Here is a 57,671-nt window from a genome sequence, read left to right on the forward strand (position 1 = left end):
GCAAAACTTTTGCACCAGCCTTCGATCAGGCTCCCCACTCCTTCCGGATACATGCGGAACGAAATGATCCCCCTGCCGCCCAGGCAGCGAACGGGAAGATTCTGCTCAAGAAAGGCCTCTCCCAGTGCCAGATCATCCATGATGGCGCCCTCAATCTTTTCATGCCCGCCGGATAAAAAATAATCGTCTCGATTACATAGAATACATGGTCCGAACGAGCCGGCGGCTTTAAACCGAGATCCCCAGAGGGTGAATAGATTCATCCCCACCACGACGATGATGTTAAAAACGATGGAGAGATGTTCATACACACGCTCCACGGTGTGATAGGGCTGCAAGGCGAGGATTCCCCTCGCTCCTTTCCTCTCGTAGACATGCAAAAGATTCCGTAATCCATCCACATTCATGAACCGGGTATCGGCATCCAGGAACAGCAGCCAATCCCCTTTAGCCTCCTTGGCACCCCGCCAGCAGGCAGACGATTTCCCTGCCCCGTTATTCTGCAGGACCGTGACACCGTATCTTTCTGCGACATCAACGGTACGATCCGATGAATCGTCATCCACCAACAGAACTTCAAATCCCTTGTATCGCTGCTCCTGCAACGACTTCAATAACGGGGAGATCCTGCCTTCTTCATTCCGGGCAGGGATAATGATGGACACAAACGGCAACCCCGCCGTATGTTTGGAGGTGAATCGTGGAACCGGCAACGACCAAAACACGATCATGCCAATGATCACCCCCAGGACACCCAGGATGAGATTGATCACTTCTGAAGTTGTCATGCCACCCTCCTCCTTCCTGTAAAACTCACCACCGTGCTTTATGTAGCTGCATTTCCTTACAATAGCCTGCTTGATTTCTTCCCAACACCAGACGTAATCGCCGATATCCGCCCCCGATTGTACCGCTGAACCACAATAATCGGAAGGTTAAAAACAAGGGCATACAGAACCATCCCCCACCCTGCCCATACGGGATTCCATATGAAGAACAGCGGAGCAGGAAGAATGGAGAGCCAATGAGTCAATTCCGCACGTTTCGTTTCCGCCGCAAATACCATCAAGTCCCTCGACTTCGTCCCATGCAAACCCTTTTTACTGTATCCCTTTTTGAGAAAAATCGTGCCGTCCAGAATCAAACCCTTCCACGCTTTCACCCGGAATAACCGCTGCCACAATGCCCCGCACTGTTCAAAAGGGAACGTCCTGAACCAGAAATGGTCTTGCAAGAACCACGCCAACGGCAGTTTCAAGCAAAGGGCCGAAATGAAGAGATGAAAGAACGTCCAGGCAACCACATCAAGGATGATAATCCAATAGTCAGGAAGCGAGACAATCATGACATCACCCCTTTGTTATCCAGAATCCCTCTCCATAATCTTCTCACCGACAAGCTGGCCGCTTAACGTCACCATCGGCATTCCGCCACCCGGGTTCACCGTCCCACCTACAAAATAAAGATTGTCGTACCGTTCACTCTGCTTCGGATGCTTCAACCCTTTATTCTTCTTACTATCGGACACCGTCCCATAAATCGCCCCGCGGTCGGAACCATATGTACGCCTGATATCTTCCGGTGTCCACATATCCCTCGTGACAATGTTCTCACGCAAGCCATCAAGACCCATTTTCTCCAACTTGATCAGGACCCGCTCAGCAAATTGTTCATAGTCCCCTTGCGTATACGGATTCTCATCCCGGATAAATGGAATATGCGGAAGCACCTTGATATTCTCATGTCCTGCAGGGGCCTGTGTCGGATCAGTCTTATTCACATTGACCAGATAAATGACCGGATCGGCCGGCAGTTCATGACGATGGAAGATCGATTCCATTTGCGCCTTCATATTTTCAGCGAAAAAGAAATTGTGATGACGAAGCTGCGGATAACTCTTCTTTACACCGAGATGCATGACAAGACCGGAACTCGCCGGTTCGAATTTCGTTTTTAATTTTTCAATATAATCGCTGTCTTCCTCCAGCAATCGCTCGTACACCGGTATGACTTCCATATTGGACACATAGTGATCGGCCGTCACCCGTGTCCCGTCATCCAATACGGCTCCGGTAATGTCGCCATCCTTCTTTTCAAGTTTGACGATCTGCCGTCCAAGGTGGAAAGTCACCCCCACTTCTTCCGCAAGCTTCACAAGCGCATCCGCGAGCTTATGCAAACCGCCGGGAACATACCATGCTCCCTGGTCATGCTGCATGTAGATCATCATATTCATCACGGCCGGCGCATCGTAAGGGGACGAACCCACATACTTGATAAAATAAGAGAGCATATCGCGAAACTGCTCATGACTGATCCGCTTATCGAGGGATTTATGCACCGTGGACATCAGGTCAATGTTCTTCATGACACTGAACAGTCCCGCCTTCTTGACGATTCCTTTTGCCGTATCCGCCCCTTTAAATAACGTTTTATCCGTCATATCGTAATGAGTCTTCGAATGCTCCAGCAGGCGTTGATATTCACGAATGTCCTTTTCACTGAGAGAGGCATTCTTCTCCAGCATGTCGTTCAAATCTTCATACAAGTCTATGACATTTCCATCGGGGAAGAAGGAACGCCATTGATGATCCAGCCTCTCAATCTGGACATAATCCTTCATCGATTTACCGCTGGCCGCAAACAATTTCTCAAAGATCTGCGGCATCGTCAAAATGGACGGACCAAGATCAAACCCAAAGCCGTCTTGCTCGAGCCGGTTCAACTTTCCTCCAATGTGAGTGTTTTTTTCATATAAGGAGACATCGTATCCCGCCTGTGCGAGCGTAATGGCCGCCGACACCCCGCCGAGTCCCCCTCCAATGATCAGTACCGTTTTATTTTTCAATGGTTCCGTTCCTCCTGTTCGGAAATCTTGTTTGGGGTATGTATGTTTATCTAAGACACGTTCAATGTATGCCTGGCCTTGAGCCAGTGCTTTTTCCAATATATCAAGTCTGTATCTTTTGTACTTTTCTTATACCCTAACTTCATGTAATAAAAAACGTGGAATGTGGTTGGAGGATGGTTCAATATAGAGGGGCTTCCGTTTCAGGCAGCATGTAGAGAGTTTGATAAGAATAGGTAAGGATCGTTAGGTTTTCTACTATCTCTAGTATTCCACGGAAAAGAGGCATAACCCTTCTTTATCTTTGCACCGGGGGAAGCACCGGGACGGTTCTCGCACTTCATAGATGAAATCAATAACACAAAAGGACCTCTCATATTACGGAGGTCCTTTCTTATACTTATTAGGAAACTAGTTTTGTGGAATGATATCTATGGACTGTATGTATCCTATTTTTCCTCTTTTTAGCCTATTCAACAGACCGCTATTAGATTGCAAAAATAAAGGCAGTAATCAGTAAGGAAAAAAATAAACTTATAAAAAATGAAAGGGCCCAATGTTTTTTTTCTGTCAGTCTGAGGAAAATATTTAAGCATGAGCTAATGAAAAAACATACAAGGAATAGAAATAATATGATGAAAAGTATAGGCATTATCTCACTCTTTTCGATTTTTTTACTGTGATAACATTTTCGTTAAAACGATTCTTGCATCCTATCATCTATATTAATTAAACCTAATTGTACCCTGATTCTTTTGAGACCAGCTTGATCCCTCTTTCAAACCACTCATTGTCACTGATAATTAATCCTCTATTCTTCATCCACCTGCTTTATCGATTAAACCATTCAAATCCAAATAATACCTTATCATACAAAAGGAGAAAATTTCCCGAATATTAATTTTTATTAAGGATGTACGCTGTTTGAATCTACCCTTCAACTGGTTGTACAAGTGACGAGTTCCGAATAGTGATGGTACAAAATACAGTATTACGATAACGCTTTATCCTTTCAGGGGGGCAGGCACCATTTTATGGACAAAAGAAAAACGCGTAGGGACGCGATTTTTCTAATTTACAATTTAGTTTTTCAATTGGGCTTTTCCTAAGCAGAACCATTTCTTCATACTTTCTAAGTACGAATTTCACATTAATCAACATCTGTCATAGCTTCAGAGTACAGCTCATTGCCCTCATGATCGTAAACCTTCATTGACTTGATTTTATTTAATTCATAATCAACTTTAGACATGTAGCTGTCCGTATATTCTTTGTCAGTCTTACTATTGACGTTGTATCTCTCTTGACTATCATCATCAAAGATCACTTCGAAGTATCCAACCGATTCAGGAGACTTATTAAACTTAATTCCGATGTAATGATTATACTCACCATCAAGAAATGCAAAGGATACCTTATCATGGCTATCTACTTTTACTATTTTCCTATCTTCTTCAGAGTACTCAATGATGCCAAACTTATCTTCATCATCGTTTAGAAATAGAGAATAGATATATGATTCTTCATCATGAACTTCTAAGTTTCTTATATCGTTTTGACTAACATAGTTGTTGTACTTTTCTAATAGTGGGGTAGTATTTTCGTCGTTTCCAATGTCAAATTTATATGCAATGCTTCCAATAGTTGCCGCTATTAATACAGCTAATCCCATTACTATGTATAAGGTTCTTGATCTTTTCTTCAAGATTATCCCTCCCACTAGTAACCATAACACCCTAGTTATTGGTAAGCCCGGGGAGAAAACATCACGTTCTACTATCAAGCTTCTCTATTTTTTCATCCCTTCAACCAACGCCCCCCCACTAACCCTCTCCCTCCAAATCAATCCCCCATCCTCCAACACACCCACCATATCCATCATCACCGCAAACCCCATATCCACCCCACTCAACACCCCAGCCCCCTTACATCCCTCCCACAACTCCCGATAACTCACCAACCCATACCCATCCTCACGCCTCTCCCGCTCCTCACCCAACAACCCCATCAACACCCCATACACCTTCAAACTCTCAATCCGAAAATCCAACTCACTCCCCTTCGCATACTCCGTCACCAACATCCCAATCCCTCCCCATTCATCATCAATGAGCCAAGGGACCTGTCCCCCCGGCCGCCACTCAAACCAAACCAACAGAACCTTCCCCCCGCTTCATCCATCCCCCACGAAACCGCCCAAACTCCTTCACAAAATCCAACTTCACCGTCCCCACCGGCCCATTCCGGTTCTTCGCAATTTTCACTTCCACTTCCGACCCGTTCTTCGAGTCCGGATAGTAGTAATCATCCCGGTACAGGAACAACACCACATCTGCATCCTGCTCGATATTCCCCGAGTCACGCAGATCTGACAACCTCGGCCGCTTGTCATCCCTGGACTCCACTCCCCTCGATAACTGCGACAACAGTATAATCGGAATCCCAAACTCCTTCGCCATCCCCTTCAGCTGCTTCGTAATATGCCCAATCGCGAGATCATGCCGGTCAAACCGCTCCTTCAACGTGATCAGCTGCAGGTAATCAATCACCACAAGAAACGGCTCCGTCGGGTATTCCCGCTTCAGGTTCATGATCCGCTGTCTGATCTCAGTCAGGGTGATCATCCCATTTTGCGAGAGTTCGAGTTTCGCTTTGTACACCGCATTCATCGCCCCGTGCATCCTCGGCATCTCGTCCTTCGTCAAATACTTATACGGATTCTGCCATTTCATCATGTTAATATCCGTGATACTTGATAGTAATCGCTGCATGATCTGCCTCGAACTCATCTCTAGAGAAAACACCATGCTCACCCCTTTCTCCCTCGTGCATTCCCAAGCAAGCTGGATGGCAAAAGCCGTCTTCCCCATGGAGGGTCTCGCCGCCAGGATGATGAGCTCCCCTTCCTTCCACCCTCCTGTCAAGGCATTCAGGCTCTCGAATCCCGTCGAGACACCGGGAAGTCCGTCCCTCTCCATGTAAAGAGATTCATAGAGATCCATAATGATGTCGTCCTTCGTTTCTTCGTCGGTGATGGTGTTCGTATGCATGTCGATAAGTGCCTTGTAGAGGCCCTGTGCGGATTCCGGGGTGTAGGCGTTCAGGAAGTGATGGGCCGAATTCTTGATGAGGCTCAGTTCGTAATACTTCAGCACAATCTGTTCATACTGCTCGATGTTCACCGTCGTCGGGCAGTAGTTCGCAAGCGCCAGGAGAAACTGGACCCCACCCACATTCTCAATATCATCCCCCAGCTCCTCCATCAGCATCACCAGATTAATCTCGAGCCGCTTCTTCTGCAGCCCCTTCATCGCTTTAAAAATGAGGCGGTTCCTCACCAGGCTAAAATGCTTCTCCTCCAAGGTCAGTGTATCGAACACATCCGCATCCAGAAGGACCGCTCCAATAATCATGCTCTCCGCTTCATGCAACTCCCGAAGCAGCTGCTCCTCAGCCCCATGGTGGTGCAGGTCGGGTCCATTCGTTTCCTCGTTCATCCTCAATTCGTATCGCTCCTTCTTTTTCCCACGCTTCCATGGTTTCTAGTATCGTCGTTTCCTTCACCGGCTGTTCATACAACTCAGCGATGGTCGGCATGTACGGACTCACTCTGATATGAGCTTGGATCCGTCTCTTCACCCCGTCATACTCACAGTCCTTCAGGTGCCGAAACCAGATGATCGCCGTCTCACGACTGAGCAGCCGGTGAGGATACGCTCCCTTGATCATCTTCACCAGCTCCCTGAACTCCCCCGACGTCATGCCTCCGTCACAATCTCCTCAAGCCCGTCCAAGAAGTCATCCATGTCCTCCATCGATTCCCGAGGAGTGATATACGCCTCAAGGGCCTTCTCCAAATACTTCGGACTATTGATCGTCAGCTTCGGATTGATGCTCTCCTGCTTGTCAAACTGCTCATCCATAAACCGAATCAGCTCATCCGTCGATAACTCGCTCAAGCTGATCCGCTCCATCGCCACGTGATCCATCGGCGTCAACAGAAACCCTTGTCCCCTCCTGCCAACGAAATGCCCGATCAGCGCCTGCAGTCTATTTACATCCTTAGCGTCTCTAGTGGCAGTGGTGTTGATGTTGTTGTTCTCTAAGATCTCTTCTTTCTCTAAGTTCTTAAGTCTGTTTGCAGGTTCTCTTCGCACCTGTTTCACATCCTTTTCGCCGCACGAAGACCCTCCGGAACCAGCCCCATCATCAGGCTGGTCACCACCGGATTCCTCACGTCCCTCTTCCTTCTTAGACATCCCCATCCAACTCAAATACTCCCCACAGGCGAAATCCTTCGTCGGCCTCAGCGTAAACACATACCCATGCTCATACTTCTCCGCCTTCAACCACCCACACTTCTCCAACCGCTTAATCGAACGCTGAATCCGCGAATGCGAATACTCATCAATCTTCTTCCCATTATAGAACCACAGATCCTCCCGCAGCTTCCGGAGCGAACGCACATACTGCCTCTCCCCAAGCACCACACCCCCAACCTGAACCCCGCCTTGATACGTCGCATTCAACAGAATCAACACATACAACCGAAGATCCTCCGGGTGATGAAACGTCTCCTTATCCAACATACCTGTCTCCAACTTTCTCCATCCATTCATTACAATCACTCCTATTTCGTTTTGGTTTCACCCTTTATATAGGGAGATGGGAGTGAAAGGGACACCCTATGGATAATTTTTTATAAAAAAACATTCGGGTGGGGTCCGAATGGTTGAAGGAGAACATATGAACTTAATGAATACACCATTTAATGGCATGAAGACACTTGAACTTTCATCTATATAAATTAGACTTAAAGTAATGAACAATAGAGAGGAGGACCTTATGTGAAAAAGAAAACATTCACATTCAAGCTGTTTGATGAAGGATACTATGAGCTCCTCAAATACGTGCCCTACTTTAGAAAAGTTTATTTCTTTGGAAACATAGGATTGTTCGCGGTTTCCATAGTATTATTTTTGTACTGGAATCATGAATTTCAAGAATCAGCAAATACATCTTCCCCGGTGATGTTCGCATTTATATCGCAAGTGATGGTCCCAGCTCTATTGGCATTAGGTTTATCCCTTGTCGTACTCCTCGTGCTGTATCTCTTATTCCGCTTCAGAATCCATGTTTTCCTAAAACAATCAGCCAGACGTTTAAAAGAGAAATACCAGCCAGCAAACGATGAAGAATATTTGATTGTGTTTGATCAGGATCAAAATGCCTTCTTACTTGGAAATCGACAATATCGGATTGGTCAGAATTTAAAAGTGGTATCTACTTCTAGACATCTTCTTTTTTATGATGGGGATGGGAAGTCTCAGAGTAAGTTTTATATTCCTAAGGAAGGGGATCAAGGACATCAGGAAAATGTAGCTTTTATTGCTAATTACTTAGAGAAATCATCAGAGGTACAGTATAAATAGAAGGAAAAAGACTGGTGAATGTTTACGTGGGGTTAGATCGGAATGAAAAGGTAGAGCCCCTTTTGAATCTGGAAATTTAGTTTGCGGAAGTATTTTACTTGAATAGAAATCAAGGCTTTATATACAAATTATAAAATCTTGTATATAAAGCCTTATTTTGATTGTTGTATATCATTTATCTATTGAATAGTATTCTTGTACTGTGCAGCGATGTTTCTTTTGTTTTAATTTATTTTGTTCTACATTAGCCCTGTCGCAAGTAGAACAAAGGGGGAGAGAATTTTACTCTTTAGCTAAAAAATTGCCATAACGAATAAATGCCTTTTTAGAACTGCATCACTACCAACTGGAGATTCAAGTAATCAAAACGAACCCGTTAGAGCTCCCTTACTATTTGAGTTTAGAACTTAGAAATTCTTTGGCAGTAAATAACATTCCCTTAGTAAAACTTTCACTTTTTGCATTCATAACATCTTGTTTTTTCATTATATCTTCTAGTTCCTTACACCATCTATTAATACGTTCTTGATTATAATCTTCTTTGCCTTCCTCATTTTCAATTTGCAATATTAATGTTTCAGCACGTTTATTAAGTATTTTTCTTTTATCATCTCTTATGAGTTTTTGGGTTTCTTGATCTAGTTCAATCTTTTTCTTGATAGCCTCTAATGCAATCGGTATAAATGCTTTACCTGCTTCAACTGCCATGGTAACTGCAATCTCTTTACCTACTGAATTTAAGTTTTCCTTTCTTCCTAGTACCTCAATGTCTTTAGAATCCACTTTTATTACATCTACTTTAGATGGCTTGACCTTATTAGTCATTTTATCCCCCCCCGTAAAATTTTATAAATTCACCAAGTTTTAATGTAAATAACTGAATATCTTATCAATTGTTTAATCTGCAAAATCCTTTTTACCATATCAATAATAAAGTTTTGTTTAAAGCTCCCCTCAAATTTTTACTTATCTTCACAATATGATCATTTCCTGGCTGTTAAAACCATTTTCATTTAGGTATTTTCAGTAAAATATTTCTTCTTGCCATCATTAAAAGGTAGTACATTTTCTTTAAATCTCTTGACTCAATTTCTTCCCGTGGCTTCTGGCCATTTTAGTTTTCGATAAAGGGCAACCCGAGACATTTTGTTGTTTTTTCAGAACATAAACCTCAAATCTCTTTTGGTTATATTTTACCATTTAAGAAAGGGAAATGATTACATTTTATTTATTTTGTCTATGTAACATCCTGAAGCGTATTAATATACTCACTCTCGTGATGATTTAGCATGTACTCATTTAGTACAACCGTCCTCGAAGTTTGGGATCAGACCCTTGGTACATTCGTCTATAAGTCGCTCAAGATGATCCGCTCCGTCCCATAGGTAATCCATCCGTGTCAACGAAAATATAGGGTAAAACCCAAATGTTCGTTGACTAAATCATAAATCCAATTGAAAAGAAAAAAAGTATTACTTCACTTTTCTTTATTGTATGAATTTAATAGCTGCTTTTTTTAGCAGCTTCTAATTAATGAGGAAAAAACCATTAAATTTAGCCTTATTTTAATTAGCTGCAAATATTTATTGACTTCTTACTGAATTAAAATTAAACTGATATTATCAAGCAGCTTAAATATAAAATAATGGAGGTTCTAATTTATGGCAATTAAAATCAATAAAGCACTACAAAGAAATGCATTCAATGATCCAACAAAGGAAACCATCCAGAAATCAATTAGTCAACTATGTCAAGATGTAGAATCAGAACAGATTATAATGCCTATTTTTCAGCGTGATTTGGCATGGACCACAAAGAAAAAGGTGGATTTGTACAATTTCCAATTAAATGGATTCGCACCAGTATCACCTATTTCTATGAATAGAACTGGTCCTAAGAGTTTAGATATGCCACATGTAACTTTGATAAATAGAAGTGAAATAGAAGAGCTACAGGAGGGTAAACTTAGTGTAATTGATGGTCAACAAAGAATTTCAACTAACTTTCAAGCATATACAAACGATGAATCTATTAGAGAAATTGTATTAGATGTAACTAGAGGGAAGTTTCTGGATTTAAAAGGAAGTGATATTAAGAAGAATCAGATTCCAGTTGGTGTTTTATACAACAAAGAACCAAGAATCTATACTGAATATATTAGATCTAATCCACTACTAGCAGAATATGATGTATCTTCTTTGCTCGGCCAAATAAGAACTAAATTTCTTAATTATTTTTACACCATTAATTATGCACAAGACTTGTCTGGCGAAGAACAAATTGAATGGTTTGATGTACTAAACTTAGCAGGTAGTAGAGTACCTGAAATTCAAATGAAACTTACTCGATTACAAATAAAAGGATTGGATTTCTATAAAGAATACTCGAATATTTTCCGAGATAAACTGGAGCTTGTAGGCCTTGACCATTTATTTGTTCAAAAAAATACAGAAGTATCTATTCCTCTAGCTACTTTAAATTCAGCTTTTGAATTAGTTAGCGGTAAGGACGGACACTCATTAAATTACAGCCCTATGGCATCTGATAAAAAAGAGTCATTTATAAGTGACATGGAACCAAGTCAATTAAGAACTTGTTTTGAAATGACACTACAAGGTTTAGATAAAGCCTTAGATTTCATTAACGAAATCAACTTAGCAGAGCCTACTAGGATTGATTATATTACCTATCTAACTGGATACTTTACTTATAATAAAGACATGAATTTATCGGAACGAAACAAACAAAATGTTATTGATTGGTATAATGGATCTAATTTCGTAAATAAAACAAACCAGGAAAGACGATTAATGTTTGATAAATTACTAAAATGTTAGTTTTATAATCTACGTAAACAATCTCAAAAAAGCCATCGCTCTTGTGCGATGGCTTTTTACATAATATAATATTCGGAAAAACATTGGTGTGTTTCCGAACGAAACAAGACGACATAATATACTTACGGGGAAATACGAAGTGCTTTTAAATTAAAACAGATCTTACTTTTGTTGAACTAAGAGGAAGATAATGCAATACTACCAGAAAAAGAAATTAAGAAGATGTTAGAGAGTTGATGGAATATATATGAAAATAAGATAAATGATACAAAGGTGTAGATCTTTCTAGTTTATAAAAGTACTCACCCAAACCTATCACAATAAAGCAGAAAAACACAATCCCAATGTCGTCCCAATATAATTCCCAATAATATACCCCAAGGTCCCCACCACAAGTATGGGACCGACCAAGCAAGTCCTTCCACCCTTTCGCAATGGCCATCGCAGCAGCGGTTGTCGGCCTCCCACATTGGCGTTGTTCACTAGAAGGATCTCTTCAAGGTCATACTTTAATAGCTTTCCTGCCGTCAGTGACACAGCCAGGTTAACTACTACAATAATAAACACAAATACGAATTTGTCTCAGGTATCATTAAGTAGGACTAAATAATAATCAAAAAATGAATCATTTTGAGAATTGAATAAATACTGTTCCTTTTTACGATTAAGGTTATGAACTAGAAAAGTGAAGAATTAATTAAAATGTAAGATTCCCTTATTTTGATGCCCAAGCTATTTTCCTTTTTATATAACAAAAAAGAACGACATTTTTGTAGCCGTTCTTTTTCAATATTTCTCTAGCTTATTAACTCTATTTTTTTTGCACATTGGTTTCCATTCACATATTCTGTTAAACCATCAGCTAATTTCATTCCAACATTCCACATTAAAACAGGTGGAATCGCGTTACCGAGTGCTTTATACTGTGTTCCTTCTGCTCTTACCAGTTTGTAATTGTCAGGAAAAGCCTGTATTCGTGCAACTTCTCTTGGTGTAAATCTGCGATATCTATCATTTATCTTTAGAACAGGGTCTGTACTATTAAGACTTACTTTTGCAAGGTGGGCACCAACTGTATTGCATGGTTTATTTATATCTTGGGCTCGTCCTTTGTTCATATCTTTCTTCGCTCTTAACATTCCTTCAACAGCTCTTTGACTAAAATAGTATTTTTCATCTATTTCATTTTCAGAGAAAATAACATCTTTCAATGGAATGAAATTTTTGTCAAATAGAGTACCTTCTTCAAAATAAGTGGGCTCAGGAAATTTATAATCAATATTAATGTCATTACGTATTCCTATAATAAATACACGAAATCTATTTTGAGGAACTCCAAATTCAGCTGCGTTTAAAAGTCGATAGCTGACTGCATATCCTGCATTTTCGAATTCCTTAATAATTAACGGAAATGCTTCTCCTTTATTTGCAGAAAGAAGACCTTTAACGTTTTCAGCAATAAAAGCCTTTGGTTGCTTTTTTTTCAATACACGAACCATCTCAAAAAACAGTTTTCCACTCACATCATTCTTAATGCCAAGTCTCTTTGGATTTTGTGCCACTATTGAAAAAGAAACGCATGGAAACCCACCAACTAATATATCATGTTCCGGAATTTCATCCTCATGAACAGTTCTTATATCCCTGACATCGGGAATAACATCAAAGTTTTCACTAAAGATTTCTGCAATTTTTTCATCAATTTCATTTGCATAAACTGTTTCAAAAGGCAGCTTTTCATATTGTTCTCCTAGAAACTCAAAACCGCCTTTGAGTCCTAAATCTCCTCCGCCACAACCAGAAAACAATGAGGCAACTTTAAACATTTTTAACCACCTTCTTTATATTAAAAGTGTCTCCTCTTCACCACATTTTTTAGGGTCGAAAATAATATCCATCCCATTTCGCGGAATTGCAGACAAATTGCCATTTTTATAATTTCCTACAGGGTCCTGAATAACAAATAGTTTTAAAGAACCTTTAGTAACCATTAAACGATATACATAATACCTTTCTTTATTAGATTCCGCTGCACTCCATTCATTCGGTGTTAAATGGAAACGCATGAAAGCTAGAGGGGTGGAACTTGATGTTGTCTTCACTTCTATATTACGGTGAGTCTCATCAATGTCCCTAGAGTTTATATCATACCCTATAGCATACATCGTAGGAATTAATTTTATCAGATGCTCAAGGTCGGGTCTACCTTCTTGAACGATTCGTTTCTTTTCGTGAGTCAAGATTAAACTTTCACCAATTGAACCTATACTACCAGTAGAAGACAATCCACCTTCTGCTATAATTCTGTCTAAGTCAATAAGACTTTTTAACTCTTGATATTGTTTTGATGTGTCAGCAACTAGAGCAAGAATATCAGTGTCAAAGAACCCTTCTTCACGCTCAGTATTAAAATATGCAACCCACTCGGAATCTAACTCTTTGACCTCATCAAGTGTTAGCGAAGAAATATCAGAAATTCCCTTATAATAATCAAATAAATCATTGGTTGGATTTAAAAACCTATGGATAGAAATACTTTCTACTTGATTAATATAGTATTTATTGTTCGGACGCTTAACGAGTAGGTTTGCTTGAACCATATAATCAAGTATATCCCCAGCGTATCTTACTACATCACCCGTCCAATCGTAATCTAAATCCTTTTGTCTATTTGCTCTTATCAATTTCCAAGTATCTTTTGATGATCTGCCATCCCTAGTTACACGAAGGTCATTAAAAATACAGTGTGTCGCCTCCGTTTTACTAATTCCTGCTCGAACGCCTTCCTTTTCTTCAGCTTCACTTAACATCTCAAGGATATATGAACATGGTCGGAAGTTAATCCTATTTTTTAAATACTCTAAATTAATATGAGGCTTTAAAAAACCGCCTGGATATTGGAAGTGATAGCAGAAAAGTTTAAAAAATTTCACTAAATCTTGATTAGTCGCCAATTCTAAGGCTCGAATACTTGGTTTTAGATAACTTCCTTCTTGTATTATAAAAGAAAATAGAGCATCGATTTCAGTACGCCAGTTATTTATCGTTTTTTGTTTTTTTGAAAGATTACCAGGATATTTTTTTATTGCAAAATCTAAATCTAAAATAAAATCCTTAATTGGCTTCTTTCCAATAGCTGCTATTTCAGAAGCAATGTAGATTAAAACATTTTCTATGTCATTCTTGAAGCGGGGTCTTGGATGATGTAATCTAAAATAATGTTTGCTCGGTACATTGTAAATTGTCATATGCTTTCACCCCAAAATGTAAAAACTAAGATAGATATTTTAATAATTCTTCTGCAATTGATTTTGCTAACAATGGTGGAACGGCATTTCCTACTTGCCTATATTGCTGAGTTCTATTCCCATAAAAAATAAAACTATCTGGAAAGGATTGAAACCTTGCATTCTCCCTAACAGTTGGTACGCGATTAGCTTTATAATGGAAATGATGGCGATGCCCCGTATCAATAGTTAAACTTGGTTTTTTGCTGTGATATCTTGTCCACGCCACATTAAAGTTCCTAGTGCCTTTGTATTGTTCAGGTAAGTCTTTATAATTGCCCCCTTCTGGAACGAAGCTTATTATTTTTTTCGTTTGTTCATTATGGTTAGTAGCCTGGTGATTATAAATAACCTCTGAATTCTTTCGACAGAATCTTTGGTATTCATTTTGTGGGTCACATGTATATTGCTCAATTTCATTACCAAGAACTTCTTCCAATAATGGTAAATCACATGTTGCTTCTTCAGTAGTTAATCTATCATTTTCAAAGAAAATTTTTGGTTCTGGGAAAGAATACCTTTCTCCATTCCTTAATCCTACAAAAAACACCCTTTTTCGTGTTTGAGGAACACCATAATCAGCAGAATTTAACATTTGATAATTAACATTATAACCCATTTGTTGAAATTCTTCTAAGATACTTTCTTTTATTGCTCCTTTAAATAGACTTACTAAACCTGGAACATTTTCTATAACAAAAGCTTTAGGTTGTAGTTCTCTCACAATCCTGATAAATGATAAGTAAAGTTTATTCCTTGGGTCATGTAATTTCCTGGGTCCAGCTAAAGACATACCTTGGCAAGGGGGGCCTCCAATAATTACATCGATATTTTTACCACCTACTAATCTTTTAATCTCTTCTCCCGAAATTTCTGTAATATCAGTAGTGATCCCGATGCTCCCTTTATGATTCTTTTCAAAAGTATTTATTGCTGCCTTATCGTTATCAATTCCTAAAAGTGTGTTATAGCCAGCTAATTCGAAACCTAATGATAATCCTCCGCAGCCACTAAAAAGGTCAATGATGTTCATGTTTTTATCTCCTTAAACCTAAATTTCAATTTCTAACTCAATTCAAGTAATCAAATTCACCTGTGTAAATTCATGCGTGATAATTAATTGTAACAAAAAAGAACACAAGGCTAAATGAAAATCAATATTAAGTAATAGTGCAAAATTCAAACATACGTTCCTATTCTATCATTTTAAATATTACCTTATATATAATAATGACAAAAGATGTAAATTAATGATACATAACAAAACGGATTAGAAAAAATGGCTAATATAATAAATTCCCTTGAATTATACACTACTATAGTCATTTCATAATTATAAATATATTGGTATTATAAATATTTTGGTGAAATTCAATTTGCAATTTCATTAGAAAAAAGTAGACCATCAAAAAATTGATGATCTACTTCAACAGACGTCCTCGTGATATACCTTACATTACAATTGTTTTTAATTTATTGTTATAATAGAATATTTTATCTCTTGAAAGATAACTCAATACAGAATATTCTTTTTGAGTGCCTTTCAGCACTGAACAAGCAACTTTAGGTTTTAAGGGTTAGGTTTTAAGGGAAAGATATATTCTATTTCACCTTCATTTTGATCAAGGGGCCCAAATTGCATCAAATCCATTTTTAACAGAGTAATCATAAAGCATAATCAATTTCTTCGGATTATAATTCTGCATCTGCTTATTCAACTGGTCATTATTTACGGGGTACATTAACTCTTCATTACGTTCTATTATCCCCTCAAGAAAACCTCTTTCCGGCAGCTTATCACTTTTTGAGCTATTACACTTATTGCACGCCAATACAAGGTTCCATATATGATCAGATTGTACAAATGACCACGGAATAAAATGATCAACGTGTGTTTCTCTCTTTTGTCCACTCAGTGCCTTATTACAATAAAAACACTGTGCTGAAAAATGTGATAAAAGTATATCCTCAAAAGGTCTAAGTGAAGATCTCTTAGCAATACTCTCTACCTTTTCTAAAAGATAGTTAATGCTTGGGACTTCATTAAGTTGCTCAATCATTGCTGCCATATGATAGTTTGTAAGATTCGTAATGAGTCTTTGATAGTTCAACATGAAAGCATGGACAGCTGGATTGAACCTTAACAGTTCCGTTTTGTGATCAAAGGCATAAAATTGTCCCCTTGTATCACCATATAATGCCCCAAATACATTTATCTTCATAGTTGCTTTAATTTTACTGACTAACTTTAATTGTAGGGAATCAGGTATTTTATCAAAAACCATTTCTGATGGAATTGAATGCTTGCTCTGTTCTTCTTTGATAATCGATACCACTCTTGCCGTTTTACCGCTATTTTGATTTGTTAAGTTGTGATGGATGATTAAATTCCAGTACACTTTTGTAAACGTGTATGCGAGTTGGTCATAAGTAACTTTGAAATCCTCATCTATTTGATATAAATTTTCGATCAGTGCTTTGATTAGAGCATATTTATAGGTAGATGACTTTACTGATTTGCTTGAAAGGATGATTGTGAAAGTCCGCCAGATCTCTTCATCCGTTAAGTATATCTCTCTTAGCTCTCCTACCTTTAGCTTATGACTCATTGGGTCCCATCCTTTTTCATTTAATCCTCTACTTCATTCAAGAAAATCCTTTTATCGAATCCGCCTCTTTTTTCAGCTTTCTCATGCCGTATTGCTTCTATTTCTTCTAGTGATGTTTTATGAGACTTAGCAAACGCATGAACAATCTCCATTAGATCGGCCAATTCTTCTATTGCATCTTCCCTGGTTTCTGCATCGTGGTATTCCTCTAATTCTTCAAAGCTCTTCTTCTTCAATTCAATTAGATACTCCTCTTCGGAAAGAACGCTTGTTGTAAAAGCTTTTCCTGTTGCTTCAATGATTTCTGGTATTCTATCCCGCACTAATTTGTTATATGTAGGCATTAAACATTCCTCCAATAGATGTAGTTATCAAACTTAATTAATAATCCGCTTTCCCCTCAGCAACCATACTTCCACCTATAAAAAACTCATTCCCATCATATTCCCGACTACTCTCTTCAAACCGCTCTCTCAAATACTCCCCTAGCTCAGGATCCGTACAATACACATAGCAGCCCTTCTGCCCACGAGTCATCAACGTCCGGTACGTGTTCCGTATGATCTCATCCGCTACCTTCTCAGCTCTCTCTGGATCTTCCTTCATCATTTTCTTTATACCCTTCAATGAAGAGTCAGTCTTAGCTCTTTCGGTATGATCTGTGATTATCCGTCCATGTTCATATCTCATGTCATCCCCTATGATCACCCCTACGTATTCAAACTCCAGACCCTGGCACGTATGGATGCAGCCGGCTTCTTTGACAGAATCGACATCAATTGCCCAGGTGGCAGAATTATCGAGGTTCCAGCTCATTTTAAAGTCGAATTCATCAAGAACAATGTCATGATAGTCCGTGTTGCTCTTCCCCTCTTTGTCCCAGTTCCAGCAGTAGCCTGCAACCATTCGAGATTTGTTGTTGGCATTTTTTCTTTCAATTTCGTTTCTCAGTTCATTCGGATCGTTGAAAACCTTGAAATCATACTGACTGCCGATATAATTGGCATTTGCTGTTGTTCTGATCTGAAGAACGTCATCTAGCCATGCTAAGTAACCATCGGAGCCACTGCAGCGAAATTGAGATTCAAGGTTCATGATCGTGAGCGGTGCATTGTTTTCTTTGGCGAATCGTTCAATTTCTTTAAGACTTCCATGATCCTTTAACGTGACCCGCTGCCTTTCATCAATAAAAAAGATGGAAAGCTTTGATGCTTCGATGATTTCCTTTGTCTGATTTTCACCGAGGTGCTGAAACATCCCGGACTTCAGATTCAGTCGGTGGGCTTCATCCACGATTAGCGCATCAAACTCATCCCTGGGAGCATCGAAGTAGCTTCCGGATCCTTTAAACAGGTTATCAATATGTCCCTTCTTGAAATCTTTTTTCAGTTTGGTAGAATAAATGTTTCGAGGTGCCGCGTTCTTCGTAACATACTGACAGACCATGTTGAGATTGGTTAAGTGGACCAATAGATTAATAGCAAGAACCGATTTCCCAGTTCCCGGACCACCCTGGACGACCAGTACCTGCTTTGTATTAGTGCGAAGGGCTTCTTTTGCCAAATGAATGGCTTCCTCATATACCACTTTCTGATCATCAATCATCACAAATTCATCATTGCCCTTCAGCATTTGATTCAACGAATCCTGAAGTGACTTTGATGGCCTGATGCGACCATTCTCTATTTTATAAAGGTTCTCCTTGTTATCCCCAACCCGAATATAACGCTTGATGAAGTCCCGGAGCTTCTTGGCCTGACCCTTCACAAAGACTGGAGCCTGCTCTATATAATAATCATAGACCGGATCTGTCAGGGGATCTTCTTCCCCCTGATTCAAGTAATTATGTAAATACGCACAAGGATACAGTTCCATCTCCGCGTTTTGAGCATTCTCATTGTAATCCTTTATGAGGGACGCATACGACCAAGCCTGATAGGATGGATGAGTCGTCTCGACCAGACCGCGATTCATAGCCGTCTTTACAATCGCTTCCTTCCCTTTAATCACCTCAACAGACTCCCACTGCTTCAGCTCCACTATCACAATGGAATTCTTCTCCCCATCCTTCCCAGAGATCAGGAAATCCACCCGTCGAGACGTATGCGGAATCTTAAACTCAATCGCCACCCCAGCGTCACTAGGAATCTCTTGTTCACTAAGAACCCGAAACATGTACTGCATCGAATTATCCCAAGAGCGAACTTCCCGCTCATTGATCTTTCCAATCTTCGACGTGTAATTGCTGCATATATTATTGACTAATTCATCATGAAAAACATCTTCAAGAAAATCTTGTTTAGTAGCTTCATATACGATCATTATCGTCAGCCTTTCGTCTAACAGTATATTCCTATTATTTAGTTAAATTTGGGATTTAGCAAGCATCTCCCTAATTTTAACCTTTAAGTAAAGATGCATATAGAGAAATAGTTTAATTAAGTTCCATTTATTTCAATAAGTTGACGATCTGTCCGTTCCAAGCCATTTTTCACCATTTGATAATGGTTGTAAAAGGGGTCAAAGTATTGGACAAACCATTGACGGAACGGGAATTATACGGAAAGTACATATCCATTTTATTACGATTAAGACGAAACGAAATGGGCTATACTCAGGCAGAACTAGAAGAAAAAGCAGGCCTGGCTCGAACCACCATAAGCAATATTGAACGGGGTAAACGAACCCCTGAATCCTATACCCTATCGAAAATTGCCGTAGCATTGGGGATCAGCCTGGACCGCTTAAACGAAGAAGTGTGGGAGAACATAGAGAAACATAAAGACCATAACTCTTCTGCATTAAAACAACTAAACTCAGATCTATACTATAGAGGTGATTGAGATTAAAAAGCAGGAATTTGTGTTGATGAAGGATAAGCAGGTTTACCGTTTTAAGATTGTTGGGTTTGATGAGAAGAATGCTTATGGGGAGATTTATTTTACGGAGAATGATCAATCTACTTCTATATTTAGGGGTTCGGATGTGAAGGAAGTAATTAGGTTGGTGAAGGAAGAAAGCAGTGGCTTACGGGGGAGGTAAGCCACTGCTTTAATTACTAAAAAACCTGATTTTTATTTACAGTTTGATATTAATAGAAAGGGAGCCTCCCCGAAATTGATCACTTGATTACCTCTTAATACAATTATGAAATCTCTTCTTCAAACCCCATAAACCAATACCCAAAATCATCTTCCTTACAGAATGCTCGTCGCTCTTCAATTGTCTTATCAGTCTTAAACCAGTATGCATATACTTGCTGCCCCTCTGAATTTTGGTTATAAATACGGTATATCATTAAGGTCTGAGATTGTTGGGTACTATTTTTCTCCAAAATAAGATTGTTAAGAAATGCAATTCTCTCCTTAGATTCTATATACTGAATACCAATGACGTGCGTAGGTTGATATCCTTCTTCCGTTTCAGAAAATAACTTCTCAATGGTTTCCACATCTTTGTGAAACTGGCTCTCACGCTCTAAATGTAGGTCTAAGGAGACATATGTATCATCACTGATCCGCTTATCCCACTTCCACCAGGATAAATCCATAGGTCGTGATCGTCCCTTCTCCTTATCTACTTTTCGGTCTTCAATAAATACATCAAAGCCGAGCATCTCTCCTAAACTCGCAAAATAGTCTATTTCTCTCTTTGTAAACATGGATATATTATGATCCGAAGAGAGATTTAGTCTTCTATAGTTCCTTACATAGCCCTCGAAGAATTGCATAAGATTAAAATGGTCCATGGAGTTCTCCTTAACTAAAAAGTTTTCTTATTTCACTTCTTCCTTCAAAAAATACCGAACAACATTCGTCGTACTAAAACCACTTGCCGTCCTATGCAACACTTGATATCTATACGCCCCTAATGACAACATGGCATTACATACAGGAACGATTCTATTCCTCAACCCCATCTCTTTATGAATGTCCCCTGACCTTATATCTATATAGAAGCTACCTCTATTAGCTTCTTCATTTAAGATGGTCATAATATGCTTTCTAATAGAATCCGTTAAACCCGAACCTTCAGCGACACTTTTAGTAGATGACTGAATCCTTGCCATGGGTGCATTCCTTTTCTTTAATTTGTAATCAGTCGCAAACTGAACCACTTGTCTAATTTCCTCTTCAAACTGATCTGAGCTTTCAAGCATATACCCAATCTGCCAGAAATACATATCGACTAATTTCATTGGCGTATAGTGTATATCTCCTGAATCAAGAAGTCTCCTACATGCTCTAAACTCACCGACGTGTTCATTATAGAAATTTGCTAATTCCCCCAATGATCGAGCGTTTAGCTGTTGGTTGAAACCAAATAGAGCTATCCCCATTTTAAAGTACCTATCATAGGTGGGGACGTTCCCAAATACTCCAAGCATAATCTTTGTCACAAGGGTATCGGATACATTGATCTCTACTTCCTTCCCTTGCAAAACGGTAATATTATCTAGATAAACATTTCTTATATTCCCAATGAGCTTGTCCATATCTTTAAAGGTACCCACATCTAAGAACTCGCCTTCATTCATTTGAAAGGGATCTTTGTATACAGGATTCCTTACGACCTCACGAATAAAATACTGATGAACCTTATAATCCTTGAACAATAGGAAAGAACTTCCCCTTAACATCCCCCAGCTGGCCAGATAAAACGCTAACTGTAGACATGCCTGATCAGAAATATCTTCATCCTCAAGATGCTGATGATGCTTAGAGAAAAACCGGTAGCAGTGTTCCCAGGATTTAAAGCGATGATGTGGGTCTTGGGTGGTTTCATGGTGGTAGTTTGAAATGATTTCTTTAATCATTGGTGATCTCCTTTGGCACTTTTGTTTATAGATGTAATGAATAATGTAATATTATGGTAACATATAAGGAGGATATTCCTACTAAAAAGTTCATGAAAAGAGGTTGAAAGAATGCTAACGTTTAATGAGGCGAGAACGATATTCCTTTCCTATTCAGAGCTTCAAGAGACAATGTCTGGTGAGAGGTACAGTTATTCCGTTAGGTATAGTGCTCATAGGGGAAAACAAATTGCTAAAGAGATTTCTTGCAATCAAGATGGCTCATTTAATGGCTATATCTTCTCCAGATATATGGGTCAGCAAATGAAAGAGAAGTATAAAGAGCACATTGATCCAAGAGAAATGATTAAAATTAAGTCTTTCACAAGGGAGCAATTAAATGCAGTGATAATGGACGCCATATCCGCAATGGGACAAAAAGAGAAATCATTCATCGTTGAGCGCCCTGTTGAAAAAGTTGTAGCAGAAGAAAGGGTAGAAGAGGATAATCCATCACCAGAATTAGTACGAAGCTGCCTTTATAACTGGCTCGGGTATGGTAACCCTAATGGAGCGATCTGGTTCATTGGAACAGAAGAAGGCGGAGCTGAAATCTGGAGACAAAAAACGACAACCTTACATGAAAGCTTGCAGCTACGTAAGAACTTCCATCTTCATATGGACTTTTATGATGTCTGGGAAAATCAATATCAAATCGACATAAATTCCTTTAAAGGAGCCACGGTTTGGAATTACTGTGCAGCCCTTCTATTGAGTATGAATAATGAAGTAGTTAACTCCTCCTCCATACGAGACTTTATTTTCAATGAGAAACGATTAGGCAGCAAACGTTCAAATCACTATTTGTGTGAACTATACCCTCTTCCTAAACGTCAAAAGAATGTAATCGCTCCTTATGAACATATCTGGAATTCCGTAGCAGAATATTATAAAGAAACGAGCCAAAAGAGGATTCAATTATTAATAGATACGTTATTAGAGAATAAAGATGTAAAACTACTAGTGGCTTATGAAAGGGATGTCCTTCACCTTTTAAAAGAGCATCTAGATTCTATCATTCTTGTGGACAACTGGTCCTATAAGAAACAACAATACGCTCTTTATGAAATTAGACTCGACACAAAGAGAAAAATCGCTTTGCTTTCGACTCCGTTTTTTGGTCAGGGACAAATTAGTTATGATGGTCTAAAGGATACACTCAACCATATCTCTGAGTACATGTAATAATGGGAGGGTAAAGAGATCATCTTTACCCTTAATAGCTATATTATGAACTTCCTATCATTCCCCATCACCTTCAAATGATCCTTCCACACATACAACTTCCAATACTCACCCTCCGTAGCATTCCTCGTCATCGCACCCGGAGTCATTAACTTACGCAACTCTTTAAAGTCCACATAATGAATTTGGTTCCCCTCAAGTCGCACAGCTAGAATAGCAATATGCGAATCATCTAATAAATCCACTTGTTTCGTCGTTAAATCAAACCACCCGTTACCATTTACATGTAGTTTAGAAGATGGCGTACAAAGGACAATCCGTTTTCCTCTACTAGTTCCTTCATACATAATTTGTTTTCTCTTTATATTGGATAATGCACATTGATATTTCTCATTTACCGTTGATACGACTAATTGCTTATTCGGAACAGACATTGTTATCCTCCATATTCTTCTATTTTTTCCATCGTACCACAAAAGTGTGTAATCTGTTCTTAGCAATTTTTTTGATTAAGAATGATCTTTAACCAAGATTGTTTAAGATTAATTACACATGAGATAAAAATCTCCATTGTAACTAAGTGCCTATAAGTGTGTAATAATATGGTAAAATAATCTTAATAGTCTAATGAACAGTTGAGGTGTCCCAATGCTAAAACAACTACTCTCAAAACTCCTACCAGCCAAAGATGAAGCCAAACCTGAAATCATCGTACAAACTCAAAAGGTTTTCCTATACGAAACGGACCCGTCTAAACTAGAAAGCATCATTCAGTCCACGGCTCCTAAAGGCCCTCAGCCAGGATACGTGAATATCATCCAGGAACATATGAATGGCTGGTTCAAAATCGTAAGCTCCACGACCATTGATAAAAGCCTGAATGTGTTCAACGTGAAACAGCCCTTTGATTATCACCTGGTGTATTTGATTAAATCCGGTGATGTTCAATCGACCGAGAAAGCATTCCATGACCACTTCGCTTCGAAAAAGTTACAGGGTGAGTGGTATGATTTCTCTAGTGAAGACGTTGCTTGGATTAAAAGTGGTTCGTATACTCCTGAGATTACAGGCACAATCGGCACTCACTCCCAACTGAGCAATGAGCAGCCTTTAACGCCTAAACAATTGGATTACGCGAAATCGATGATTAAAAGATTAGGATCTTCCTATTCCCTTGCTGTTGAAGAATCTGCTCTAACCCAAATGGACTTGAAGCGACTGTCGGTCTATTTCCGCTTTAAGAATCAAGGGGCTTTGAAGAATCTCGTTGAATCTGGTGTCATTAAGAAGAAAGAGTTCGTCAAACGCTGATAAGAAAAAGGTATGAACAGCGTGCTGCTCATACCTTTTCTTTATGTCATCCACTTTTCTCGCTTGTTTTCTTCTGTTCTTTTCTTTCGATAAGGCATTGATCAAAGTACTGTGTGAATTCCGATTCTCCTGAATACGACAGACATAAATACTCTTTCGCCCGTGTCATCCCGATATATAGAAGGGACACTTCTCTTTCCACGTCTTCCTCCAGTGCAAACGGCATATTATCCACATTCACAATGAAGACCGCCTGAAAGTCGAGCCCTTTACTGCTGTCGATCGTACTGATTTTGACTCGGTTATCATCCTTCTCGAAGCTCCGCTTGGATTCACTATTTTCCGTTAACCAGAAGTAGTCAATCTGCTCTTTTTGAAGTTCGCGCTTTAGAGTGTCGATGTAGCTTGTGCTGAATGATTTCTTGATGCGGTATAGAATGAGCATTTCCGAGAACGGCACATGCTTCTCTTCGTTCAGCTTTTTAATTTGTCTGGCTACGAACCTTGCCTCCTGTTGGAAATCACCTTTCTTGATGATAGCAGGCTCGATTCCTTTTCTTCGTGTACTTTGCGGAGCGATGATTTCGCCTTCGAATTCCCTCGTAACCACTTTATTCTTTAACGAGGAATGCGTCTTATAGAAGTCCCATGCGAACTTAACCACTTGGGCAGTGTTCCGATAATTGATGCTTAACACTTTCGATCTTCCTTGGAAGCTGAGGCCCATGTCCTGCAGGTAACTTCTTTTTCGTTTATAGATAGACTGAGCTCGGTCCTCTACTAATAGAAGAGACTTGGTTTCTGGGTTAAGAAGACCCGATACCAGTTCAAACCAGGAAGATTCAAAGTCCTGTCCCTCATCAATCAGGATCGCATCATATGTAGGGAGAATCGCTTCCCCGTTTTTAATCTTTTCGAGCACGGTTGGCAGCTCTTTTTCCTTAATCTTGAGATCATTCTTTAGCCAAGAATGAAAGTTACGAACCGAGATATGATGCTTCTTCTCTTGGACATTTCCAGAGCCGGAGAAATCAAAGTCAAAGAGATTATCAGGCTCATTCATCATATGGAAGACAATCTGCTCAATGTTCCGGGCAAGGGAAATATTGTAGCAGAGAATAAGGATCTTCCAGTCCGGCTGCTCTTTAGCGAGTAGTTTCGCCCTGCTCGCAAGAATTAGCGTCTTCCCGCTCCCCGCGACTCCACGGATCAGCCGGTTCTTATCCCCAATCTGCTTCGCCAAGTTCTCCTGATGAAGATCCATCGCTTTAATATCATGTAGCGATAGCAACAGTTGATCCTGATACGGAACAGGCTGCTTGAACTCCGCACTGATTCGCACCTCTGGAAACAAGTGATACCGAATCGCATCCATTTCTTCTTTTGAGAGAGGATTTTGTAACCGGTACGGAATCGTAAACATATTCACGATCTTCTCGATTAAATTCTCTTCTGAGAAACCATCCTTCTCCGGATCAATCTCATCCCTCGTCAAACAGAAGGACGGTTCCACCACCGCATACAACCCATTCTCAATAAAATCCTTCTGATGCAAACGGGTAAAAACCGCACCGAATCCATAAGGGAACTTCAGCTGAAATTGATATCGTCCCTCCAACTGAACAAGATTCTTATCCTTCTTCAACACATCCGCAATATGAAACACATAATCCCGTGCCTGCTTCAAAGGATTCTTCGTCTTCCTCTGCTCCCCAGAAGACGTATGTAAAATCCACTCATCATGATTCAACTGCAACAACGTATTCTTCGTATAATCCTTAACCTCTAACACAACCAAACCCAAATCCGGCCCAATAATAACAAAGTCAGGCCGCTTCCCATGAATCTCAGGTTCATAATACACAATATAATCATCTGGCAAATACGTCTTCAACGTACGAAACAACAACCTCTCCCCAGCCGTAGCCGACGATCGGATCGCTTCTGGTATGGTGTAAGCCATGTGAACACTCCAACTGTTTGTGATGGTTATATTATACTACAAAAGTTGTGGTGTTTTTACATTTAATGGTTTAGTTTTGTTTTTAGTTCACATTCAAACTAAGGGCTTATTTAAGTTTGCAAAGAGCCTTCATTCAGAAATATTCATCTGCATTTTCTCTACAATAACGAAGTGTAATAAATAGTCACCACATTTTGAAAACTTTATCCATTGTATTACTGCATTACCAATTCTCAAAGGGACTAGATGTGTCAGTTCATAAAAGCAAAGCATTTTCAATAAGGAATGCATTTCACTTAAATAAATACAACTCAAAAACATTTCAAAATAAGTTATTGACATTTCTAAAAATATCCATTAATCTAACAATGTAAGTAATTACTTGCATGAAATGGAAGTTGATAATCATGGACGAATCAAAAAATACATCTGAACGTATACTTAAAGCATTTACAGAATTATTTCGAAATTATGGTTATAAAGGGGCAACCACGCGAGCCGTAGCACAAAAAGCAGGAGTTAATGAAGTAACCATTTTTCGTCACTTTGGAAATAAAAAAGGTATTATGGATGCACTTCTTCAATCCGTTTCTTTTAGTCCTAATTTAGAGAAAATCATTAGCGAAGAAATAAATTGGGATCTTGAACATGACTTGTGGATTATAGCTGAAAAATATCATATGTATTTAGAGAAAGCAAAAGACTTAATTTTTATAGGTATTAGAGAGGCTGGCATATTTCCAGAGTTAAATGAATTAATAATGCAGATTCCTAAGCAATTAAAGATGCTATTGGTTTCTTACTTTACTGAAATGAAAACAAGAGGAAAATTAATTAATACTGATGTCGACTTTCAAGCAATGAATTTTATATGGTTGAACTTTGGTTATTTCCTTTCTAAATCACAATTTGGTGATAATATTATTTCAAGTTCTGAAAAAAAGTTCATTAAACACAGTGTTGAGCTTTTTGCTAGGGGTTTAACCCCCTAGTTTTTTATCGAAAATTATGCAAGTATGTACTTACTTTAAAAGGAGAGATAACAATGAAAACATTTAAACAATTTTTTAAAAATACCGAAACTTTAGTAGGAATAGCGACAGCTATTTCATTCTTGTTAATTTTCTTTTGTATTTGGATGACTGCATATAGTGGTGTTTCAGACCGTGTAGAAAAGTTAAGAATTGGAGTAGTAAATGAAGATGGATTAATTGGCTCAAAGATTGAGAAAGAATTAAAGAAAAGCGTTCCTTTTGAAATAAAACCTTACCAGTCTATAACTAAGGCAAAGAAAGCTATGAATAAAAGAAATTTGGATATGGTAATATTTATCCCTGCCAACTTCTCTAATCAGTTACAGGGAGAAGGAAAAACAAAAATAACGTATTTCATTAATCAAGCAAATGCCTCTATGGCAAAACAAATTATGGACAGTGCAGCACAAAATATAACCCAATCAGTTAACTCAAATGTTTATGCTTTTAAACAGCAACTTATCCTATCGACCATGCCTGGACAAATAAGTAAAGTTATACCAGACCAAAAAACAGCTCAAAACATATCAGGAGATATTTCAAAAGTCATACTTAATTTAAGTAATCAATTAGTTGATCCCTCCGTAGTAAAAACAAACAATACTAGTGGTTTTTCGGCTACTATGGTCCCTATGATGATAGTGTTAGCTTCTTTCGTGGGGTCCATGATTATGAGTCTAAACCTCAATACTGTATCAATAAGACTAAAAAATCATTTTAATAAATGGTCAATCTTTCTAACAAGACAAATTATTAACTTTGGTTCATCGATCCTTTTAGCTATTATTACATTACTTTTCTTAGCTATTTTCAATATAGAAATGACTACAACACTATTTGAGACTGGCATATTTCAATTTTTGGTTTATTTTTCCTTTTTAAGCTTAACGCAAATGTTTATTATCTTATTTGGTCCTGGCGGTATGATTTTCAATATTATTTTCCTTTCATTACAGCTAGTAACCTCAGGAGTAATAGTTCCAAAAGAAATGTTATCAGGTTTTTATCATGCCGTAAGTTTCTATTTACCAGCAACGTATGTTGCTGATGGCTACTATACTGTAATTTTTGGGGGAGATACCCTTGCAAACAATATGTTAACATTATTCATTATTACAACAATTGTGTTATTTATCGCATTTGTAAGGGTTAGTTTTCAAGATAACCCAGGACTATTGAAAGGTAAGTCTCCTACTCAAGAGAACGTTTTGTCTTAGTCTTAGTAAGAATTAACTATATGATCATTGTTTTTTTGTGAATTAATTAAAATGGACTATAGATTATTAGCACTTAAAAGTAGATTCCTAGAATTAATTATTTTTAAAGTTTAAAAAAAGTGTCCTAATTGGACACTTTTTGGGACCTTATTCAAATTGGTTTTTCTTAATTAAAATGCTTATACTTTGATTGTGATAATCTTTTCCGTTTATAACAATTGACTCAACAGAACTAGCTTGATCTTTATTTACGTAACTCGTTATATACTTAGATTCAGCAAAATTAGGATCTTCAAAAGTAGATAAAAGTTCCTGATGTTTCAGCATAAGGCAGGCAGTGGCGATATCCAGGGGAATTGAAGCGGATAATAAGTTACCTAAGAATTTCTTAGATGTTCCCACTGGTATTTTTCTAATAGATGCAAAAGTATTTCCTAGGACTTCTTCTAAATCATCTATTTCTTTTCGATCCTCAGTAATATTTCCACTAGCATTTAAGAAGATATAATCTATGTCCGTGCTTATATCATCGATTAAATTTTGAAAGGTACTTTTCGTACTAGACCCGACCTTAACGCTCTCAATTTCTGCTATTATTTCTGCTCCACGTGATTTAGCATATTCGTATTCCTCTAATATTAAAACTATAGCACCCTCTCCTATAATCTGACCATTAGCTTGTGAAGTAAATGGATTGTATTCACCATTTTCCGAAAGTCTACCACTTGAGAGTAATGCATTATACACTAGAGGTGTAAGAGGGGCCTCAGATGCTCCCACTAAGGCTCCTTTTAACTTCCCACTTTTAATAATATGTAATGCATGATTTATAGCATACCCGCCACTTAACGAATCTGCCGAGATAGTTTTACTATAACCGAGAATATTATGTTTTATAGATATTTCTCCCTGAGGGGCTGTCGGGAACCAGGAAGTGGCAACATATGAATTTAATTTTGTGAGGTCTTTTTTATACAAATCATAAAGTTGAGGTTCTACATATGACCAGCCTCCTGTACAATTTCCAAGAATTATTCCTATGTCTTTCGCACAATCATCATTAATGATTAAATTGGCATCTTGCATTGCTTTTTCAGCAGCAATTAAAGCCATGCTTGAAAACTTATCTATCTTTTTCAGGTTTCTTTTAGGGATTAAATTTTGAATTAACTCATCAGAAACCTTTGATACAACTTGCTCTTCATCTGAATCTAGGTATAATTTTTCCCTAGAAAAGTGGGAGATCCCTTCATTCATATCCTTCCATAAATCTCTATATTCTAAACCGCTTGCTGTCACAGTTCCTATACCAGTGATAACAACTCTATTACTCATGTATGCTCTCCCCCTTTACTCTGAATATTTTCCAATAATTAAACTTGAGTGAATACCAGAAAAACCACTACTAATCTTCAAAACATACTCCACAGGATATTGAAGTTTTGTATTCCCTACTACCCATAAATCTATCGCTGGGTCTTTTTCTACTAGGTTAATAGTTGGTGGGATAATCCCTTCTTGAATACTTTTTATACTACTAACAATCTCTATACTGTTAGATGCAGCCAAAGGATGGCCAATTTGGGATTTGACAGAAGTAACAGGTATTTGTTCAGTTCTATCTTCAAAAATTGAAAATAGGGCTTGGTTTTCGGCACGATCATTTTGAGGCGTAGATGAGCCATGCATGTTAACAAAGTTAATTGCTTCCTTGGGTATTCCTGAATCCTCTAATGCAAGTTCTATTGAATTCGCAATTGAAATTCCATCTTGAGGAATATCAGTCATATGTTGTGCGTTATTACAGCTACCAAATCCAAATACTTCTGCTAAAATTGTAGCACCCCTTTTCTTAGCGTGAGTTAAAGACTCCACAACTAGGATTCCACATCCCTCTGCTAGCACAAAACCATCACGGTCTTTATCAAATGGCCTAGAAGCTCTTTCTGGGCAATCATTCTTTTTTCGAGAAGTCGCTTTAATTTTATTAAACGCTGCAACAGGCAGAGGAGTGATTGGTGCTTCCGTAGCACCAGTCAGAGCTACATCAATTTCTCCTGATCGAATTGCTTCTAGTGCATAGCCAAGTGCATCAATGCCCCCTGTACACCCTGTAGTAATAACTGCGTTTCCCCCGGAAAAATTATATTTTTCAGCCAATGTTCTGCTAATTGTATTAAATTGGAACCAATCATAGACTGGATCATTTGAATTAGAAGTTAAAGGCAGGCTTGTCTCACCTGATTTAGTACCTTTTCTAAAAGTCTGTTCCATATTACCTATGCCACCAATAGCATTGGCTATATAAACTCCCCTTTTATCTGGATTATTTTCCTTAGAATAATCCAATCCAGACATGGCTATCGCTTCTTTAGTGGCCGCTAAAGCAAAGAGGACACTTCTGTCATATTTTTCAATCTCTTCTTGTTTCAATCCAACACTTTCTGGTTTAAAGCAATCAGCAATGCCTGCAATTGCACTTAGATTACAAGGTATTTCAAAGTCCGTTATTTCTCTAACCCCAGACATCCCTCGTATATGGTTATACCAGAACCTCTCCAAATTTTCCCCGATAGGTGTTACAACTGACATTCCAGTTACTACTACCCGTTCTCTTTTCATTTCCATGTAGCACTCCTTCACTTACTTATTCCATATTAGCGACAACGCGAGCCCAACCTGCTCCGCAATTTTTCACCTTGATTGGGAAACAAGATACTTTAAACCCGAATGGAACTGGTACTTTATCTAAATTACATAACCGTTCTATCTGACAATATTCTTTTTGTCTACCATAAACATGAGCTGGCCATAATACTTCGGTAGAGTTAGTCCGTTCAAATTCATCTAACATTTTATGAAATGGAGGATCAAAACCAAAGCTATCAATTCCTATTATTTTAACCCCTTGTTTAACTATCCAGTTTGTTGCTTCTTTTGTTACTCCTCTAAAGTCAGTGAAATATTCTTTTGTTCCCCAAAGCTTATCAGCTCCAGTATTAATGAAGACAATATCCCCTGGTTTAATTGTATATCCCACTTTATATAAATAATCTACAATTTCTTGTTTAGTAACTGGTCCATCACTTTTACTTTTGGCGTCGATTATTAGACCGTCCCCGTAACACCATTCAAGCGGGACTTCTTCAATAGTCTTAGCTCTTGCTCCTTCGCACAGTGGACCATAATGTGATGGGGCATCAAGATGAGTTCCCGAGTGGCTTGTAATTTTTATGCGCTCATGGGATAGTGCCATACCATCAGGGAAATCTTCTTTTTTTAAGTTTTTATCAGCTCCAAGAATTTCTGCACCTTGTTCATGAGAAATATATTCTATCTCAACTGGTTCTGGTTCACTTGTAGATGTTTCAATTGTCAAGCTAAGGTCGATTATCTTCAATTTCAAGCACCTCTAAACTGCTCCCTTTCTATTAAAGAAAAGGAGCACTAAATTATATTTAATTCATTGCTTTGGCAAATGAGTTTAAAATTTTGTTTATTCGCTCCTCAAGTTTTTCTCTATAGTCAGTAACACGCTTTTTATACTCAACTAATTCTTCATCTGGTCCTCTTTTAAGCGTAAAACCCCGTTTTGCTTCTACGGTTGTTTTATCAGTACCATCATGTCCTGACAGTAACCAAGCACCCACATGATAGTTCAATAAACGAGGAGGCTCTGGGCTAAAGAAATGAATCCCCTCGTCCTCTGCGTACCGAATAGTTCTAACATTTTCTTTGGCGCCATCTCTCCATACAGTCATAGCAAATTCTTGATGGACTTGATCATCATAAATGACGGTCACATTATCAATTTTATTCCAATATGAATTCCACTTTTTTATATCCCAAAAAATTTCAAATAAACTGTGCTTATTTTCATTTAGCTCAATAGATAGGGTAATTTCCTGATAAAGTTCCAGATAATTTTTAAAGCAGGTAAGGTTTTGGTTTAGAAATCTCTTAAGATTTTTTGTAAATCTAATTTCAGCTAAATGAAGTTCTTCATCTGTCATATTTTCATTAACCAACTCAACCGTTCTTGTAGCTGTTACCTCTGTAGTACTCCCTTTGTTTATAAACTTCCATTCTCCTACCATACTTTTAACTCCCGGAGGGGGGATTGGTTGAGTTAATTCTATACTTTCATATTTTTTGCAAATCCTTTTGGAATGAACAGTTTCAGGACCAGTTGGCCTTGAAACTGTCATTAAAAACTCTTGATAGACCCCATCATCTTCAATTTCATTAATTTCCAACACGTCTGGAAGAACTTTTTTCCATTTATGAATATCAGCATAAGCACCATATACTTCTTCAATTGGCGCATTAATAATAATCGTTTGCTGAATAATCATGATGAAACAACTTCTTTTGAAAATATGTTTTTCCACAAACGTAAAGAGGCTTGTGCATGTTCAAATAGTTTATCTTCGATTGCTCTTGGTAAGTTCTCTAAAGTAATGTTAGGGAAAAACTCTTTTGCACCTTCTTCAGAGATGTTCCAATTGTGTACTAATGTACCTTCGGTCATACCATTTTCGAGTTGTTTTAACACCCAGCAACCCCCGTGGTGTTTTAAATACTTTGGTGGAACGGGCTGAAAAAACTCAATAACATTTTCTCGCAACCTCCGAATGGAACGAACTTTGACTGGGTTTCCATCTGTGTCAACCGTCATATAAAATTCTTGGTTTGCACCATCATCATATAAAACCTCAATCTTTTTAATATGAGGAAGCAATTCCTCCCAGTGTTCCAACTTCCAAAGTGCATCTAAAAAATCACTAGCTGAAGTTGGTAATACTACAGTGTCAGTGCGCCGATAATTGAAAGGGGACTTTTTTTGTTCTATTAAACTCAAAACTTCTTGCACAGTAGAGTCACGCGTAATTTCCCCGTCTTTTAAATAGACATTATGTTGTTCTTCAATTTCACATGTAAGTTCAACAATTTCTTGAGAATCCATTTCTAATTCTTCACCAAGTGTTTGCCCTAACTGAATATCTTCAATTCCAATTCCCATTCCTTCTAATAAACTTTTAAAAATTTTAATATTCATATTAATTCTCCTTTTATAATTTGATTATTCCGAAAACTATTAAGCTAGCTCAGTCTCTTTGCTTTTAACTGGGTCATGGTCGGCTAATAAATGACAACCGGCTAAACCTGAAATAAGAAAGATAAAATCCTCTCTATCTGTTAATTTCCTCCATGGGTCCACAAGAGTTTGAGCCTTTTTAAAATAAGATGTTCTATCAAGACTAGCATCATAAAAATAATGTACGAAGGAAATGACTTTTTCTAAGAATGTCTTATACGCTGCTTCGTAGCGATATAAATATTCATTCTCGTTTAAGGGATCATCTAGAGCTGAATTAATAAGCTTTGCTGATAAACTTCCAGCATTCATAGCAAGGAAAACACCAGAGGAGAATAGTGGATCAATAAATCCAGCAGCATCTCCTGCTAGTACATAACCAGGTCCATAAAACTGTTTTGAAACATATGACCAATCTTTTGCAGTTCGAACGGAATCTACTTGCCTAGCATTTTTAATACGGCGTTTAGTTTCTATACTATTAGATAATACCTCTCTAAATTTTTGTTCAAGGTTGAGATTACCTTTTTCTTTTGTCCAGTTTCCATTAGATACCCAACCTATGCTAGTCTTTCCATTTGCTAATGGTATAACCCATATCCATCCATCCGTTGTATTTTCAGTTAATATGTTTCCAGCTGCGCGATGTTCATATTGCTCAACATCTTCAAAATAACTCCAAACTGCTATGTTTTTTAATTTTTCATCGTATTCTATTAACTTGTTTTTTCTTGCCAATAATGTAGCTTGTCCAGAAGCATCAATTATATATTTGGCATGAACGATGTATTCTTCTCCATTTGGTTTTCTGTAACGTACCCCTGTGCATCGTCCATCTATTTCAATAAATTCAATAACCTGATGTCCTTCTAAAACTGTTGCACCTTTTTCTCTGGCGTTATTTAAAAGAATTTGATCAAATTTACTTCTCTCTACTTGAAAAGCATAATCATATTCCCCCCCATCTGGACCAGTTTCTCCAAAGTAAATATGCCAAGGGTCAATTGTATTTCCCCATAATAGAGTGACACCATATTTTTGAATAAAATCATCTCTTTTTACCTTATCGTAAATTTCAAGCTCTTTAAGAATTGGAATTATACCTGTCACAAGAGACTCACCAATCTTATATCTTGGAAATACCTCTTTTTCTATCACCAAAACATCTTTTCCATTCTTAGCCAATAGCGCAGATGCTGTAGCTCCTGCTGGCCCTCCACCAACTACGATTACGTCATAATATAACTTATTCATTGAAACTCACCTTTTTCTGCAAAAATTAGGTTACTTGGACCAGTAATATGCTGTAACGATACATTCAGAAATTTAGATCCGTTCAGTAAATTACTATACTCATCTATTGTATAGGCATGTCCTGTACCAACTAAAAACGCTTCTACACCAAATAACAAAGGAAAAATATTTCTTGAATTTCTGTCTTCTACTATGAATTCATTAATAATTAGCTTTCCGCCTTTTTTTAAAGCCAGATAGCATTTCTCTAATAGCTTTTTATTTTCTATTTCACTGAACCCATGTAATATATGACTAAGTATTAAAAAATCATATTGCTCTATTCCATAATCAACTTCGAAAATATCGCCACTTACATATTGAATCTGCCTGTCCACATTCATACGCCTTGCCTGTTCCTCAGCAATACTCAATACGTTCTTTCTATCAATTCCGACAACATTTGCATTTGCATTATGGACAGCGATCAATTGTCCATATATTCCGGATCCACATCCAACATCTAAGATATTAAATGGAGTAGTAATATTGTCTAAATGTAAGAGTCTTCTTATTTCTTCTACTACAGGTCTAGAAATTGAATTTAAATAAGGGACAACAACTTCCCATACTTTATTCATTTCATTACCAAATAGTTTATTAGCAGGATTGCCACTAACAATTGACTCACCTAATTTTGACCAAACAGGGAAATTTAGATCTTTATGAACCTTCCAAATCCCTCCAATATAATGTTCGCTATCAGTCCTAAGGTAAGCACTAAATTCATTTGATACATAATAGTACTTATCATCACATGTTAAAATTTCTAATCCTACTAATGCATCTAACAGCACTTTTAAGCCAGTGGCATTATACTCACTAGATTTTACAATTGAAGTGATATCTGCCTTTCCCTCTTCGAAAAAGTCGAAAATTCTCAACTCTAAAGCAGCTACATATACACCAGCTTCTTGTAATCCCCAAGAAATTTTAAATAGTTTGTTTAATTCTTTATTTTTGTTATAATAATCTTGTATATTGTTTTTTTTATTGTTGGGGATAGTGTAATCATATCCATTTACCATTCATTATCTCCTTATTTTTTGACTTAAATGAGAGTTCGACATTTTATTTTTTTAACCACCTCCTTAAAAGTTTTCCGTTTTATTTAAACAGACTCCTTGCTCTCAAATAATGAGCCCAGTATCCCACCATACTCTTATATTTTTTAGAGATTTCTGTAAGGCATAAATCTCCATAAAGAGATTTGACTTCCTTTTGTAGCATTTTTTCACCAACTGGTAATTTTTCCATCCTCCCTATGCCTCGAAGCATTATAAAGGATGACGACCATTCTCCAATGCCATTTATCTTTTGAAGCCACTCATTAACTTTTTCATAATCTGAATAAATTAGAAACTCGTCTTCTATATCTGCAAAAGCATTTGCAGCAGATAGTAAATAATTGGTTTTACGAGAATTTCCAAGAAGTGATTGAACTTTATCCTCAGATGAATTTAGTATATGAAGTGGCTCAGGAAATGAAGTATATTCTTGTTGCTTAACTCTTATAGATTTTCCATAAGTTTTTGCTAATTGATTCATCAAATATTTTGCTTTCCTTTGAGGGGTTCTTTGAGATAGAATAGCCCAACACGCATTTTCAAATGGCGTTAAAAACTTTACTTGATGATACCCATATAGGTTCTCAATAATTGGATAAAAGGCAGAGTCGTTCTTTGCATCCTTATAAAATTGGTCTAATTCATCTTCTAAGCTAAGGTAGAGCTTGATTCTGTTAATAACTTTCTCTTCAAGTTTTTCCGAGATTTCTGAATCTGAATATAACTTATAATTAACTTGAGGAGTTGCGATGTCTCCTTTACCAACTAAGTTAAATAATACAATTTGATCATCTATACTGGTTGCTTTAATAAGTGAACGACTATTAACAGACTTTTCTTCTTTTGAAGGAGGGAATCGATTAATAAACGTTAAGGACTTTTCAAAATCGTAAGGCGCTTTTGGATAAAGTACCCCTTCTTTTTTATTTACCAAATTAACTACCTCCTTCTTGACCAATATAATAATTTTATTACGTAGGTAGAGACGCCTCCCTACCTACAAATTTTTTAACAACTACAGTTAGTAGTTTTCTCCGTACTTAGTGGTTCTTGAGGGAAATTCATTTTTTCCCAAGCCGCAATCCCTCCTGTTAGTTCTTGAACATCTTCAAAACCATTCTCCAATAATTTCACTGCTACTTTTGATGCTGTATTACACCATACATCCCAACAATAAACCACTACCTTTTTGTCTTTAGGAATCTCATTCAAACGGCTTTCGATTTCAACTTGCGGAATGACGACTGCTCCGTCAATTTTATTTTTCCTTGCTTCAACGGGACCGTTGCGAACATCTATTAAAACAGAATCTTCAGGAAATTTCTTTTTCATTTGTATATAATCCATAGGGCTTAGAGTTGCTTCAATTCGAGATTTAAAATAATCTAATCTATTCATTTTTATTCCTCCATTTAATTAATTTAAATAAAACTAGTGATACCTTTTCTCATTTTACTTAAGAGTTCAAAAAAAGTTTTACGTTCCTCTGGTGATAAAGAACTAACTAGTCCAGCTGTTTTATTATAATGATTAGGTAGCATACCTTCTAAAACTCCTAGTCCTTCTTTAGTTAAAAAAACAGCTTGCTTTCTGCGATCATCAGGGTGAATCGAACGTTTTACAAAGCCATCTTTTGATAATCCATCAATAAGACCAGTTATAGTAGCTTTGGTTACATTAGCACTTTTCGCTAATTCTGAAGGGGTAATTGGACTCTCAAATTCACGATATAGTAGCATCATTAAAGTGAACTTCCCTTCAGAAAGACCGTAGTGTGAAAAATGTTTTCCATAGGCAGCGTTTACTTCTTTGGCGGTTTTTAAAAAATTTAATGTTAATAGCACGCCCTCTACATCTACATTCGGAAATTTTTCAGAATAGCTAGATAATATCTCAGGTGTGGGTAGGTCTTTTAGATTAAAATCTAGATACAGTTGTTCCACCTCCTTTTTAGTATGCCACCTTATTATAAGGCGGCTAACTAAAAAAGTAAACACAATTAGAAAAAAATGTATTTTTTAACACCTAGTATTATATTCTAATTTCCAAATATATATATATAAGTTCATAAAGTATGCACAAGTTTTTACATATATTCAAATAATTGTATTTTTTTGTCGTTATCTTGTATTATAGATTAATTTATTTTTTTATGAACTCTTATATACAAAAATGAGCCAAAAGTACCCCTTTTTATATATGCAAAACAAAACTAATTAAATACATATTCTACCAAATAATTACGAAATCAAGGCGTTAAGTATGTGTTTTTTGTATAAAATTAACATTTATTTAAAATATTTTACTTTTAATATCAAAATTTTATATTAATTAGCTTAATTACATTTAGTTCCTAACAACCTTAGCAAAAAGTTAGAGAAAACTTCTCCCATTATCTTAAATGTACTACTGACATTTTTACAAAAATAAGCACTAAACCCCATTCTTATCGTGGTTTAGTGCTTATTTTTCTATAATAGCATATATCCAACTTTGGAAAGGGTCTACTACTTTGTTTTTTGCTAACTAAGAGCTATCCCCTACTCCTCAATATAAGGCTGTTCCCTCAAATGCCCCGTCTGCTCAACCAACACATAATAAAACTCACCATACTCCACCCAGCGCATCGGAAACTTCATCGTGATAACATTCTCTTTGTTATAAACACTAATCTGTTTCTTATCATACGTTACCTTCTTAATTTCCTGAAGAGGAATGCTCTCTTTCTTCTCACCCTTCACCTTCATTAATTTCCTGCCCACAATGACGACAGCACTCCGCTTTTTCTTCCATAGTTCATAGACGGTAAGAATCCCTCCAAGGAGAGTGAAGCCAACGGAGATGTAAATCTCGGTTTCGGTGATGCCGTTAATGAAGACCCTGATCCAGTGTGAAATCAGGATGGCATAGAAGAACCACAGACCTTTGGAGAGGCTTGGTGAGCTCTCGTAGTAGACGGTCTCTTCATTTTCACGTGCGTATTCTTCCCGTTTTTTCAAGAAGAGCTGTTTGTGCTCTTCGACGGTTCTGTTCTGTATTGGTTCGAGGTCGGTGTGGGTGCCTTCCCACATGTGCGCACTGTCATCCTCCTCCTCAAGGCCATATCCTCCCACCCATGCAGCGAGTACCTCGTCCCCATGGGAGAAGCTCATCAGATAATAGCGCAGCGGCTGACCGTATGAGTTCACGGTGTCGACGGAATCGACGACCTCGATGTTTTCCGGAAAGATATTGAGATCCTCTCCTTCTTCATCCTGCAAATGGACCAGATGGTTAAAGAGATGTGCCTTTGCAAGCACCGGCTGCTTTGGACTGACAGGGAAGAGATGCTCTTTATTATGTTCCGCGAGCCCCCAGTACATCAACTCGGCACTTTCGACATGATTGGAAAGCGATCGGAGCATGTCCGGTTGAACCGGGATATTCTTATTCATCGCGACCACTACCGCATTCGTGCAGATGCGTGGATCCTTGAACGAAACGGCCTCCTTCAGAAAACCCTCTGCCTCCTCGGAGTAATAGAAGTTCATCAACCCGATCAACACATTGATACGGTACCTCAGCCGGAAGTACGACTCTTTCCACGATTGATACGCATAGTTGGACCGATATTCCTTGTCATAATTCAGATACTCGTCCCGAAGCTTCGCATAATCAGCCAACAGCACCGGAAGCACCTTCGCCCTCTTGTACCCTGCCTCCACTCCCGACTCAATGATCGCCGTGATGAAGTCATAATACATATATTTATAATAAGGGGATTCCAACTGATCGATCGTCTTATCCACAATCGCCCTCAACATCACCGGAAACTCACACAGCTCCTCCACCGGCAGCACGACTTCCTCATGTGTAACCAACTGCACCGTCTTGTCATGAATCTCCTGAAAGATCCCCTCATCCTTCGTCAGCAGCAAACACTCAAGAGCCCGCACCTTCGCATCCGGATCAAACCCATCAAAGCGCAGCAGAATCTCATCAATAATCTCAGGCATCGGATAGTCACACACAAACTCTACCAACCCAAGGGAAGGATTATCCCACACATCCACCCGCTCAGGAAACGTTGAAGCCGCCTCCTTCACCATATCCTTCAACATCTCCACCCGGATCTTCAGATCATCATGCCCCTTCAACTCATACAACGTTCCAAGCGCCTCATACCGCGTCCCCGGATCCGTGCTGTGCAGCTGTTTTACCAAACTTCTCATTTTTATCTCGTTCATAGGTTCCCCTTCTTAGTAAGAAAATTGATTATTTCTTTGTTATTTTATTATGGGGGAGGTGGGAGTACATGTGTCTTTTGGCATAGGTAAATAAAAATATTTTACAGTTGAGTAAAAAAGAAAGGGGCAAGGGGATTTTAATAGAATAGTCTAGTAATAACCTCCACATTTTGATATCTGCTGTTTCCCTGACAGATCATTTTTTCAACAAAAAGGAGAGAAATAAAAATGAACTTCTTACTTTGGACAGCTGTTAGTTTCTTTATCATCGGTTTTCGTGTACTTGCTTTATTGAAAAGAAAAGGAAATCATAAAACGGAACCAACGATTTGGTTTATACTGGGAACGACGGCATGGGGTGTAACGAGCATCATGCTTTTTGCTTGGTGGTTTACGACAATCTAGAAAGGTGTGTCTGAAATGAAATACATAATCGGCATGTATGTGGTGATGGCCATGATGGTATGTGTGACGTTTATCAGTGGATATCTATTAAATGGAGAGTATTGGGCGATTGCGAGCTGGCTGATTACCGCTTTGTTTTTCTTTGGTACTTTATTTTACATTAATGCTAGATACATATTTTCGAAGAATAAGGGTGAAAGCTAAGAGGAAGCACGGGAAACGTCCCGGTGCTTCTTCTTCCATAGGTCACTATTCCAACCCCTATGAATACATATGAAGGGGAGGAGGAATGACCAGAATGATTCTTAAGATGATCGATTTGAGTTTAATGGCTGAACACCTGCCCGTTCATAAAGCAGAATTGGATAAGTTAGCCTCGTATATATGTACCCTTCAAAACTCAGAAATCAAGCAGGCCGCCACGGAACAGTACATGATGATGCAAAACCATGTGAAAGTCATGATTGCTCTTATGGATCCTGTTCAAAATGAAACGATTAGTATTGAGGATCTCCATAAATGGGAACCTGTTTCATTTAACTGCCAACAAAACAGTATAGGCATGAGTCAGGAGAATATCCTAAAAGAACTGGCCACTAGTGCCAAATCGATGGCGAACAATAATTTCAACTCTGCGTTACGAATGAAAGCTGAAAATGTCCGCACTATTCATACTCATATGGCCCTGCAACAAATGACCATGCTTAACCGTTACAATGCCCTATTGAATAAATTCACGAAAGATACAGTTCCTGCAAGTTCGCGAAAAGAGCAGAAAGAAACGATGGAGACATTTCAAAAGATGTTTAACCTTTGAAGGAAGCACGGGGACGGTTCCCGTGCTTCTTTAAAAGGTCGCCGTATTCGACTGATCCGCCTTCACACAATCAATCGCAATCACAAGCGCCAGGATCACGGTCTCCATCTCTTCCTCCATGATCTGTACCCTGTAGCTGTCGCCCCAACTGAACCATTCCTTCCCCACTTCGCCTACGACTCTTCCCTTGTGCAACACGTGAAAGTTCATATCCATCCAGTTTCCCTCTACTTCAATGCCTGCAGCATCAATGGAATACTTGGCTTTTAGGAAGGACAATTCCTTCTTGATCGTCACGACCTCTTCACCATTCACTTCAACAAAGAACGTCGGCAGAAAGCTCAGTACCTTCTTGGTGATCAGGGCGACTTCTTCCCTGTCCTGATTCATGATGGAGAATGTCTTCGGTACTTTCATAAAGCTTCCCTCGACAGAATAGGCGTCCTTCTCGTCCTGGTCCTTTACCGTAAATTTCTCGCTGAGACTGAACACTTTTTGTTTAATGTATAGCTGTTTCATCCTATTCCCCTCCATTTTACTTCTTTCCTTTATATACGAATGAGACGGGGTGAAGTTCCAAGTTTTCACTGTTGCACATAAAAAAAGCCATCCCTTCACGAAAGGAATGGCTCTTACTCTCTTTATCTCTCACACGCCCAGCCGTTTTTATCCCGATCATGTTTCGATGCATATGCAGGATGATCGGAAGGGACTCCATCCGGATAGACTTTTCTCAGTTCGGTACAATTTTGATAGAATTCTTGTTGCGGGGCAGCTGCCGGTTCTTCTGTTGTGGCAGTGCTCGTGCTGGAACTGGATTTCGGTGTGGATGCTGTCGTTGCTTTCTTTTCTTTATTAGAATCCAGATCCCCTTTGGTCGTGCCATTTTCACCGTAAGCCCACAGGCCTGTTTCTTTCTCCCTTGCTTCCCGGGCAAATTTCACGAAGTACTCGCTGTATTTGACATCCGGGTTGTAGGTGGACGGCTCTGCATATCCGTTTAACACGAGGTCTGCATTAAACATCTTTGTCCGGATTTCTTCTTCGTCCATGTCATCCTTAGGAATTTCAAGCCAGATCAGGCGAAGTGAACGATTATAGCGGTCCGTTTCGGACACATCTTTTTGGAGCCAGACCGTTTTGCCTTCCAGCTTTTCGGTTGTGTAATTACTTGCCTCTTTTCCGTATTCTTCTGTTCTGGTTGTGGACTCGGGGGTGTTAATTCCGATCAATCGTACTTTTCTTCCATCCTTTAATTCGACTGTATCTCCGTCTACCACTCGGGTAACCAGTACTTCTTCCAGTCCGGAAGTGTAGGCAAGTTCCTGCTGCTCTTGCTCAACTTCCACTTTCTTTTCTTCATCTGCCTTCGCTTGTTGATCGGCTTCTTTCTCAGCCTTTTCAGTAGCTGCTGTATCCACTTGATCTGATGGAGCTGAACAGCCCCCGATCATGACACCTAGAATTCCAATCGTGATCAGCCCGCTTGAAAACGCCCTTCTGCCTTTTCTCTTTTGAACAGTTTGGTATAAACCAAACACCACGATCAATAGTCCAACCCATGCTGCAGGCGTTATCATTGCCATGAACAAGGTGAAAACGATGGCAATGGCAGCTAAGGTCATAGGTAATCCCTTCATTTCAGCACCTCATCATATTTTTTCATTAAATTCGTCAATCCATTCTGAATGACCGCACCATTTTCAACAGATTTGTATGTTAATTGTATTATAAAAATCGCTTATTTATCAGATAATATTGCCATTTAGTAAAATTAATTTCTCCTAGTTGAAAAAGGTTTTTTTGCCCAGCATAAAAATATCCTAATGAAACATGTGAACCATTCCGCTACTTCCTATTAATAAAAAAGCACGGGGTACGCCCCATGCTTCCTCTCCTATCTTGTTTATTCAGTCGAACTGTTTCCTGAAAGTTATCAATCTTTTACCGTTTCTATTAAATCCCTGTCGCTTATTCACACCTATGATTATTTTAGTTGTCTTTTCGAAGCAAGAATGGCAATGCTGACAGAAAGCACAAATATCCCCAAATAGTTTATTGCAATTGGAACAACCGGTTCCTCCATAAGCATCCCCGCCATACCCAAACCTGAAAATACCACGAGTAATAAACACAAAATCCGGATCGTCCTCATACTCATCCTCCTTTACCTCAAAGAGTTAGACTTCTTCTCGTTTACTAAACAAAGAAACGAAAGCAAGCCCAATGAATGAAGAGGCTAGAATTTTAGTAAACTGCGAGTACTCACCAAAAATTCCACCTATTCCAAACCCGATCATCGCCATTACTATATAGGCTAGAAAGTGGATCATGTTCGATTTCTTTATGTTCATAAGATGTATCGGTAACTCCACGATGAAAATAATCCCAAGTAAAATCAGTAGGGTTATGAAAATGTCCACCACTTTATTGCTCCCCCTTGTTTTCCAACACTCTCTCAATCATCAACCCCATAAACGAAGAAACCTCATCCTCACCCATCTCTCCGCAAATCCAATCAAACTCACTTTCCAATAAACTCGCAATCTTCCTCGCTGCATCCCCATGACGGGACGGCGTCATCTCCTCATAAATCTCCACCACTCGATCTTGCAAGTCCTGTGGCAAATCCCTGTGAATCGTCTTCAATCCAAGAACCGCCCGCTCTTTTGCGTATCTCGCTAGCAAAATGGTTGTCACATTCCTCATACAATGACGAAGCATTTCCACCGCCCACGTATCATTCCCTCTCGCCGCTGCCTTCCCATGCTGAAACAGGAACCATGCCGCATCCAGCAAGTTTTCGATGAATTGTTCCTTTGATAGTTCGAGATTTTGAGTAGATTGATATTTCCCCATCAGATCGTCCGGATCATATAACACCGTAAAGAAATCCTTCTCCTGAAACGTCTTCTCCGTTACCGTGAACAGATCGATATGCAGCCAGTCTTCATAAATGGCAATGATCTGCGGTGCGATGATGAAGATGTCATCGTAGAAGATAAGGTCCTTATACGCCTTCAGATGATCTAGGCGACGGGTCAGGAATTCGTTCTCCTCCCCTTCTGCAACCAGGCAGTACAGGTCGACATCCGAGTGTTCATCGTGTTCCTTCCGCCCCATGGATCCTTTCAGGAATACGCTCCGGACGCTGTGATCTTTTTTCAGACTCTCCAATACCTTCTCAACCGCTATTTCTTGTCTCATGCCCATGTCCCCCTATGTAAAAAATGGATATTACGCCATTGTACCAATTTTGGCATAAAAAAACAGCCATTCCGTTGAAGAATAACTGTTTATTTATGATTACCTATGCTTCAATCGATATAAAAAAGAAGCTGGGGGACAGTTCTGCTGCTTCCACCAAAGAAAAAAGAAATACGGGAACCGCCCAGTACCTCATTTTTCCAGATCCATCCACTCCCCAAGTGTCATCATCTCAAACGCTTCTTCATGATCCAATCGCAAGGGAGCGATGAATTCAAGGGAATTTCCGTCGGGGTCATCAAAATACAGACAAGCGTGTGCCTGGGGATTGTTTGGTAAAACGATTGGCTGCCGTTCCGGTGAAAATCCGAACGCTTCCCGCACCTCGACTCCTCTCTCTTTTAACCATGCCTTCGCCTCTATCATATCCTCCGGTTCAACATGAAAGGCGATATGCCGGATGGAAGCATGATACGGAATATTCACTTGATCCGCCTCCCACAACCCAAGCCAACTCTTCCCTTTCTCAATCCAGACAAAGGAAACCTTCTCACTCTCATACGCCAGTTCCAAACCGAGCTTCTGATAGAAAACGATGGACTGCTTCATATCACATACAGGTAAATGTGCTTCATATAATCCTTTAATCATGATGGTACCTCCTTTTTTCTCCATCTTAGTACTCTTCAAAGAAAAATGGCTCCGGTATTCGTTCTAATTTTCTTTAAGACTTTTGATTGAAAAAGTAATGCGGAAGCATGCTTCCACCTAATAGAAAAAAGAAGCAAGGGACCCCCCCTGCCTCCTTTACTCATTACTTCAAACTCTCCGATAACTCCGTAAATATTACCCCAAGAGCATACGCACCGGCATCAGGATGCCCGAGACTACGTTCCCCTACCGTACCCGCACGTCCCATACGGGCAACAATATCCTTGGTTTTCTCGGCTCCTTCTACAGCTGCCTCCGCTCCTTTTTGGAAGGCGGTCTTGAAGTCATCTCCGTCTGCGGCACTTCGGGACCAGGAATCGGCACATGGAACGAGGGCATCCACGAGGGTTTTGTCGCCAACCTCTGCTCCCCTTCCGAAGGATCGTTCGCCAGTATCCTGGATTCCTTTCACAGCGGCCTGCAGCATATCCGCGAATTCTTCCACGGTCAGCTCTTTTCGATCCTGCGCCGCTTTCCCTGCTGCCCTGAAAGCAGATCCCCATATCGGACCAGATGCACCGCCGCAGTACTCCATGATGACCATGGAGCTTGCATCCAGGAAGCTGCCAATGGTGAGATTCTCTTGACCCAGGATGTCCTTCCACTCCCTCTTCAATTGCTTGAAGCCCTTCGAGACGCTCATTCCGAAATCCCCATCTCCTGCATGGGAATCCAATTCACAGAATGGTTTCTCATTTTTAATGATGGTGTCGCTCATTTTATCCACCAGGTAGATGATGTTTTCAAGTGTTGCTCTATCCTTTTTAATCACAGCGTGTTCTTCCGGTGTTTCCACTTCGAAGGATACGGGTTTCGGTTCCTCACCCTCCTCGAGGTCGATGTACTCCACACCAGGGACAGGTCCGTCCACTCGGAATGCAGGTGCTGTACTTTCCTTTGACAGTAGGGTTTTCAACTCTTCTTCCAGCTTCATCACGGTCAGGGAGACACCGGCCATATCAATGCTGGTCATGAAGTTGCCGACAAAGGCACGGTTAATTGAAATCTTCTTTTCTGCTAAGATTCTGGTAACGGCATTGTTGAAAAGATAGAGTTCTTGTAGTGGCGTGCCACCAAACCCATTTACAAGAATCGCAACTTCAGAGGAATCTTCCATTTTGAGATCCTTCAGAAGATCGTTGACCATACGCTCTGCCAATTCATCAGCAGAAGCCATTTTTTCCCGTCTTGTTCCCGGCTCTCCGTGGATCCCGACACCATATTCAATCTCATCGTCAGCCAGTTCGAACGTCGGAGATCCACTGGCCGGGACTGTACATGAAGTCAGTGCAAAGCCAATGCTACGGACATTTTCAGCGGCCTTCTCCGCCACGGCTTTGACTTCCTTCAAGCTTCTGCCTTCTTCAGCAGCCGCTCCGGCAATCTTATGTACCAACACGGTCCCCGCAACACCACGTCGCCCCACAGTATAAAGGCTGTCTTCCACGGCAATATCATCATCGACTTTGACATATTCCACCGGGATTCCATCTTCTGACGCCATGTGAGCCGCATTTTTAAAATTCATGATATCCCCGCTGTAATTCTTAATGACGAGCAGGGCTCCCTTTTTACCAGCCGTTGCCTTGATCGCCTGATACACCTGAATCTGCGAAGGCGATGCAAACACATCTCCACACACGGCAGCGTCTAACATCCCTTTTCCTACAAGTCCGGCATGGGCAGGTTCATGTCCGCTTCCTCCGCCGCTGATCAATGTGACCTTATTTTCATTGAGGTCCTTCTTCTTCATGACCTTATACTTTTTCATAAACTCGAGCTCTGGATGAGCCATGGCCATTCCATTGCACATTTCCACGATCAAATCTTCAGGTTTGTTCATGACTTTCTTCATTAGTATTTCCTCCTCCAGTTTAGTGTTTCTTACATGATTTCACTGTCCTCGTTAAAACAAGGCAAATCAACTTATGCACAATTGGCTTTCTCTATTCTATATCCGTTTTTGGGGTGGATGAAAACCTGATGGAAGTATAGGAATGTTTTCTCAAAATAACAAAAAGAAGCAAGGGAACCCGTCCCCGTGCTTCCTTCCAATTAAATCGTACTCGTATCAATCACAAACCGATACTTCACATCAGAACCCAATACCCGTTCATACGCTTCATCGATGTAATCGGCGGAAATCACTTCGATTGAAGGAACGATTCCATGTTCCCCGCAGAAATCGAGCATTTCCTGAGTCTCGCGAATGCCCCCGATCAAGGAACCGGCAAAGGAACGACGGTGACCGATCAATGAGAACACATTGACTTCCAACGGCTCAGCAGGTGCTCCCACATTGACCATCGCCCCATCAAGCGTCAACAGCGATAGATACGCACTGATATCAATCTTGGCACTGACCGTGTTGATGATCAGATCGAACGTGCCGGCAAGTTTCTCAAACGTCTCAGACTCAGTGGTGGCATAATAAGCTTCTGCTCCGAATTCCAATCCATCTTCCTTCTTATTTAAAGTACGGGAAAGGACCGTTACTTCAGCTCCCATGGCATGTGCGATCTTGACTGCCATATGACCAAGTCCACCCATGCCGACAACGGCCACTTTCTTTCCTGGGCCTGCATTCCAATGGTTCAATGGAGAAAATGTCGTAATCCCCGCACATAATAGAGGTGCCGCAGCGTCAAGCTCGATGTTATCAGGGATACGAAGGACGAAATCTTCCTCTACAACGATATGGGTTGAATAACCGCCTTGAGTCAACTCACCATATTTGTCCACACCAGCATAAGTCGGTACGTTTCCTTCCAGGCAGTACTGCTCTTCCCCTGCACGGCAGTTCTTACATTCGCCGCAGGAACCAACCATACATCCGACTCCTACCCGGTCGCCTGCTTTGTACTTCGTTACCTCAGAACCTACTTCGGTGACGATACCAGCAATCTCATGTCCGGGTACAAGTGGATACTTCACTTCTCCCCATTCACCATGTGCCGTATGGATATCGGAATGGCAGATTCCGGCATACTTGATTTCAATCAGAACATCATGCACATCCAGATTGCGCCTCTCGATTTCAGCCTCTCTGAAAGGTTTGTCAGGACCGTCAACAGCTCGTGCTTTAGCAATTACCATGAATAAAAACCTCCTGTAATAGATGCTTTCAAGAGAAAATGAACTCTTGTTACATCCATGGTAAACCCTATAGTGAACTCTAGGTCAAGAGATAACCCTTGCTCGATATGCTCATTTGTTTTGCTTTGACAGAAGGGGATCACCGTGCTACGATTCCCTACAAACATAGAGTTAACTCGACGTCTAGATGACGGAAAAGGAGCGCAAACATGAAGACGTATTCCATTGGTGAAGTGGCAAGAGAACTGAATCTCTCAATCTATACTTTGCGATACTACGACAAGGAAGGTCTCTTGCCTTTTGTTGAACGAACTGAAAATGGCACCAGACGATTTAAAGAATCGGATATCTCCGCCCTGCACATCATCGAGTGCCTGAAATCCACCGGAATGCCGATCAAGGAAATCAAACATTTCATCGACTGGTGTGCAGAAGGCGATGACACCCTGCAGATTCGATACAATATGTTTTTAGAAAGAAAAGCAACTGTGGAAGCAAAGATTAAAGAGCTCCAGCAAACGATGGAGGTTATTAATCATAAATGCAGCTATTATAAGACCGCAGTGGAGGCTGGGACGGAGGACGTTCATAAGAATAAGAAAATCGAGATAAGGCATCCATAAGTTTCAAATGAAGGACGGCACTTTCTCATGCTTCTAAACAATAAAAAAGAAGCATGAGAACCTTCCCTATGCTTCAATTAACATAATCTTCCTGAAGAAACCCATAGACCACACAGTCCTTATACTGATTCTTGGCATTGCGGATCATATGTTTAATGGTCCCTTCCTGTTTCATCCCCACTTTACGCATAATCTTTCCGGAGGCCGGGTTATCCGTATTATGAGCTGCTGATATCTTATGAATGTTCATCGTTCTAAACCCAAATTCAATGACAGCACTCAGTGCCTCGGTTCCATACCCCTTGTTCCACCATTCATAACCGATTGTATATCCCACTTCACAGTTCTCCGTCATAGAATCAAAGTGGAAAAGATCAATCGCTCCAATCAAATCACCACTTGATTTCAGTTCGATTCCCCAATAACAGAACTCTTTCGTATCATACTGACTCACGATCTCCATTACCCTCTTATTAGTTTCCTCTACCGACTTGTGTGCTCCCTTAATCAGATTATCCATCACGCGATCATCGGAAAGCCAATGGTCATAGACACTTTGAGCATCTGAAAGTTCCAGCTTCCTCAGAACTAATCGATCCGTTTCTAACGTTGGTGTACCAGAATAATGAATCATTTCTTCACCTGCTTCATTCCATTCGTATCAATCACTCTTACTCTATTCTTCATCTTACTTAGAAAATCCTTCACTAGGTGCACAGGGACGGTTCTGCTGCTTCCATATTCCCGTATATAGGTGTAAATGGGGGCGCACTTATCGGTTGGGAAATCAGGTTAAGCACTAGACCTGATAAAATAGACGGAAAAATTCCGCTTAATTCATAATGACTATTAAAAAAAGCTGAAATAGACGGAAAGATTCCGCCTATTTCAGCTAAAAACACAAAAATAGGTGATTTTTCTGTACATAAGCGGAAAACCTCCGCTTATGTACTTCCAAAACAAGTTCCATACTGAAAATAACCGGAAAAACTCCGCTTATATTCCTTTTACTGGTTCTTCCATAAAGGAATGGACAATAGTTGTATTCCTATTAAAGAAACTCGCCAAACTTACTAAACCGACAATCATGATACTACAACATCTGTCATTTCGGCACATGGCCTCCCCTTGCTTCACTACTCCTAATGTAATACACCCAAATACTCCTTCCAAGGCCCAACATTTTCCCCATAGCGTTTCGAGAACACCCTCACGATTTGCGACAGATGCGTCAAGTCATGAACCACCCAAGTAGAAATAAGCTCCCTGGCCGTCACTTTACCGAATGCAGGGTGCGATCCCGTTCGATCAAGGGCATTTTCGTAGAGAGCTAACAACTCATTTAATTCGTTGATATTTTCATTTCGGAGAAAAGCAAAATCCTTTAATTTTTCTTTAAGACTTCCTGATGCATTAGCTTCCAGATGCATTAGCTTCCAGATGCGAATGACGGTTAAATTCAGGAAATACCATTCCTTCCCCTTCTTGAAGAATCATCTTTAACCTCGGAATCCAATTCAGTTTCTCCCCTTCAATGAGATGATCGACTACTTGGACCGCATTCCAGGTCTCATCCCCTTCATTGCATACAAGCCACCCTTCTGACAGACCGATCAGGAACGTTTCCAGAGTGACCGGCGTTCTTTCCAATATTTCGATGGCTTCCTCTAGTGTGAAGTTCATCCGCTTCCCTCCTCTTTTTTGATTAGAGCTCTTATCATTCATCATACTGCAATCAAGATCCGGGTGATAGTGTTTCTAAAATAAGAAAGAAGCAAGGGAACCCTCCCCTTGCTCGGCATTCTCTTATTCAAATTCCTTCCCCTTCTTCAACAACTCAATCGTATCCATTCGACAAATCTTCTTAATTCCAAAGAAATACACGAACGCCAGTGTAATCAACAGGATGAAAGTATCCAAAAGGACAATCATTCCGAGAAACGGAAGGCTAACCGGAATCAGCTTAAAGAAATAATTGAATAAGTAGATGATCAGTGTATAAAGGAAGATGTTACGAAACAGGATGGTAAGTAGTCTCGTATAAATGGTGACGACCATCTCATTCTTATAGCCTATCAGTTTAAGAATCGCAATTTCCTTCTTCTGAATTCGAAGGAAATTGATCATCAACAGGATCGCCGTCACGATGGATGCTATCACCAGGAACACACATAGAATAAGGAGGATCATCTGATTGGTACTGATGTTGATTGAGAAGTTTTCAAAGCTGTTAAAGGTATAGCTGGTAAAATAATTTTGTTCTTTTAGCATCTCCCCGACGGTGTCGACATCTTTAATGTCACTCACATACACAATCAGGTTGCTCAATTGAGATTCTTTGATGTATTCTGGGCTGTTCTGAGATTTTTGGTACATGATTTTTGTCAGCTTTTCGGCCTCTTTTTCGTTCACATAGGCCTGGTTGTTTTTGGGAATGGAATGAATGAAGATGGCATTCTCATTGGTCGCCCCTTTTTCCGCTGTCATATCGAGGTCAACGGTTTCAGTGGAGGAGAAGCCACCGTCTTTTTCTTCTATTACAGGGACATTGAGGGCAATCTTGCCATCTTTCTTATCTCCTACACAAATCCGCCCCTCTTTCAAGGTGCATCCTTCACTTACAAGCGATGCCAGTTCCTCATTGATTCCAATCAGGGAATACGCCGTATCCATTGAATCATGATAAATGGTTGGCAGCGTATAAACCGGATAGGCTTTGGCTTTGTCCGCCAGATCCTTCTCGTTCAGCAGTTTGTTGATATCACGTGAATCTTCCAATGATATTTGGGTGGTCGTATCCCCCATGCCTTTCCCCGTCACATGGATGACTTTCACATTATTGTTGTTCGTGAAGTCTTTATTGATCATTTGATACTGATTGGAAATATACGAAACCATGAAATTTAACATACTCAAGGAAATGACCATGATAAGTATGGAAATCGCAAGAAAATGGTGTGTCTTCTTCCTAAGCATTTTCACAACGAATGCAGTGTTCATTGAAATGTCCCTCTTTCTAGTGACAGCGTTGTATCCGCGTAGTCTTTCACAACCGGATCATGTGTCGAGACAATGATTAGTCTCTCCTTGGAGAGTTCCAGAAGCAGAATTAATAGATCTTCTTTGACATCATAATCAATACTTGCAGTCGGTTCATCCAATAAAATGATTTCTGGCGCACTTAACAACGCCCGGGCGATGGATACCCGTTGCTTCTCTCCCCCTGAAAGAAACGAAACCTTTTCATCAACGAGGCCATCAATACTCAACTTTCTGCACGTGGTCATGATGATGTCATCATAATCATTCACAGAATGATCGGTGATGTTGAGCTTAAGGTATAGATTTTCCTTCACCGTGATATTCGTTAGGAGCATATGTTCCTGCATGACATATTCCAGGTTGTTGAACGTCTTATGAATCGATCCACTATCTGGAGTTTCAAATCCGGCAATGATATTCAGCAAAGTAGACTTCCCACTGCCGCTTGCCCCGTAGATCGCGTAGAACCCATTATCACGGAACGTAAAGTCCAGATTTGAAAGAATTTGATGTCGGTAGCTCTTATTGATCTTCTCAAGCGCTAGTATTGGGCTCATTTCTCCAACTCCGTCACGTTGCCTTGGCTGTAGATGGTAAGCTTGGATGAACTCTCATCAAAACCGATAAATTGATTACCGGATTGTAAAAGCTTCTGATCCTTGAAGTCTCTCACTTCAAACTTACCTGTATCATTCACTTCCAGAATATAATCATCAACCGCCCATGCAAATACCGTACCATCCTCTAACTCCTTGATACTCTTATTTCCACAGAAAAATGTCTTGTCTTTTACGTAGCAGACATCTCCTTCATGTGCGCTCAGATTTTGCGACACATCTTCTGCCACCAGCTCAAACGAAGACAAAGAAAGATCGGTGTGATACAGATTCTGCTTTCCATCTTCGCTCAGAAGGACGAAGAACTGATCATTAGAAGAGATGCCCACTCCAAAGATCTTTTTGGTCATGTCGTTATCCTCGGTTTTTAGTTTTTCAAGCTTATGTTTATCCGTCAACTTGAAAAGACCCTTGAACACCTGCTCTTCGCCGGAATATTCCATGACGGCGAGGATGTACGTCTTATCCACCACTGCCACTGGGAATATGGCTTCTTTGTCATTGTCATGTTCATAAACGGGCTCCAGACGATCATTTTCTTTTTTCAAAATAGAAAAATCATTCGTTATGGAGTTGCCGCTTGTCACGTACTGATCATTCCCCGGAAGTCTGTATTGAAACTCGTTTTCCGTTGAATCAATCTTCCCGGTGCTTGTTTTTCCTTTTTCATCATATGTAAGATACTGAACGCCATCATACACAAGCTTGCAATCTTCACCTGAACAGCCAATGGCCTCGGATTTCACTCCAGCCTTCTGATCACACCCACTCATGAATAACAGTAAACTAAATCCTAGAAATAAAAGCATTCTCATGTCATCATCTCCATAAAAAGAAGGAGTTAGCATGTATGGTATGGGGAATGCCCCAATGACCAACCGTTACAAACTATACTCCTACCTTCGTTTTCATAATATGATTGAAGACTCCTTCAAACGACTGTCTCATCGTTTGAAGGAATCAGCATTGAATGTTTCAAGAACTCTTATACAGAAGCGTTTACAGACCATGATCTTGCATCGTTTTTGATCTTCACTTTTGCTTCATTTTGGATAGAAACGGTGCCGCTTCTATAATCCGCACTAGGTTTGATGACCGCATTTCTTGTTTCAGAATAGGCCCCTTTTGCACCGTTTGAATTCTGCCAATAAGCACTTTGACAAACGTTTTGCCATGAACTGCTTGAACCTGCATTGACACCGTCAGCCGAAATCCCGATCGACATCGAAGCACTGTTTCGTAAGGATGCACATGCCTCCCATGTCGTTTTAATCCAATCAACCGAGTTGCTGCCAGAATAAACAGCAGACGTTTGATACGTAAACTGATACGTATTCCCACTTGAGGTCAGACCTGATCTCCATGCATTCGATGTAAGCTTACCATATGGTGTCGAAACATAATTAGAATCTGATGCTGCACTTGCCGAACTGATTGTAAAACCAAATGCACAAATCGCCACTGTGATACCCATCATAATCTTCTTAAACTTTTTCATCCCAATTCTCCTTCTGAAACAACCTATTATTTTTTTAGGATCATGGTGTAAGGAACGTGATGTCGGTAAGTATGGTCTCTTAAACTACTTGCACGTTTGTACTAGCATTATCTATTATGTTTATGATCGAATGATGTAAGAAACAAGTATTTCCTCATGAGTATTACGTTGAATCGATTCGAAAATTATCTTACCATATATTAGTTCATTTGGTTTATTCTTGTAGGAATACAGATAAAAATAGGACTATTTTTCTATTATTGTTTATTTTTACCTTTAATATAGAATGAAAACTCTTCTAAGAAGTTTCTTTGTGTGCCACAGTTTCAGTAACCGTTAACCACGAATTACAATATATGAAATTTTATTTCGCAACCAGTATCGATCTTATTGAAAGGTCTGACTAAAATATGAAAAAAGAGCCAAGGTACTGTCCCCTTGGCTTCTCCATATGACATTGGAAAACAGGTAGAAATGATCAGCCCCTAAAAGGAGCCAATGCACCCTCCACGTGCTACAATGATGGTGATCACATTAAAGGAGGAATAACCATGTTCACATCCAAAAACGATTTTCTACAAGAATGGAAACAAGAAGCCGCTGTCACCCAAAAGGTAATGGATGCACTGACGGACGAGTCACTGAAACAAGAAGTGGCACCTGATTTGTACAGCATCGGAAGCGTAGCCTGGCACATCACGGGAGCTACATACTACTTCCCGGCTCAGCTTGGCATCACATTCGAAGTACCGGATCTTCGCAAAGACGCCCCGACGTCCGCTGCCGAAATCAGCGAAACGTATAAGCTCGTCAGCGACCGCCTCGTAGAAGCTGTTTCTGAGCAGGTGTCAGATGAAAAAATGAACGAAATGGTGAATCTCTTTGGAATGGAAATGCCGGTTCAAGCCGTATTCCGCCTCTTGATTCAGCATCAGGCTCACCATCGTGGACAATTGACCGTGTTAATGCGTCAGGCTGACTTGAAAGTCCCTGGTGTGTATGGTCCGAGTAAGGAAGAAATGGAAGCGATGAACGCGAAGTAATGAGTGAAGAACAGCCGGCGAAGGCCGGCTGTTTTTTTGCTGTGTACACGGGGACGTTTCTTCTGCTTCCATTTCCTAAGAAGAAGAAGAAGCATGAGAACCGTCCCCATGCTTCCCTTATGCCAATGCCTCACCCTCCTCCAACACCCTTTTCCGCAGTTCCTGAATAAACGGCTCAGCATTTTCCATATAAATTAATGCCTTCTCTACCATCTTCCTCTGCCCGAAATACCCTCTCGCCTCAATCGGTTCCTTGAAGATGATTTCATACCTCAACTCATCGATCATCCCGAATACCCGGGTAAACACCCTCGGCAGCATGGCGACATGAAACACATTCTTCTCATGGATGATCCCTCCGCTTTTTGCATATTGTGTCCTTGCCGGCTGGATGGATGCGACATCTTCCAGTTGAAAATCAAGAGATCTTCGCACACCGACGTTCATCAGCACCTGGCGACCTTTGAACATAATCGGTGCGTTGCGGATGAGATTATAGTCCCCGAGAATATAGAGGATACTGTAGATATGCAGGACGACGAGGATATCCGCCCGGAGTGGATCCACGTCCTTTAAATAGTAATGAAAGGCGAACGCTTCGATCACCTGTTCATGAAGAAGGGCGATGAAGAGCCAGAAGTAGTTTGAGCCTTTGTGAAAAGCATACCTTCCTTCCGCAGGTTTCACTTTCCAACGGAACAACGCATAGTAAAACACGATCGCTTCTTTCTTAAGGATGGTGAGGAATGGATTTTTCTCCATATGTCCTTTTTTATATTTGATAAACAGGATGATGGCGCCGATGTCGGCAAGTATGATCAGGATGACAAGTGAGATGATCAGTTGAGTGTCCAAAGTAACCCTCCTCAATCTGCGTGACTTAATGCCTTTTGGTTTATTACTTAAAATGTAAGGGATTCATTGGAGGATGTATAGAATTAATTCCTTTATTTTGAAATAAATCCAGGTATTGTGACGGAATTGTTAATAAGAAAGAAAGAAGCCAGGTAGAAAACTCACCTACTGACTTCTTTCAATCAACTGCCTCTATTCATACTCTTTTCTCAACCGCCGCGACCGCTTCAATCTCCACCAATTGGTCCCTGTATCCAAGCACCGTCACTCCCGACAATGTACTCGGGACATCATGATCACCGAACTCTTCCCTGATCGACTCCCATGCCGTCACTAAGTCGGCCTGATTGTCGGATGCGACAAGGACCCGTGTATATACTACGTCCTTCAGGGATGCGCCGCTCTCCTTCAGCACTGCCTTCATATTCTCTACACACAGCTTTGCCTGCCGTTCGTAGTCGTTGACATAAGGGACTTTTCCCTCTTCATTTAGCGGACAGGCCCCCGCCAAAAACAGGAGGTTCATGTCTGAAGGGACTCGTGATGCGTAGGCGTAATCGACCTCGGCTAACTGGTTGGAGCGAATAAAACTTATGTTTCGATTCATCTGATTTCCTCCGGATTTTGACATCCCTTAGAAGTTCTATTCTGAAAGACAACATTCCTTCTATTAAAAGCCAAACCTCTCCTTTGCCTCTTCACTCGCACCCGGCAGGTCCATTCCTTTTTTCCAGATCAGCTTTCGATCCTTCTGTGTTCCGAAATAGACGGCCTTGATCTTCTGGCCTCGCATGCTTTCCTGGTCAGGGACATCAATGAAATCATATCCCCTTTCGAGAGTGGATAGGTGCTGTGCTTTCTCCTTCACAACCGGGCGCTTCGCCGTAATGTAGAAATCCCCGTTATCGTCCATGCTGTACTTCAATGTATTGACGCTGTAACCATCATTTATGTTCAGGTGATACAAGATCTTCCCGTCTTCTGTTTCACCGACATCACTGATTTCCGCATTGTCTGCCGGTACGCTTGTGATCTGCCATTCAAATAAGCCGACATAAGCGAGAACCAGGACCGCTATGGACAGGGATGAGAGGAAGACGCCCTTTAGAAACGATTTCTTTCTACCCCTATTCCACGTGGATGCCATTCCTTTGATCACGCGGTCATCTGTCGCCGGATCCGTTCCCTTTTTTTCCGGAATGGGAAGATCCGCTTTCATCCGCTCCCATTTCAGTTGGCACTGTTTGCAGTGGGCAAGATGCTCTTCCACCATCTCCCGGCTCTCCTCACTGCATACGTCGTCCACGACCAGCGGCATCAGATCTTCAATGATTTCACACGGTACGTCCCTCATCTTCCATCCTCCTTCAATACGTCCTGTAGTTTTTGTTTGGCCCGGTAATACGTGACCCTGCCCCAGCTCTCCGTCTTTCCGAACAGCTCGCTGATTTCCCTGAATGAGAGCTCCCCGAAGATCCGCAGGGTGAACACTTCC

The 57,671-nt window shown here is 39.9% G+C and carries 61 protein-coding genes and 1 pseudogene (2 of these 62 cut by a window edge); 13 read left to right on the top strand and 49 right to left on the bottom strand.

The annotated features are described in order from the left end of the window. The 8 genes from KYJ26_RS11635 to KYJ26_RS11670 all read right to left on the bottom strand — a co-directional run. On the bottom strand, positions 1-788 hold the 5' portion of the coding sequence (locus KYJ26_RS11635; RefSeq protein ID WP_219167434.1) for a glycosyltransferase family 2 protein. Its footprint begins 319 nt before the window's first position; 788 of the gene's 1,107 nt are visible here — the first part of the coding sequence; it begins with the start codon at positions 786-788; its stop codon lies beyond the left edge, outside the window. A gap of 56 nt (positions 789-844) precedes the next feature. Then, on the bottom strand, positions 845-1,345 hold the full coding sequence (locus tag KYJ26_RS11640; protein ID WP_219167435.1) for a glycosyl-4,4'-diaponeurosporenoate acyltransferase CrtO family protein: 501 nt from the start codon (positions 1,343-1,345) through the stop codon (positions 845-847). Between the two features lie 15 nt (positions 1,346-1,360). Beyond that, positions 1,361-2,848 carry a phytoene desaturase family protein gene (locus tag KYJ26_RS11645; protein WP_219167436.1) on the bottom strand — a complete coding sequence of 496 codons (1,488 nt, stop codon included), beginning with the start codon at positions 2,846-2,848 and terminating at the stop codon, positions 1,361-1,363. A 1,150-nt stretch (positions 2,849-3,998) separates the two neighbouring features. After that, positions 3,999-4,553: a hypothetical protein gene (locus KYJ26_RS11650; protein ID WP_219167437.1), complete on the bottom strand. Its 555-nt coding sequence runs from the start codon at positions 4,551-4,553 to the stop codon at positions 3,999-4,001. Between the two features lie 84 nt (positions 4,554-4,637). Next, positions 4,638-5,003 (bottom strand): hypothetical protein, encoded by a 366-nt coding sequence (locus KYJ26_RS11655; RefSeq protein WP_219167438.1) that lies wholly within the window; start codon positions 5,001-5,003, stop codon positions 4,638-4,640. Next, positions 4,990-6,345: a replicative DNA helicase gene (locus KYJ26_RS11660; RefSeq protein WP_257475019.1), complete on the bottom strand. Its 1,356-nt coding sequence runs from the start codon at positions 6,343-6,345 to the stop codon at positions 4,990-4,992. Before KYJ26_RS11660 ends, KYJ26_RS11655 begins: the two co-directional genes overlap by 14 nt. Further along, the gene (locus tag KYJ26_RS11665) at positions 6,299-6,610 is read right to left on the bottom strand and encodes a hypothetical protein (RefSeq protein WP_219167439.1); all 312 of its coding nucleotides are present in this window, start codon (positions 6,608-6,610) and stop codon (positions 6,299-6,301) included. The genes KYJ26_RS11660 and KYJ26_RS11665 overlap by 47 nt, the downstream gene beginning before the upstream one ends. Continuing rightward, positions 6,607-7,467: a hypothetical protein gene (locus tag KYJ26_RS11670; protein ID WP_219167440.1), complete on the bottom strand. Its 861-nt coding sequence runs from the start codon at positions 7,465-7,467 to the stop codon at positions 6,607-6,609. The genes KYJ26_RS11665 and KYJ26_RS11670 overlap by 4 nt, the downstream gene beginning before the upstream one ends. Before the next feature lie 228 nt (positions 7,468-7,695). On the opposite strand from KYJ26_RS11670, the gene KYJ26_RS11675 reads away from it, so the two are divergent. Beyond that, positions 7,696-8,280, top strand: a complete 585-nt coding sequence (locus KYJ26_RS11675; protein ID WP_219167441.1) for a hypothetical protein — start codon at positions 7,696-7,698, stop codon at positions 8,278-8,280. 390 nt (positions 8,281-8,670) lie between these two features. Here the strand turns inward: KYJ26_RS11675 and KYJ26_RS11680 are convergent, their stop codons facing one another. After that, on the bottom strand, positions 8,671-9,105 hold the full coding sequence (locus KYJ26_RS11680) for a hypothetical protein (protein ID WP_219167442.1): 435 nt from the start codon (positions 9,103-9,105) through the stop codon (positions 8,671-8,673). An 836-nt stretch (positions 9,106-9,941) separates the two neighbouring features. Between KYJ26_RS11680 and KYJ26_RS11685 the strand changes: the two genes are divergently transcribed. Beyond that, entirely contained in the window at positions 9,942-11,117 is a 1,176-nt protein-coding gene (locus tag KYJ26_RS11685) for a DUF262 domain-containing protein (RefSeq protein ID WP_219167443.1), read from the top strand. Between the two features lie 315 nt (positions 11,118-11,432). Here the strand turns inward: KYJ26_RS11685 and KYJ26_RS11690 are convergent, their stop codons facing one another. The 7 genes from KYJ26_RS11690 to KYJ26_RS11720 form a co-directional block, all read right to left on the bottom strand. Further along, entirely contained in the window at positions 11,433-11,684 is a 252-nt protein-coding gene (locus KYJ26_RS11690; protein WP_219167444.1) for a DUF819 family protein, read from the bottom strand. Positions 11,685-11,914: 230 nt separating this feature from the next. Continuing rightward, positions 11,915-12,943 carry a DNA (cytosine-5-)-methyltransferase gene (gene dcm, locus KYJ26_RS11695; RefSeq protein ID WP_219167445.1) on the bottom strand — a complete coding sequence of 343 codons (1,029 nt, stop codon included), beginning with the start codon at positions 12,941-12,943 and terminating at the stop codon, positions 11,915-11,917. 15 nt (positions 12,944-12,958) lie between these two features. After that, complete coding sequence (locus tag KYJ26_RS11700) at positions 12,959-14,365, bottom strand: protein NO VEIN domain-containing protein (protein ID WP_219167446.1); 1,407 nt, start codon at positions 14,363-14,365, stop codon at positions 12,959-12,961. Between the two features lie 25 nt (positions 14,366-14,390). Then, complete coding sequence (locus tag KYJ26_RS11705; protein ID WP_219167447.1) at positions 14,391-15,437, bottom strand: DNA cytosine methyltransferase; 1,047 nt, start codon at positions 15,435-15,437, stop codon at positions 14,391-14,393. Positions 15,438-16,026: 589 nt separating this feature from the next. After that, positions 16,027-17,013, bottom strand: coding sequence for an HNH endonuclease (locus KYJ26_RS11710; RefSeq protein WP_219167448.1), 987 nt, complete (start codon positions 17,011-17,013; stop codon positions 16,027-16,029). 20 nt (positions 17,014-17,033) lie between these two features. Continuing rightward, the gene (locus KYJ26_RS11715) at positions 17,034-17,357 is read right to left on the bottom strand and encodes a nucleoside triphosphate pyrophosphohydrolase (protein ID WP_219167449.1); all 324 of its coding nucleotides are present in this window, start codon (positions 17,355-17,357) and stop codon (positions 17,034-17,036) included. A 37-nt stretch (positions 17,358-17,394) separates the two neighbouring features. Beyond that, complete coding sequence (locus KYJ26_RS11720) at positions 17,395-19,335, bottom strand: DNA/RNA helicase domain-containing protein (protein ID WP_219167450.1); 1,941 nt, start codon at positions 19,333-19,335, stop codon at positions 17,395-17,397. A gap of 206 nt (positions 19,336-19,541) precedes the next feature. Here KYJ26_RS11720 and KYJ26_RS11725 point away from each other — a divergent pair, with 206 nt between their 5' ends. Continuing rightward, on the top strand, positions 19,542-19,856 hold the full coding sequence (locus KYJ26_RS11725) for a helix-turn-helix domain-containing protein (RefSeq protein ID WP_257474979.1): 315 nt from the start codon (positions 19,542-19,544) through the stop codon (positions 19,854-19,856). Between the two features lie 25 nt (positions 19,857-19,881). Beyond that, positions 19,882-20,055, top strand: a complete 174-nt coding sequence (locus tag KYJ26_RS11730; protein WP_219167452.1) for a hypothetical protein — start codon at positions 19,882-19,884, stop codon at positions 20,053-20,055. Between the two features lie 103 nt (positions 20,056-20,158). On the opposite strand, the gene KYJ26_RS11735 is transcribed toward KYJ26_RS11730, so the two are convergent. Continuing rightward, positions 20,159-20,761: a hypothetical protein gene (locus tag KYJ26_RS11735; protein WP_219167453.1), complete on the bottom strand. Its 603-nt coding sequence runs from the start codon at positions 20,759-20,761 to the stop codon at positions 20,159-20,161. Between the two features lie 27 nt (positions 20,762-20,788). Next, positions 20,789-21,829 (bottom strand): hypothetical protein, encoded by a 1,041-nt coding sequence (locus KYJ26_RS11740; RefSeq protein WP_219167454.1) that lies wholly within the window; start codon positions 21,827-21,829, stop codon positions 20,789-20,791. A gap of 111 nt (positions 21,830-21,940) precedes the next feature. Here KYJ26_RS11740 and KYJ26_RS11745 point away from each other — a divergent pair, with 111 nt between their 5' ends. Then, positions 21,941-23,053: a hypothetical protein gene (locus KYJ26_RS11745; RefSeq protein ID WP_219167455.1), complete on the top strand. Its 1,113-nt coding sequence runs from the start codon at positions 21,941-21,943 to the stop codon at positions 23,051-23,053. Positions 23,054-23,091: 38 nt separating this feature from the next. Here KYJ26_RS11745 and KYJ26_RS11750 read toward each other — a convergent pair whose 3' ends face one another. Next, positions 23,092-23,487, bottom strand: a complete 396-nt coding sequence (locus KYJ26_RS11750) for a hypothetical protein (protein ID WP_219167456.1) — start codon at positions 23,485-23,487, stop codon at positions 23,092-23,094. A 214-nt stretch (positions 23,488-23,701) separates the two neighbouring features. Here KYJ26_RS11750 and KYJ26_RS11755 point away from each other — a divergent pair, with 214 nt between their 5' ends. Further along, the gene (locus KYJ26_RS11755; RefSeq protein WP_219167457.1) at positions 23,702-24,364 is read left to right on the top strand and encodes a GIY-YIG nuclease family protein; all 663 of its coding nucleotides are present in this window, start codon (positions 23,702-23,704) and stop codon (positions 24,362-24,364) included. Between the two features lie 46 nt (positions 24,365-24,410). Here the strand turns inward: KYJ26_RS11755 and KYJ26_RS11760 are convergent, their stop codons facing one another. Further along, positions 24,411-26,327, bottom strand: coding sequence for a 3'-5' exonuclease (locus tag KYJ26_RS11760; RefSeq protein WP_219167458.1), 1,917 nt, complete (start codon positions 26,325-26,327; stop codon positions 24,411-24,413). Positions 26,328-26,734: 407 nt separating this feature from the next. On the opposite strand from KYJ26_RS11760, the gene KYJ26_RS11765 reads away from it, so the two are divergent. Both KYJ26_RS11765 and KYJ26_RS11770 read left to right on the top strand, forming a co-directional pair. Beyond that, a complete protein-coding gene (locus KYJ26_RS11765; protein ID WP_219167459.1) occupies positions 26,735-27,319 on the top strand; it encodes a TetR/AcrR family transcriptional regulator in 585 nt (194 codons plus the stop codon). Between the two features lie 53 nt (positions 27,320-27,372). Further along, on the top strand, positions 27,373-28,578 hold the full coding sequence (locus tag KYJ26_RS11770; RefSeq protein WP_219167460.1) for a YhgE/Pip domain-containing protein: 1,206 nt from the start codon (positions 27,373-27,375) through the stop codon (positions 28,576-28,578). Positions 28,579-28,725: 147 nt separating this feature from the next. Here KYJ26_RS11770 and KYJ26_RS11775 read toward each other — a convergent pair whose 3' ends face one another. From KYJ26_RS11775 to KYJ26_RS11825, 11 genes are all read right to left on the bottom strand, one after another. Continuing rightward, entirely contained in the window at positions 28,726-29,913 is a 1,188-nt protein-coding gene (locus KYJ26_RS11775) for a beta-ketoacyl synthase N-terminal-like domain-containing protein (protein ID WP_219167461.1), read from the bottom strand. 15 nt (positions 29,914-29,928) lie between these two features. Further along, a complete protein-coding gene (locus KYJ26_RS11780) occupies positions 29,929-31,206 on the bottom strand; it encodes a beta-ketoacyl-[acyl-carrier-protein] synthase family protein (RefSeq protein WP_219167462.1) in 1,278 nt (425 codons plus the stop codon). A gap of 19 nt (positions 31,207-31,225) precedes the next feature. After that, positions 31,226-31,978 carry a cyclase family protein gene (locus tag KYJ26_RS11785; protein WP_219167463.1) on the bottom strand — a complete coding sequence of 251 codons (753 nt, stop codon included), beginning with the start codon at positions 31,976-31,978 and terminating at the stop codon, positions 31,226-31,228. A gap of 58 nt (positions 31,979-32,036) precedes the next feature. Next, positions 32,037-32,933 carry an SRPBCC family protein gene (locus tag KYJ26_RS11790; RefSeq protein ID WP_219167464.1) on the bottom strand — a complete coding sequence of 299 codons (897 nt, stop codon included), beginning with the start codon at positions 32,931-32,933 and terminating at the stop codon, positions 32,037-32,039. Then, complete coding sequence (locus tag KYJ26_RS11795; RefSeq protein WP_219167465.1) at positions 32,930-33,637, bottom strand: hypothetical protein; 708 nt, start codon at positions 33,635-33,637, stop codon at positions 32,930-32,932. Before KYJ26_RS11795 ends, KYJ26_RS11790 begins: the two co-directional genes overlap by 4 nt. Positions 33,638-33,676: 39 nt before the next feature. Beyond that, entirely contained in the window at positions 33,677-34,930 is a 1,254-nt protein-coding gene (locus KYJ26_RS11800) for an NAD(P)/FAD-dependent oxidoreductase (RefSeq protein WP_219167466.1), read from the bottom strand. Further along, positions 34,927-35,997 carry a methyltransferase gene (locus tag KYJ26_RS11805; protein ID WP_219167467.1) on the bottom strand — a complete coding sequence of 357 codons (1,071 nt, stop codon included), beginning with the start codon at positions 35,995-35,997 and terminating at the stop codon, positions 34,927-34,929. Before KYJ26_RS11805 ends, KYJ26_RS11800 begins: the two co-directional genes overlap by 4 nt. Before the next feature lie 79 nt (positions 35,998-36,076). Continuing rightward, positions 36,077-36,970 carry a DNA-3-methyladenine glycosylase family protein gene (locus tag KYJ26_RS11810; RefSeq protein WP_219167468.1) on the bottom strand — a complete coding sequence of 298 codons (894 nt, stop codon included), beginning with the start codon at positions 36,968-36,970 and terminating at the stop codon, positions 36,077-36,079. Between the two features lie 74 nt (positions 36,971-37,044). Next, positions 37,045-37,434, bottom strand: a complete 390-nt coding sequence (locus KYJ26_RS11815; RefSeq protein ID WP_219167469.1) for a rhodanese-like domain-containing protein — start codon at positions 37,432-37,434, stop codon at positions 37,045-37,047. 23 nt (positions 37,435-37,457) lie between these two features. After that, positions 37,458-37,979 carry a MarR family winged helix-turn-helix transcriptional regulator gene (locus KYJ26_RS11820; RefSeq protein WP_219167470.1) on the bottom strand — a complete coding sequence of 174 codons (522 nt, stop codon included), beginning with the start codon at positions 37,977-37,979 and terminating at the stop codon, positions 37,458-37,460. Positions 37,980-38,576: 597 nt separating this feature from the next. Further along, a complete protein-coding gene (locus KYJ26_RS11825; protein ID WP_219167471.1) occupies positions 38,577-40,262 on the bottom strand; it encodes a hypothetical protein in 1,686 nt (561 codons plus the stop codon). A gap of 228 nt (positions 40,263-40,490) precedes the next feature. Between KYJ26_RS11825 and KYJ26_RS11830 the strand changes: the two genes are divergently transcribed. From KYJ26_RS11830 to KYJ26_RS11840, 3 genes are all read left to right on the top strand, one after another. Further along, positions 40,491-40,667, top strand: a complete 177-nt coding sequence (locus tag KYJ26_RS11830; RefSeq protein ID WP_219167472.1) for a hypothetical protein — start codon at positions 40,491-40,493, stop codon at positions 40,665-40,667. Positions 40,668-40,682: 15 nt separating this feature from the next. Beyond that, positions 40,683-40,871, top strand: a complete 189-nt coding sequence (locus tag KYJ26_RS11835) for a hypothetical protein (protein ID WP_219167473.1) — start codon at positions 40,683-40,685, stop codon at positions 40,869-40,871. 85 nt (positions 40,872-40,956) lie between these two features. After that, positions 40,957-41,484 (top strand): hypothetical protein, encoded by a 528-nt coding sequence (locus KYJ26_RS11840; RefSeq protein ID WP_219167474.1) that lies wholly within the window; start codon positions 40,957-40,959, stop codon positions 41,482-41,484. Positions 41,485-41,514: 30 nt separating this feature from the next. On the opposite strand, the gene KYJ26_RS11845 is transcribed toward KYJ26_RS11840, so the two are convergent. The 8 genes from KYJ26_RS11845 to KYJ26_RS11880 form a co-directional block, all read right to left on the bottom strand. Further along, positions 41,515-42,003, bottom strand: coding sequence for an LURP-one-related/scramblase family protein (locus tag KYJ26_RS11845; RefSeq protein WP_219167475.1), 489 nt, complete (start codon positions 42,001-42,003; stop codon positions 41,515-41,517). A 122-nt stretch (positions 42,004-42,125) separates the two neighbouring features. Next, the gene (locus tag KYJ26_RS11850; protein ID WP_257474980.1) at positions 42,126-43,124 is read right to left on the bottom strand and encodes a thermonuclease family protein; all 999 of its coding nucleotides are present in this window, start codon (positions 43,122-43,124) and stop codon (positions 42,126-42,128) included. A 347-nt stretch (positions 43,125-43,471) separates the two neighbouring features. Continuing rightward, positions 43,472-43,639, bottom strand: a complete 168-nt coding sequence (locus KYJ26_RS11855) for a hypothetical protein (protein WP_219167476.1) — start codon at positions 43,637-43,639, stop codon at positions 43,472-43,474. A gap of 25 nt (positions 43,640-43,664) precedes the next feature. After that, the gene (locus tag KYJ26_RS11860; protein WP_219167477.1) at positions 43,665-43,910 is read right to left on the bottom strand and encodes a hypothetical protein; all 246 of its coding nucleotides are present in this window, start codon (positions 43,908-43,910) and stop codon (positions 43,665-43,667) included. Position 43,911: 1 nt separating this feature from the next. Further along, positions 43,912-44,691: a nucleotidyltransferase domain-containing protein gene (locus KYJ26_RS11865; protein WP_219167478.1), complete on the bottom strand. Its 780-nt coding sequence runs from the start codon at positions 44,689-44,691 to the stop codon at positions 43,912-43,914. Positions 44,692-44,883: 192 nt separating this feature from the next. Continuing rightward, complete coding sequence (locus KYJ26_RS11870; RefSeq protein WP_219167479.1) at positions 44,884-45,342, bottom strand: VOC family protein; 459 nt, start codon at positions 45,340-45,342, stop codon at positions 44,884-44,886. Between the two features lie 163 nt (positions 45,343-45,505). Further along, positions 45,506-47,257 (bottom strand): dihydroxyacetone kinase subunit DhaK, encoded by a 1,752-nt coding sequence (gene dhaK, locus KYJ26_RS11875; protein WP_219167480.1) that lies wholly within the window; start codon positions 47,255-47,257, stop codon positions 45,506-45,508. A 200-nt stretch (positions 47,258-47,457) separates the two neighbouring features. Beyond that, positions 47,458-48,498: an NAD(P)-dependent alcohol dehydrogenase gene (locus KYJ26_RS11880; RefSeq protein ID WP_219167481.1), complete on the bottom strand. Its 1,041-nt coding sequence runs from the start codon at positions 48,496-48,498 to the stop codon at positions 47,458-47,460. Positions 48,499-48,707: 209 nt separating this feature from the next. Between KYJ26_RS11880 and KYJ26_RS11885 the strand changes: the two genes are divergently transcribed. Continuing rightward, positions 48,708-49,121 (top strand): MerR family transcriptional regulator, encoded by a 414-nt coding sequence (locus tag KYJ26_RS11885; RefSeq protein ID WP_219167482.1) that lies wholly within the window; start codon positions 48,708-48,710, stop codon positions 49,119-49,121. Between the two features lie 73 nt (positions 49,122-49,194). On the opposite strand, the gene KYJ26_RS11890 is transcribed toward KYJ26_RS11885, so the two are convergent. The 6 genes and pseudogenes from KYJ26_RS11890 to KYJ26_RS11915 all read right to left on the bottom strand — a co-directional run bounded on the left by KYJ26_RS11890 (position 49,195) and on the right by KYJ26_RS11915 (position 54,278). Then, entirely contained in the window at positions 49,195-49,755 is a 561-nt protein-coding gene (locus KYJ26_RS11890) for a GNAT family N-acetyltransferase (protein WP_219167483.1), read from the bottom strand. 508 nt (positions 49,756-50,263) lie between these two features. Next, positions 50,264-50,804: pseudogene (locus tag KYJ26_RS11895) on the bottom strand (DinB family protein). A gap of 123 nt (positions 50,805-50,927) precedes the next feature. After that, positions 50,928-52,121 carry an ABC transporter permease family protein gene (locus KYJ26_RS11900; protein ID WP_219167484.1) on the bottom strand — a complete coding sequence of 398 codons (1,194 nt, stop codon included), beginning with the start codon at positions 52,119-52,121 and terminating at the stop codon, positions 50,928-50,930. Beyond that, on the bottom strand, positions 52,118-52,720 hold the full coding sequence (locus tag KYJ26_RS11905) for an ABC transporter ATP-binding protein (protein ID WP_219167485.1): 603 nt from the start codon (positions 52,718-52,720) through the stop codon (positions 52,118-52,120). The genes KYJ26_RS11900 and KYJ26_RS11905 overlap by 4 nt, the downstream gene beginning before the upstream one ends. Next, the gene (locus KYJ26_RS11910) at positions 52,717-53,595 is read right to left on the bottom strand and encodes a hypothetical protein (RefSeq protein WP_219167486.1); all 879 of its coding nucleotides are present in this window, start codon (positions 53,593-53,595) and stop codon (positions 52,717-52,719) included. Before KYJ26_RS11910 ends, KYJ26_RS11905 begins: the two co-directional genes overlap by 4 nt. Before the next feature lie 170 nt (positions 53,596-53,765). Continuing rightward, complete coding sequence (locus KYJ26_RS11915; protein WP_219167487.1) at positions 53,766-54,278, bottom strand: hypothetical protein; 513 nt, start codon at positions 54,276-54,278, stop codon at positions 53,766-53,768. 551 nt (positions 54,279-54,829) lie between these two features. Here KYJ26_RS11915 and KYJ26_RS11920 point away from each other — a divergent pair. After that, positions 54,830-55,321 (top strand): DinB family protein, encoded by a 492-nt coding sequence (locus KYJ26_RS11920; RefSeq protein WP_219167488.1) that lies wholly within the window; start codon positions 54,830-54,832, stop codon positions 55,319-55,321. Between the two features lie 117 nt (positions 55,322-55,438). Here the strand turns inward: KYJ26_RS11920 and KYJ26_RS11925 are convergent, their stop codons facing one another. The 4 genes from KYJ26_RS11925 to KYJ26_RS11940 all read right to left on the bottom strand — a co-directional run. Continuing rightward, on the bottom strand, positions 55,439-56,176 hold the full coding sequence (locus tag KYJ26_RS11925) for a hypothetical protein (RefSeq protein WP_219167489.1): 738 nt from the start codon (positions 56,174-56,176) through the stop codon (positions 55,439-55,441). A 196-nt stretch (positions 56,177-56,372) separates the two neighbouring features. Then, complete coding sequence (locus KYJ26_RS11930) at positions 56,373-56,783, bottom strand: RidA family protein (protein ID WP_219167490.1); 411 nt, start codon at positions 56,781-56,783, stop codon at positions 56,373-56,375. Positions 56,784-56,846: 63 nt separating this feature from the next. After that, positions 56,847-57,530 carry a zf-HC2 domain-containing protein gene (locus KYJ26_RS11935; protein WP_219167491.1) on the bottom strand — a complete coding sequence of 228 codons (684 nt, stop codon included), beginning with the start codon at positions 57,528-57,530 and terminating at the stop codon, positions 56,847-56,849. Then, positions 57,527-57,671, bottom strand: the end of a protein-coding gene (locus KYJ26_RS11940; RefSeq protein WP_219167492.1) for an RNA polymerase sigma factor. 341 nt of this gene lie beyond the right edge of the window; 145 of the gene's 486 nt are visible here — the last part of the coding sequence; the start codon falls outside the window, past its right edge; the stop codon is at positions 57,527-57,529. Before KYJ26_RS11940 ends, KYJ26_RS11935 begins: the two co-directional genes overlap by 4 nt.

The organism is Rossellomorea orangium (genome assembly GCF_019334305.1).
GTDB lineage: Bacteria > Bacillota > Bacilli > Bacillales > Bacillaceae_B > Rossellomorea.

Coding starts and splice junctions, on each gene's coding strand:
- KYJ26_RS11640 (WP_219167435.1), bottom strand. CDS start 1,345: ATGATTGTCTCGCTTCCTGACTATTGGATTATCATCCTTGATGTGGTT.
- KYJ26_RS11660 (WP_257475019.1), bottom strand. CDS start 6,345: ATGAACGAGGAAACGAATGGACCCGACCTGCACCACCATGGGGCTGAG.
- KYJ26_RS11665 (WP_219167439.1), bottom strand. CDS start 6,610: ATGACGTCGGGGGAGTTCAGGGAGCTGGTGAAGATGATCAAGGGAGCG.
- KYJ26_RS11670 (WP_219167440.1), bottom strand. CDS start 7,467: ATGAATGGATGGAGAAAGTTGGAGACAGGTATGTTGGATAAGGAGACG.
- KYJ26_RS11680 (WP_219167442.1), bottom strand. CDS start 9,105: ATGACTAATAAGGTCAAGCCATCTAAAGTAGATGTAATAAAAGTGGAT.
- KYJ26_RS11685 (WP_219167443.1), top strand. CDS start 9,942: ATGGCAATTAAAATCAATAAAGCACTACAAAGAAATGCATTCAATGAT.
- dcm (WP_219167445.1), bottom strand. CDS start 12,943: ATGTTTAAAGTTGCCTCATTGTTTTCTGGTTGTGGCGGAGGAGATTTA.
- KYJ26_RS11700 (WP_219167446.1), bottom strand. CDS start 14,365: ATGACAATTTACAATGTACCGAGCAAACATTATTTTAGATTACATCAT.
- KYJ26_RS11705 (WP_219167447.1), bottom strand. CDS start 15,437: ATGAACATCATTGACCTTTTTAGTGGCTGCGGAGGATTATCATTAGGT.
- KYJ26_RS11710 (WP_219167448.1), bottom strand. CDS start 17,013: ATGAGTCATAAGCTAAAGGTAGGAGAGCTAAGAGAGATATACTTAACG.
- KYJ26_RS11715 (WP_219167449.1), bottom strand. CDS start 17,357: ATGCCTACATATAACAAATTAGTGCGGGATAGAATACCAGAAATCATT.
- KYJ26_RS11720 (WP_219167450.1), bottom strand. CDS start 19,335: ATGATCGTATATGAAGCTACTAAACAAGATTTTCTTGAAGATGTTTTT.
- KYJ26_RS11730 (WP_219167452.1), top strand. CDS start 19,882: ATGAAGGATAAGCAGGTTTACCGTTTTAAGATTGTTGGGTTTGATGAG.
- KYJ26_RS11735 (WP_219167453.1), bottom strand. CDS start 20,761: ATGGACCATTTTAATCTTATGCAATTCTTCGAGGGCTATGTAAGGAAC.
- KYJ26_RS11740 (WP_219167454.1), bottom strand. CDS start 21,829: ATGATTAAAGAAATCATTTCAAACTACCACCATGAAACCACCCAAGAC.
- KYJ26_RS11745 (WP_219167455.1), top strand. CDS start 21,941: ATGCTAACGTTTAATGAGGCGAGAACGATATTCCTTTCCTATTCAGAG.
- KYJ26_RS11750 (WP_219167456.1), bottom strand. CDS start 23,487: ATGTCTGTTCCGAATAAGCAATTAGTCGTATCAACGGTAAATGAGAAA.
- KYJ26_RS11755 (WP_219167457.1), top strand. CDS start 23,702: ATGCTAAAACAACTACTCTCAAAACTCCTACCAGCCAAAGATGAAGCC.
- KYJ26_RS11760 (WP_219167458.1), bottom strand. CDS start 26,327: ATGGCTTACACCATACCAGAAGCGATCCGATCGTCGGCTACGGCTGGG.
- KYJ26_RS11765 (WP_219167459.1), top strand. CDS start 26,735: ATGGACGAATCAAAAAATACATCTGAACGTATACTTAAAGCATTTACA.
- KYJ26_RS11770 (WP_219167460.1), top strand. CDS start 27,373: ATGAAAACATTTAAACAATTTTTTAAAAATACCGAAACTTTAGTAGGA.
- KYJ26_RS11775 (WP_219167461.1), bottom strand. CDS start 29,913: ATGAGTAATAGAGTTGTTATCACTGGTATAGGAACTGTGACAGCAAGC.
- KYJ26_RS11780 (WP_219167462.1), bottom strand. CDS start 31,206: ATGGAAATGAAAAGAGAACGGGTAGTAGTAACTGGAATGTCAGTTGTA.
- KYJ26_RS11790 (WP_219167464.1), bottom strand. CDS start 32,933: ATGATTATTCAGCAAACGATTATTATTAATGCGCCAATTGAAGAAGTA.
- KYJ26_RS11795 (WP_219167465.1), bottom strand. CDS start 33,637: ATGAATATTAAAATTTTTAAAAGTTTATTAGAAGGAATGGGAATTGGA.
- KYJ26_RS11800 (WP_219167466.1), bottom strand. CDS start 34,930: ATGAATAAGTTATATTATGACGTAATCGTAGTTGGTGGAGGGCCAGCA.
- KYJ26_RS11805 (WP_219167467.1), bottom strand. CDS start 35,997: ATGGTAAATGGATATGATTACACTATCCCCAACAATAAAAAAAACAAT.
- KYJ26_RS11815 (WP_219167469.1), bottom strand. CDS start 37,434: ATGAATAGATTAGATTATTTTAAATCTCGAATTGAAGCAACTCTAAGC.
- KYJ26_RS11825 (WP_219167471.1), bottom strand. CDS start 40,262: ATGAACGAGATAAAAATGAGAAGTTTGGTAAAACAGCTGCACAGCACG.
- KYJ26_RS11830 (WP_219167472.1), top strand. CDS start 40,491: ATGAACTTCTTACTTTGGACAGCTGTTAGTTTCTTTATCATCGGTTTT.
- KYJ26_RS11835 (WP_219167473.1), top strand. CDS start 40,683: ATGAAATACATAATCGGCATGTATGTGGTGATGGCCATGATGGTATGT.
- KYJ26_RS11840 (WP_219167474.1), top strand. CDS start 40,957: ATGACCAGAATGATTCTTAAGATGATCGATTTGAGTTTAATGGCTGAA.
- KYJ26_RS11845 (WP_219167475.1), bottom strand. CDS start 42,003: ATGAAACAGCTATACATTAAACAAAAAGTGTTCAGTCTCAGCGAGAAA.
- KYJ26_RS11850 (WP_257474980.1), bottom strand. CDS start 43,124: ATGAAGGGATTACCTATGACCTTAGCTGCCATTGCCATCGTTTTCACC.
- KYJ26_RS11855 (WP_219167476.1), bottom strand. CDS start 43,639: ATGAGGACGATCCGGATTTTGTGTTTATTACTCGTGGTATTTTCAGGT.
- KYJ26_RS11865 (WP_219167478.1), bottom strand. CDS start 44,691: ATGAGACAAGAAATAGCGGTTGAGAAGGTATTGGAGAGTCTGAAAAAA.
- KYJ26_RS11870 (WP_219167479.1), bottom strand. CDS start 45,342: ATGATTAAAGGATTATATGAAGCACATTTACCTGTATGTGATATGAAG.
- dhaK (WP_219167480.1), bottom strand. CDS start 47,257: ATGAAGAAAGTCATGAACAAACCTGAAGATTTGATCGTGGAAATGTGC.
- KYJ26_RS11880 (WP_219167481.1), bottom strand. CDS start 48,498: ATGGTAATTGCTAAAGCACGAGCTGTTGACGGTCCTGACAAACCTTTC.
- KYJ26_RS11885 (WP_219167482.1), top strand. CDS start 48,708: ATGAAGACGTATTCCATTGGTGAAGTGGCAAGAGAACTGAATCTCTCA.
- KYJ26_RS11890 (WP_219167483.1), bottom strand. CDS start 49,755: ATGATTCATTATTCTGGTACACCAACGTTAGAAACGGATCGATTAGTT.
- KYJ26_RS11900 (WP_219167484.1), bottom strand. CDS start 52,121: ATGAACACTGCATTCGTTGTGAAAATGCTTAGGAAGAAGACACACCAT.
- KYJ26_RS11905 (WP_219167485.1), bottom strand. CDS start 52,720: ATGAGCCCAATACTAGCGCTTGAGAAGATCAATAAGAGCTACCGACAT.
- KYJ26_RS11910 (WP_219167486.1), bottom strand. CDS start 53,595: ATGAGAATGCTTTTATTTCTAGGATTTAGTTTACTGTTATTCATGAGT.
- KYJ26_RS11915 (WP_219167487.1), bottom strand. CDS start 54,278: ATGAAAAAGTTTAAGAAGATTATGATGGGTATCACAGTGGCGATTTGT.
- KYJ26_RS11920 (WP_219167488.1), top strand. CDS start 54,830: ATGTTCACATCCAAAAACGATTTTCTACAAGAATGGAAACAAGAAGCC.
- KYJ26_RS11930 (WP_219167490.1), bottom strand. CDS start 56,783: ATGAATCGAAACATAAGTTTTATTCGCTCCAACCAGTTAGCCGAGGTC.
- KYJ26_RS11935 (WP_219167491.1), bottom strand. CDS start 57,530: ATGAGGGACGTACCGTGTGAAATCATTGAAGATCTGATGCCGCTGGTC.